This is a genomic window from Micromonospora sp. NPDC049523 (assembly GCF_040676775.1).
Lineage (GTDB): Bacteria > Actinomycetota > Actinomycetes > Mycobacteriales > Micromonosporaceae > Micromonospora_G.
On the sequence record NZ_JBFAPP010000039.1, the window covers coordinates 1 to 45,186 of the forward strand.

General features: G+C 71.0%; 43 protein-coding genes. 23 read left to right on the plus strand and 20 right to left on the minus strand.

What is annotated here, in order from left to right; all coding sequences use genetic code 11:
* Together AB0J90_RS34125 and AB0J90_RS34130 are read left to right on the plus strand one after the other, a co-directional pair.
* The coding region (locus AB0J90_RS34125; protein WP_363603188.1) for a substrate-binding domain-containing protein at window positions 1-209 on the plus strand (209 nt) is incomplete at its 5' end.
* Between the two features lie 96 nt (window positions 210-305).
* Complete coding sequence (locus AB0J90_RS34130) at window positions 306-596, plus strand: DUF1540 domain-containing protein (RefSeq protein ID WP_363603190.1); 291 nt, start codon at window positions 306-308, stop codon at window positions 594-596.
* Here the strand turns inward: AB0J90_RS34130 and AB0J90_RS34135 are convergent.
* From AB0J90_RS34135 to AB0J90_RS34150, 4 genes are all read right to left on the minus strand, one after another.
* Complete coding sequence (locus tag AB0J90_RS34135; protein ID WP_363603192.1) at window positions 583-873, minus strand: hypothetical protein; 291 nt, start codon at window positions 871-873, stop codon at window positions 583-585. The genes AB0J90_RS34130 and AB0J90_RS34135 overlap by 14 nt on opposite strands.
* A 72-nt stretch (window positions 874-945) precedes the next feature.
* Window positions 946-5,124, minus strand: a complete 4,179-nt coding sequence (gene hrpA, locus AB0J90_RS34140) for an ATP-dependent RNA helicase HrpA (protein ID WP_363603194.1) — start codon at window positions 5,122-5,124, stop codon at window positions 946-948.
* 43 nt (window positions 5,125-5,167) lie between these two features.
* The gene (locus AB0J90_RS34145) at window positions 5,168-5,740 is read right to left on the minus strand and encodes a histidine phosphatase family protein (protein ID WP_363603196.1); all 573 of its coding nucleotides are present in this window, start codon (window positions 5,738-5,740) and stop codon (window positions 5,168-5,170) included.
* Window positions 5,741-5,795: 55 nt separating this feature from the next.
* Window positions 5,796-6,158: a YciI family protein gene (locus tag AB0J90_RS34150; RefSeq protein ID WP_363603197.1), complete on the minus strand. Its 363-nt coding sequence runs from the start codon at window positions 6,156-6,158 to the stop codon at window positions 5,796-5,798.
* Between the two features lie 114 nt (window positions 6,159-6,272).
* On the opposite strand from AB0J90_RS34150, the gene AB0J90_RS34155 reads away from it, so the two are divergent.
* The 4 genes from AB0J90_RS34155 to AB0J90_RS34170 all read left to right on the plus strand — a co-directional run bounded on the left by AB0J90_RS34155 (window position 6,273) and on the right by AB0J90_RS34170 (window position 10,232).
* On the plus strand, window positions 6,273-7,319 hold the full coding sequence (locus AB0J90_RS34155; protein WP_363603199.1) for an iron ABC transporter permease: 1,047 nt from the start codon (window positions 6,273-6,275) through the stop codon (window positions 7,317-7,319).
* Window positions 7,316-8,380 (plus strand): iron ABC transporter permease, encoded by a 1,065-nt coding sequence (locus AB0J90_RS34160; protein WP_363603201.1) that lies wholly within the window; start codon window positions 7,316-7,318, stop codon window positions 8,378-8,380. Before AB0J90_RS34155 ends, AB0J90_RS34160 begins: the two co-directional genes overlap by 4 nt.
* Window positions 8,380-9,192, plus strand: coding sequence for an ABC transporter ATP-binding protein (locus tag AB0J90_RS34165; RefSeq protein WP_363603203.1), 813 nt, complete (start codon window positions 8,380-8,382; stop codon window positions 9,190-9,192). The genes AB0J90_RS34160 and AB0J90_RS34165 overlap by 1 nt, the downstream gene beginning before the upstream one ends.
* Window positions 9,193-9,287: 95 nt before the next feature.
* Window positions 9,288-10,232, plus strand: coding sequence for an iron-siderophore ABC transporter substrate-binding protein (locus tag AB0J90_RS34170; protein ID WP_363603205.1), 945 nt, complete (start codon window positions 9,288-9,290; stop codon window positions 10,230-10,232).
* Between the two features lie 89 nt (window positions 10,233-10,321).
* On the opposite strand, the gene AB0J90_RS34175 is transcribed toward AB0J90_RS34170, so the two are convergent.
* From AB0J90_RS34175 to trmB, 3 genes are all read right to left on the minus strand, one after another.
* Window positions 10,322-11,014 carry a hypothetical protein gene (locus AB0J90_RS34175; protein ID WP_363603207.1) on the minus strand — a complete coding sequence of 231 codons (693 nt, stop codon included), beginning with the start codon at window positions 11,012-11,014 and terminating at the stop codon, window positions 10,322-10,324.
* A gap of 162 nt (window positions 11,015-11,176) precedes the next feature.
* Entirely contained in the window at window positions 11,177-13,678 is a 2,502-nt protein-coding gene (locus AB0J90_RS34180) for a DUF3516 domain-containing protein (RefSeq protein ID WP_363603209.1), read from the minus strand.
* A 137-nt stretch (window positions 13,679-13,815) separates the two neighbouring features.
* Entirely contained in the window at window positions 13,816-14,532 is a 717-nt protein-coding gene (trmB, locus tag AB0J90_RS34185) for a tRNA (guanosine(46)-N7)-methyltransferase TrmB (protein ID WP_363603211.1), read from the minus strand.
* Window positions 14,533-14,661: 129 nt separating this feature from the next.
* Between trmB and AB0J90_RS34190 the strand changes: the two genes are divergently transcribed.
* The 3 genes from AB0J90_RS34190 to AB0J90_RS34200 all read left to right on the plus strand — a co-directional run bounded on the left by AB0J90_RS34190 (window position 14,662) and on the right by AB0J90_RS34200 (window position 17,061).
* Window positions 14,662-15,192, plus strand: a complete 531-nt coding sequence (locus AB0J90_RS34190) for a hypothetical protein (RefSeq protein ID WP_363603213.1) — start codon at window positions 14,662-14,664, stop codon at window positions 15,190-15,192.
* An 11-nt stretch (window positions 15,193-15,203) separates the two neighbouring features.
* The gene (locus AB0J90_RS34195; protein WP_363603215.1) at window positions 15,204-16,079 is read left to right on the plus strand and encodes a class F sortase; all 876 of its coding nucleotides are present in this window, start codon (window positions 15,204-15,206) and stop codon (window positions 16,077-16,079) included.
* A 193-nt stretch (window positions 16,080-16,272) separates the two neighbouring features.
* Window positions 16,273-17,061 (plus strand): hypothetical protein, encoded by a 789-nt coding sequence (locus AB0J90_RS34200; protein ID WP_363603217.1) that lies wholly within the window; start codon window positions 16,273-16,275, stop codon window positions 17,059-17,061.
* An 82-nt stretch (window positions 17,062-17,143) separates the two neighbouring features.
* Here AB0J90_RS34200 and AB0J90_RS34205 read toward each other — a convergent pair whose 3' ends face one another.
* The 3 genes from AB0J90_RS34205 to AB0J90_RS34215 form a co-directional block, all read right to left on the minus strand.
* A complete protein-coding gene (locus AB0J90_RS34205) occupies window positions 17,144-17,473 on the minus strand; it encodes an antibiotic biosynthesis monooxygenase (RefSeq protein WP_363603219.1) in 330 nt (109 codons plus the stop codon).
* Window positions 17,474-17,535: 62 nt separating this feature from the next.
* A complete protein-coding gene (locus AB0J90_RS34210; RefSeq protein ID WP_363603221.1) occupies window positions 17,536-18,348 on the minus strand; it encodes an exodeoxyribonuclease III in 813 nt (270 codons plus the stop codon).
* A gap of 159 nt (window positions 18,349-18,507) precedes the next feature.
* On the minus strand, window positions 18,508-19,434 hold the full coding sequence (locus tag AB0J90_RS34215) for a PAC2 family protein (RefSeq protein WP_363603223.1): 927 nt from the start codon (window positions 19,432-19,434) through the stop codon (window positions 18,508-18,510).
* Between the two features lie 505 nt (window positions 19,435-19,939).
* On the opposite strand from AB0J90_RS34215, the gene AB0J90_RS34220 reads away from it, so the two are divergent.
* Window positions 19,940-20,959 carry a peptidase M23 gene (locus AB0J90_RS34220; RefSeq protein ID WP_363603225.1) on the plus strand — a complete coding sequence of 340 codons (1,020 nt, stop codon included), beginning with the start codon at window positions 19,940-19,942 and terminating at the stop codon, window positions 20,957-20,959.
* On the opposite strand, the gene AB0J90_RS34225 is transcribed toward AB0J90_RS34220, so the two are convergent.
* Window positions 20,940-21,800 carry a hypothetical protein gene (locus AB0J90_RS34225; RefSeq protein WP_363603227.1) on the minus strand — a complete coding sequence of 287 codons (861 nt, stop codon included), beginning with the start codon at window positions 21,798-21,800 and terminating at the stop codon, window positions 20,940-20,942. The genes AB0J90_RS34220 and AB0J90_RS34225 overlap by 20 nt on opposite strands.
* 314 nt (window positions 21,801-22,114) lie before the next feature.
* Between AB0J90_RS34225 and AB0J90_RS34230 the strand changes: the two genes are divergently transcribed.
* Together AB0J90_RS34230 and AB0J90_RS34235 are read left to right on the plus strand one after the other, a co-directional pair.
* Window positions 22,115-22,264, plus strand: a complete 150-nt coding sequence (locus tag AB0J90_RS34230; RefSeq protein ID WP_326559647.1) for a hypothetical protein — start codon at window positions 22,115-22,117, stop codon at window positions 22,262-22,264.
* A gap of 111 nt (window positions 22,265-22,375) precedes the next feature.
* A complete protein-coding gene (locus tag AB0J90_RS34235) occupies window positions 22,376-23,095 on the plus strand; it encodes an EcsC family protein (RefSeq protein WP_363603259.1) in 720 nt (239 codons plus the stop codon).
* Window positions 23,096-23,119: 24 nt separating this feature from the next.
* Here the strand turns inward: AB0J90_RS34235 and AB0J90_RS34240 are convergent, their stop codons facing one another.
* Together AB0J90_RS34240 and AB0J90_RS34245 are read right to left on the minus strand one after the other, a co-directional pair.
* Window positions 23,120-23,992: a GDSL-type esterase/lipase family protein gene (locus tag AB0J90_RS34240; RefSeq protein WP_363603229.1), complete on the minus strand. Its 873-nt coding sequence runs from the start codon at window positions 23,990-23,992 to the stop codon at window positions 23,120-23,122.
* 131 nt (window positions 23,993-24,123) lie between these two features.
* The gene (locus AB0J90_RS34245) at window positions 24,124-24,546 is read right to left on the minus strand and encodes a PPOX class F420-dependent oxidoreductase (protein WP_363603231.1); all 423 of its coding nucleotides are present in this window, start codon (window positions 24,544-24,546) and stop codon (window positions 24,124-24,126) included.
* Between the two features lie 101 nt (window positions 24,547-24,647).
* Between AB0J90_RS34245 and AB0J90_RS34250 the strand changes: the two genes are divergently transcribed.
* From AB0J90_RS34250 to AB0J90_RS34270, 5 genes are all read left to right on the plus strand, one after another.
* Complete coding sequence (locus AB0J90_RS34250) at window positions 24,648-24,917, plus strand: DUF6343 family protein (RefSeq protein WP_363603233.1); 270 nt, start codon at window positions 24,648-24,650, stop codon at window positions 24,915-24,917.
* 13 nt (window positions 24,918-24,930) lie between these two features.
* Window positions 24,931-26,343: an NADP-dependent succinic semialdehyde dehydrogenase gene (locus AB0J90_RS34255; RefSeq protein WP_363603235.1), complete on the plus strand. Its 1,413-nt coding sequence runs from the start codon at window positions 24,931-24,933 to the stop codon at window positions 26,341-26,343.
* 128 nt (window positions 26,344-26,471) lie between these two features.
* Window positions 26,472-27,587 carry an acyltransferase gene (locus AB0J90_RS34260; RefSeq protein ID WP_363603237.1) on the plus strand — a complete coding sequence of 372 codons (1,116 nt, stop codon included), beginning with the start codon at window positions 26,472-26,474 and terminating at the stop codon, window positions 27,585-27,587.
* Between the two features lie 25 nt (window positions 27,588-27,612).
* The gene (locus tag AB0J90_RS34265; RefSeq protein WP_363603239.1) at window positions 27,613-29,184 is read left to right on the plus strand and encodes a Na+/H+ antiporter; all 1,572 of its coding nucleotides are present in this window, start codon (window positions 27,613-27,615) and stop codon (window positions 29,182-29,184) included.
* A complete protein-coding gene (locus AB0J90_RS34270; RefSeq protein WP_363603241.1) occupies window positions 29,181-29,438 on the plus strand; it encodes a UBP-type zinc finger domain-containing protein in 258 nt (85 codons plus the stop codon). The genes AB0J90_RS34265 and AB0J90_RS34270 overlap by 4 nt, the downstream gene beginning before the upstream one ends.
* Window positions 29,439-29,556: 118 nt before the next feature.
* On the opposite strand, the gene AB0J90_RS34275 is transcribed toward AB0J90_RS34270, so the two are convergent.
* From AB0J90_RS34275 to AB0J90_RS34285, 3 genes are all read right to left on the minus strand, one after another.
* Window positions 29,557-29,898, minus strand: coding sequence for a hypothetical protein (locus AB0J90_RS34275; protein WP_363603243.1), 342 nt, complete (start codon window positions 29,896-29,898; stop codon window positions 29,557-29,559).
* Window positions 29,895-30,842, minus strand: coding sequence for a zinc metalloprotease (locus AB0J90_RS34280; protein ID WP_363603245.1), 948 nt, complete (start codon window positions 30,840-30,842; stop codon window positions 29,895-29,897). Before AB0J90_RS34280 ends, AB0J90_RS34275 begins: the two co-directional genes overlap by 4 nt.
* 1,004 nt (window positions 30,843-31,846) lie before the next feature.
* The gene (locus AB0J90_RS34285) at window positions 31,847-34,909 is read right to left on the minus strand and encodes a glycoside hydrolase family 9 protein (RefSeq protein WP_363603247.1); all 3,063 of its coding nucleotides are present in this window, start codon (window positions 34,907-34,909) and stop codon (window positions 31,847-31,849) included.
* A gap of 318 nt (window positions 34,910-35,227) precedes the next feature.
* Between AB0J90_RS34285 and AB0J90_RS34290 the strand changes: the two genes are divergently transcribed.
* The 3 genes from AB0J90_RS34290 to AB0J90_RS34300 all read left to right on the plus strand — a co-directional run bounded on the left by AB0J90_RS34290 (window position 35,228) and on the right by AB0J90_RS34300 (window position 38,122).
* The gene (locus tag AB0J90_RS34290) at window positions 35,228-36,235 is read left to right on the plus strand and encodes a transporter substrate-binding domain-containing protein (RefSeq protein WP_363603250.1); all 1,008 of its coding nucleotides are present in this window, start codon (window positions 35,228-35,230) and stop codon (window positions 36,233-36,235) included.
* Window positions 36,178-37,290 carry a hypothetical protein gene (locus tag AB0J90_RS34295; RefSeq protein ID WP_363603251.1) on the plus strand — a complete coding sequence of 371 codons (1,113 nt, stop codon included), beginning with the start codon at window positions 36,178-36,180 and terminating at the stop codon, window positions 37,288-37,290. Before AB0J90_RS34290 ends, AB0J90_RS34295 begins: the two co-directional genes overlap by 58 nt.
* 88 nt (window positions 37,291-37,378) lie before the next feature.
* Window positions 37,379-38,122, plus strand: a complete 744-nt coding sequence (locus AB0J90_RS34300) for a protein phosphatase 2C domain-containing protein (RefSeq protein ID WP_363603252.1) — start codon at window positions 37,379-37,381, stop codon at window positions 38,120-38,122.
* Between the two features lie 24 nt (window positions 38,123-38,146).
* Here AB0J90_RS34300 and hrpB read toward each other — a convergent pair whose 3' ends face one another.
* Genes hrpB through AB0J90_RS34315 form a run of 3 tightly spaced genes read right to left on the minus strand, consistent with a single transcriptional unit; the run spans window position 38,147 to window position 41,796 of the window.
* A complete protein-coding gene (gene hrpB / locus AB0J90_RS34305; RefSeq protein ID WP_363603253.1) occupies window positions 38,147-40,663 on the minus strand; it encodes an ATP-dependent helicase HrpB in 2,517 nt (838 codons plus the stop codon).
* 46 nt (window positions 40,664-40,709) lie between these two features.
* On the minus strand, window positions 40,710-40,913 hold the full coding sequence (locus AB0J90_RS34310) for a DUF397 domain-containing protein (RefSeq protein ID WP_363603254.1): 204 nt from the start codon (window positions 40,911-40,913) through the stop codon (window positions 40,710-40,712).
* A 40-nt stretch (window positions 40,914-40,953) separates the two neighbouring features.
* Window positions 40,954-41,796, minus strand: coding sequence for a helix-turn-helix transcriptional regulator (locus tag AB0J90_RS34315; RefSeq protein ID WP_363603255.1), 843 nt, complete (start codon window positions 41,794-41,796; stop codon window positions 40,954-40,956).
* Between the two features lie 172 nt (window positions 41,797-41,968).
* Here AB0J90_RS34315 and AB0J90_RS34320 point away from each other — a divergent pair, with 172 nt between their 5' ends.
* The 3 genes from AB0J90_RS34320 (at window position 41,969) to AB0J90_RS34330 (ending at window position 44,831) form a co-directional block, all read left to right on the plus strand.
* Complete coding sequence (locus tag AB0J90_RS34320; RefSeq protein ID WP_363603256.1) at window positions 41,969-42,595, plus strand: GPP34 family phosphoprotein; 627 nt, start codon at window positions 41,969-41,971, stop codon at window positions 42,593-42,595.
* Window positions 42,596-42,720: 125 nt separating this feature from the next.
* A complete protein-coding gene (locus tag AB0J90_RS34325) occupies window positions 42,721-44,244 on the plus strand; it encodes an APC family permease (RefSeq protein WP_363603257.1) in 1,524 nt (507 codons plus the stop codon).
* On the plus strand, window positions 44,241-44,831 hold the full coding sequence (locus tag AB0J90_RS34330; protein WP_363603258.1) for a GNAT family N-acetyltransferase: 591 nt from the start codon (window positions 44,241-44,243) through the stop codon (window positions 44,829-44,831). Before AB0J90_RS34325 ends, AB0J90_RS34330 begins: the two co-directional genes overlap by 4 nt.
* Before the next feature lie 115 nt (window positions 44,832-44,946).
* Here AB0J90_RS34330 and AB0J90_RS34335 read toward each other — a convergent pair.
* Window positions 44,947-45,186: sigma-70 family RNA polymerase sigma factor (locus tag AB0J90_RS34335; protein WP_363599534.1), on the minus strand; the 240-nt coding region annotated here is incomplete at its 5' end.

Below are 45,186 nucleotides of genomic sequence, written 5' to 3' on the forward strand. Positions count from 1 at the left end.
ACATGCCCATCGCCCGCGACGTCACCCCCACCCTCACCACCGTCCGCCTCCCCCTCGCCGACATGGGCGCCCGCGCCATGACCCTCGCCCTGCAGCCGATGGAGCCGAACCACGCCGAACAGGTGCCGGCCGAACTCATCCGGCGGGAGAGCACCGCCCCGCCGCCGGAAACCGCGATTGGCATAAGGAAAGGCAAGCCTTATCAATAGGGGAGCCCGGAATATGTGGAGAGTTTGATTCGCCGAACCGGCTGCCGCGCGCAGTGGCCCGATCTAACGTGTGGGGAAATAGGGAGAGGAAAAACCATGACCCAGATGTTGGAAATGCCGCGCGTACAGGACTGTTCGGTCAGCGACTGCGGCTACAACCACGACGGATGCCACGCCTTCGCCATCACTATCGGCCTCGGCAACTCCCAGTGCGACACGTTCATCGACAGCACGGACAAGGGCGGCACCGACGAGGCGAGCGCGCAGGTCGGCGCGTGCAAGCGGACCGAGTGCCGGCACAACCAGGGCCTCGAATGTCACGCCTCGGCGATCACGGTCGCACCCGGACTCGACGCCGCCGACTGCCAGACCTTCACCATGGCCTGAGCCACGCCAGGACCCAACCCTCGTCCGGGTCGCTCATGTGCACCTGGGCGCGGAGAATGTCCTGACCCCGCAGGTCGTGCACGGTGTTGTCGTACTCGGTGTACACCACCCGGTACACGCCCTGCGCGCCGGTGGTGAGACCGACGCCGGACCATGCCTCGCTGATGCGTACGTCGCGGTCCTCGTTCTCGACCGCCATCACCGCGAACGGCAGCGCGAACATCAACCCCACCAGTCCGAACAGCAACGGGTCGAGTACCGCCCGGACCAGAGCCATGCCGCCACCCCCTGCGAACCAGCGTGCGGCGCCGCCGTCTCCGTCCGATCGCGACCGGATCCCGATCCGCCGTCAGCGGCCCTCGGCCAGGTCCATCGCCCGGTAGATCCGCTGCTCCGAAACCGGGTACGGGGTGCCGAGCGCCTGGGCGAACACGTTCACCCGCAACTCCTCGATCAGCCAGCGGATCTGCCGTACGGCGTCGTCGTTTCGGCGCCCCGGCGGCAGGTTGGCCAGCATCTGGTCGTACTCCTGCTGCACCTGGGTGATCCGGGCGAGCTGGTTGCGGTCGCGTACGGGATCCTGCGGCAGCCGGTCCAGCCGCCGCTCGATCGCGGTCAGGTAGCGGGGCAGGTCGGCCAGCCGGGCGTACCCGGTCTCGGTGACGAAGCCCCGGTGCACCAGTGCCGAGAGCTGCGCCCGGATGTCGGCCAGTGCCGCCACCAGGGTCAGGCTCGTGGTCCGACCCAGCCGCTGCTCCACCGCGTACGCCGCGCTCAGCGCCCGCTGCACCCGGCCGACCACCTCGACCACGGTGTCGACCAGGTCGGCGCGGACCCGGTCGCGCAGCGCGGCGAAGCCCTCCGCGTCCCAGGCCGGCCCACCCGCGTCCGCGATCAGCTTGTCGATCGCCGCCCCGGCCGCGTCGTCGAGCAGGTCCAGTACGTTGCGGTGCGGGTTGCGGCTCAGCGCCAGCTTCGCCTCGTTGCTCAGCCGACCCTGGAGGAACTTCACCGGTGAGGCGACGGTGAGCCGCAACAGCCGACGGGTACCCGCCCACATCGCCTGCTGCGCCTCGGCCGCCGAGTCGAAGACCCGTACGCCGACGGTTTCACCCTCGTCCACCAGCGCCGGATGGGCGGTCACCCGGTAACCGGCTCGGACCTGCTCGATCGTGCGGGGCAGGGTGCCGATGCTCCACTCCCGCAGGCCGTGCCGTTCGAGTTCCGGTGCGGCGGCGGCGACGGTCTGGCGTACCTCGGTCTTGAGCTGGCGTTGCAGCGCGGTCAGGTCCCGGCCCTGTGCGACCGCCTTGTTCTCGTCGTCGAGCACCCGGAAGTTGAGACGCAGGTGCGCCGGCAGCTTTTCCAGGTCCCACGACTCGCGCGGCACGGTCACCCCGGTCATCCGGCGCAGCTCCCGGGTGAGCGCGTCGACCAACGGCTCCGCTCCGGGTTTGATCGAGGCGAGCACGGCCCGCGCATAGTCGGGCACCGGGACGAAGTTGCGGCGTACGGCCTTCGGCAGCGACCGGATCAGCGCGATCACCACCTCCTCCCGCAGCCCCGGCACCTGCCAGTCGAAGCTCTCCACCGGCACCTGGTTGAGCATCGGCAGCGGGATGTCGACGGTGACCCCGTCGGCGTTCGTGCCCGGCTCGAAGCGGTACGTCAGCGGCAGCGCCAGCCCGCCGGAGTGCCACTCGTCCGGGTAGTCCGCCTCCTCGATCCCGCCGCGACCGCTGTTGATCAGCATGCTCCGGTCGAAGGTGAGCAGTTCGGGCTGCTCCCGCCGGGTCCGCTTCCACCAGCTGTCGAAGTGCCGGCCGGAGACCACCTCGGCCGGGATGCGCTGCTGGTAGAAGTCGAACAGCGTCTCGTCGTCGACCAGGATGTCCCGCCGCCGGACCCGGTTCTCCAACTCCTCGACCTCGTCGAGCAACTCCCGGTTGGCGTGGAAGAACCGGTGCGGGGTCTGCCAGTCGCCCTCCACCAGGGCGTGCCGGATGAACAGTTCGCGGGACAGCTCCGGGTCGATCCGGCCGAAGTTCACCTTGCGGTTGGTGACCAGCGGGATGCCGTACAGGGTGACCTTCTCCTGGGCCACCACCGAGGCCTGCTTCTTCTCCCAGTGCGGCTCGCTGTAGGTGCGTTTCACCAGGTGCTGGGCCAGCGACTCGACCCACTCCGGTTCCACCTTCGCCGCGACCCGACCCCAGAGCCGGGAGGTCTCCACGAGTTCCGCGGCCATCACCCAGAGCGGGGGACGGCGGGCCAGCGCGGAGCCGGGGAAGATGGCGAACTTCGCGCCCCGGGCGCCGAGATACTCGCTGCCGCGCCCGCCGCCACCCGAACCGGCCGCCGCGCCCTTCGCCGAACCCTGGATGTCCTTGACTCCGACGTGGGACAGGAGGCCGGCGAGCAGCGACTGGTGGATCCGTCGGGGGTCGACGGTGACCTCGGTGCCGTCCCCGTCCGGCGCCGGCTCGACCTGACCTTGGGCCGTCGCGGCCGGCTCGGCGGCGCCGCGCCCCCGACGGTCGCGGCCCGGTCGCTGGCCGCGCGGGTTGCCGCCGTCGAGCGTACGGGTGACCTGCCGGAGCTGGCTGAAGATGTCCTGCCACTCGCGTACCCGCAGGTAGTTGAGGTATTCGGCCCGGCACATCCGGCGGAATGCGCTGGAGGACAGCTCCCGCTGCTGTTCGCGCAGGTAACGCCAGAGGTTGAGCAGGGTGATGAAGTCCGACTCCGGGTCGGCGAAGCGGGCGTGCGACTGGTCGGCCTGCGCCTGCTTCTCGACCGGCCGCTCCCTCGGGTCCTGGATGGAGAGCGCGGCGGCGATCACCATGACGTCCTCGGCGCAGCCGTTGGTCTCGCCCTCCAGCACCATCCTGGCCAACCGCGGGTCGACCGGGAGCTGGGCCAGCTTGCGGCCGAGCGGGGTGAGCCGGCGGTTCAGGTCCGTCTGGGCGGGGTCGAGCGCGCCCAACTCGTGCAGCAGGTTCACCCCGTCGGTGATGTTGCGCCGGTCCGGCGGGTCGATGAACGGGAACGCGGCGATGTCACCGAGCCCGATCGCGGTCATCTGCAGGATGACCGAGGCGAGGTTGGTCCGCAGGATCTCCGGCTCGGTGAACTCGGGCCGGCTGAGGAAGTCCGACTCGTCGTAGAGCCGGATACAGATGCCGTCGGACGTACGCCCGCAGCGGCCCTTGCGCTGGTTGGCCGACGCCTGCGACACCGCCTCGATCGGCAGCCGCTGCACCTTGAGCCGGTGGCTGTAGCGGGAGATCCTCGCCGTACCGGGGTCGATCACGTACTTGATGCCGGGGACGGTCAGCGAGGTTTCGGCGACGTTGGTGGCGAGCACCACCCGGCGGTTCGAATGCGACTGGAAGACCCGGTGCTGCTCGGCGGTGGACAGCCGGGCGTACAGCGGCAGGATCTCGGTCCCGCGCAGCCGGGGCTTGCCCTGGACCAGTCGGCTCAGCGCGTCGGCGGTGTCCCGGATCTCCCGCTCACCGCTGAGGAAGACCAGGATGTCGCCCGGCCCCTCGGCGGCCAGTTCCTCGACCGCGTCGCCGATCGCCTGGACCTGGTCGCGTACGTTGTCGCCGTCCTCGGTCTCCTCGGTGACCTCGACCAGCGGCCGGTAACGGACCTCGACCGGGTACGTCCGACCGGACACCTCCACCACCGGCGGCCCGCCGCTACCGTCCCCGTCCCCGCTGCCGTCCCCGCTCCCGCTGCCGTCCCTGTCCCCGCTTCTGGTGTCGGCTGCGCCCGTCAGGCCGCCGAAGTGCCGGGCGAAGCGGTGCGGGTCGATGGTGGCGGAGGTGATGATCACCTTCAGGTCGGGCCGGCGGGGGAGAAGTTGCCGCAGGTAACCGAGGATGAAGTCGATGTTGAGGCTGCGCTCGTGTGCCTCGTCGATGATCAGCGTGTCGTACTGGTGCAGCATCCGGTCCTGCTGCAACTCGGCGAGCAGGATGCCGTCGGTCATCAGTTTGATCAGGCTCCGGTCGCTCACCTGGTCGGTGAAACGCACCTTGTAACCGACCGTGCCACCCAACTCGGTGCCGAGTTCCTCGGCGATCCGGTCGGCCACCGTACGGGCCGCCAGTCGGCGCGGCTGGGTGTGCCCGATCAGGCCCCGTACGCCGCGTCCCAGCTCCAGGCAGATCTTCGGTATCTGGGTGGTCTTGCCGGAGCCGGTCTCGCCCGCGACGATCACCACCTGGTGGTCCCGGATCGCCGCCGCGATGTCCTCGCGCTTCTCGCTCACCGGCAGCCCGGCCGGGTACGTGATCACCGGTACGGCGGCCCGCCGCCGGGCCAGCCGCTCCTGCGCCCCGGCCAGTTCCGCGACGAGTTCCTCACCGGCCAGCTCCCGTTTGAGCGGGTCGCGGATCCGGCGTACGCCGTCTATCCGGCGCTGGAGCCGGCGTTGGTCACGGAAGATCAGTTCGGGCAGGCTGGCCTGCACCTCGCGGATCGGATCGGGCAGCGCGCGGGCGGATGGTGTCTGCATGTCGCTGCCAAGGATAGGCAGCGTCGCCGACGAGTGCCCCTGGTTATCCCCCGTCGTCTGACCGCTGCCCGGCCCAGCCCGACGGCAGCGCGTACGCCCAACCTTCCGGGTGGTGTTCCGGTCGCGCGACCGGGTCGGTCAACGGCCGGCCGTTGATCAGGTGTTCCAGTGCCCACCGGGTGCTCGGATGGGCCACCACCAGCACCCGGTGGCCGTCCCAGGCACTGGCCAGGTCGCGCAGGAAGCCGTACGCCTGGTCGACCACCTGCCGGAAGCTCTGCCCGTTGGGAAACGGCTGGTCGAGGTGCACGGCCTGCCGGGACAGCACCTCGGTCAGCGGTGCGCCGTCGAGGTCGCCGAAATCACACTCGCGCAGCCGGGTGTCCCGGTGCACCGGGATCCGGAAGCCGCGGAACGCCAGCTCGACGGTGGCCACCGCCCGATCCAGGTCGGAACAGAAGATCGCGCCCAGCCCGTCGCCCCGGCGGCGCTCGCCGAGTTCCCTGGCACACCGCCGCCCGTACGCGGACAGTTGACCGGGCTGCCAGCCGGTCGCTCGTCCGGCCTCGTCGTCACTGGTCATCGCGTGCGTCTCGAAGATGATGTCGACCCCCATGCCGCCAGCCTGCCGGATGCCGGTCGGTGTCGGAGTCGGGTCGGCCGGTGTCGGGTCAGCTCGGTGACGGGCCGGGTTCGAGCAGCGTCGCCGGCAGCGGCACGTTGCGGAACCGGACGTTGCCCGGCGGCGTACCCCAGATCAGCACCTCGACCGAGAGCCGGCCGGCGCGTACGGCCGGGTCGTTGTCGTAGAGCCGCCCGGCCAGCTCCGGCTCGCCGACGAACACACAGAGCTCACCGGCGTCCGTGCCGTCCGGCCCGACCAGCGGTCCGGCGGCGATCACGTGCCCCTGCTCCACCAGCCCGTCCTGATGGGCCCGGTGGGCGTCCCAGAGCCGGAGCAGCGCCGCCTCGGGCAGCTCCGGCGGAGCCGTCGGGCGACGTACCAGGACCACCGTGTGGTGCTCGAAGTGCATGCCTTCAGGCTAGGGCGCGCGGGGCGGCTGACGGTGAGATCGGTCATCTCTTGTTAGGCCGGGGACCGACAAGATCCTAAGGTAAGCCGATCCTAAGCGGGGAGGTGAGAGCGGGTGCATGACGTTGCGGAGCGACCAAGGGTGGCGGTGACGCCGACCCGCCGGTCCGGGCGCAGCCGGATCACGGTCGTCCTCGGAGCGCTGATCCTGCTCGGCCTGCTGGTGCTGGCGAGCCTGGCGCTCGGCAGCAAACCACTCGCGCCCGCGGAGGTCTGGCACGCGCTGGTCGCCCCGGACGGGGGAGAGGCCAGCAGCATCGTGCACGACCTGCGCATCCCCCGTACGGTGCTCGGGCTGGCCGTCGGCGCGGCCCTCGCCGTCGCCGGGGTACTGCTCCAGGCCCTCACCCGCAACCCGCTCGCCGAGCCGCGCATCCTCGGCATCAGCGCCGGGGCGTCGCTCGGCGTGGTCACCGCCATCGCCGTGTTCGGCGTCGGCACCCTCAACGGGTACGTCTGGTTCGGCATCGTCGGGGCGCTCCTCGCCGGACTGCTCGTCTTCGGCGTCGCCAGCCGTACCCGCGACGGCGCGAACCCGGTCACGCTCGCCCTGGTCGGCGCCGCCCTGGACGCCAGCCTCGGCGCGGTCACCATCGGCCTGCTCACCGTCGACGCCCGTACCTTCGAGGAGTACCGGTTCTGGGTCGTCGGCGGGCTGGGCGGTCGTGACGTCGACGTCGCCGCCCAGGTCGCCCCGTTCGTCATCGCCGGACTGCTGCTCGCCGCGATGGTCACCCGAGGACTGGACGCGCTCGCCCTCGGCGACGACGTCGCCCGTGGCCTCGGCAACCGGGTCGGACTGATCCGGATCGGCGGCGGAGCCGCGGCGGTGCTGCTCACCGGTGCCGGAGTCGCCGCGGCCGGCCCGATCGCCTTCGTCGGCCTCGCCGTGCCCCACCTGGCCCGCGCGCTGGTCGGCGCCGACCAGCGCTGGACCCTGGCCGTCTCGGTGCTGCTCGGCCCGGCCCTGCTGCTCGGCGCCGACATCGTCGGACGCCTGATCGCACCGCCCGGTGAGGTGCCCGCCGGCATCGTCACCGCCCTGATCGGCGCCCCGCTGCTCGCCCTGCTGGTCCGCCGGGCCCGGGTGGTGACCGCGTGAGCGCCTCCACCCAACTGTTGCCCGGCCGCTCACTGCTGCGCCTCGGGCGGGTCAACGTGCTCGTCCGGCGCCGCTCGATCCTGGTCGCGGTGGTGCTCGTACTCCTGCTCGCCGGGGCCATGGTGCTGAGCCTGTCGCTCGGCACCCCGTACGTCGCCCCGGTCGACGTACTGCACTCGTTGGGCAACCTCGGCGACCCGAACGGCACCGGGACCCCGTACGACGTGGTCGTGAACCGGCTCAGGCTGCCCCGGGTGGTGCTCGCGGTGGCCGTCGGCGCGGCCTTCGGCATCGCCGGCACCCTGATCCAGAGCGTCGCCCGCAACCCGCTCGCCAGCCCCGACATCATCGGCATCACCCAGGGCGCCGGCCTGGTCGCCACCATCGCGCTGACCACCGGCGCCTCGGCCGCGATCCTCGCACCGAGCGCGCTCGCCGGTGGCCTGATCGCGGCCGCGGCGGTGTTCGCCCTCGGCGCCCGGCACGGGCTGGCCGCCCAGCGGTTCGTCCTCGCCGGGGTCGCGGTCGCGATGGCGCTGCGCGCCGTCACCGAGGTCGTCATGATCTCCGCCGACCCGATCGACGGACAGCGGGCCCAGATCTGGCTGGTCGGCACCCTCGCCGGCAAGGGCTGGACCGAGGCGACCTGGATCGCGGTCACCCTCGTGGTGCTGCTGCCGGTGCTGTTCTGGGCCGGCTGGGCGTTGCACACCAGCGCACTCGACGACGACACCGCACGAGGACTCGGGCTGCGCCCTGCCGCCCGGCGGATCGGCCTGGCCGGCGTCGGCGTACTTGTCGCCGCGATGGTGACCGCCCAGGTCGGCGCGGTCGACTTCGTCGCACTCGTCGCACCCCAGGTGGCCCGGCGGCTCGCCCGCACCGAACGGCCCCCACTGGTCTGCGCGGCGCTGGTCGGGGCCCTGCTGGTGGTGCTCGCCGACCTCGCCGGGCGGCGCCTGTTCGCGCCGGCGCAACTGCCCGCCGGCGTACTCACCGCGGCCATCGGCGGGCCGTACCTGCTGTTCCTGCTCGTGCGCGGACGCCGGAGGAATTCGTGATGCTGTCCACCCGTGAACTCGTCGCCGGCTACGACGAGCGGACCGTGCTCGACCGGCTCGACCTCGACCTGCCGGCCGGCGCGTTCACCGTCATCGTCGGCCCGAACGCCTGCGGCAAGTCCACCCTGCTGCGCACCATGGCCCGGCTGCTCACCCCGCGCGCCGGTACCGTCCTGCTCGACGGCACCGCCATCCGGGAACTGCCCACCCGCGAGGTGGCCCGGCGGCTCGGCGTACTGCCACAGAGCCCGCTGGTTCCCGAGGGGGTGACCGTCGCCGACCTGGTCGGACGGGGCCGGCAACCGCACCAGAGCTGGTGGCGGCAGTGGTCACCGCAGGACGCCGAGGCCGTACGCGAGGCGATGGCGCTCGCCGCCGTCGACACGCTGGCCGACCGCGCGGTGGACACCCTCTCCGGCGGTCAGCGGCAGCGGGTCTGGATCGCGATGACCCTGGCCCAGCAGACCGACGCGCTCCTGCTCGACGAGCCGACCACCTTCCTCGACCTGGCGCACCAGGTGGAGATCCTGGACCTGCTGCACCGCCTGCGGGCCGAGCGCGGCCGGACCGTCGTCGCCGTCCTGCACGACCTCAACCAGGCGGCCAGGTACGCCGACCACCTGGTCGCCATGCGCGCCGGTGAGGTCGTCGCCGCCGGACCGCCCCGGGAGATCCTCACCGCCGACCTGGTCCGTGACGTCTTCGGGCTCGAATGTGTGGTCGTGCCCTGCCCGGTGAGCGGTGCGCCGCTGGTCGTACCCGCACTCACCACCCCGTCTCCGGCCGGTACGGCAACCGCCGTGTCCGCCTGACCCACCCGATCGGGTACGGCCGAACGCCGTACCCGATCACGAGAAGGATGCGGCGACCCGCCGTACCCGTCGAAGTTGAACCGAAAGGAACACCCATGCGCCGTCCCGCCGCCACCCTCGCCGCGGTCGTCGCCCTCGGTGTCGGCCTGACCGGATGCGCCAAGAGCGACCCGGTGGCCGGCGGAACCGAGGCGCAGACGCACCCGGTCGTGCACGCGATGGGCACCACCGAGGTCCCGGTCCACCCGCAACGGGTCGTGGTCCTCGACAGCGACAAGATCGACAGTGCGCTGTCGCTCGGCATCGTGCCGGTCGGCACCGCCATCGCCAGCGAGTCTGACGGGCTGCCCACCTACCTCGGTGACAAGGTCGCCTCGATCAAGCTCGTCGGCCTGACCACCGAGCCCGACCTCGAGGCGATCACCGCGCTCAAGCCCGACCTGATCATGGGCAGCAAGTTCCGCCAGGAGAAGTTCTACGACGAGCTCAGCGCGATCGCCCCGACCGTCTTCACCGACAAGGTCGGCATCACCTGGAAGGCGAACTTCCTCCTCGACGGTCAGGCGCTCGGCAAGGAGCAGGAAGCCAAGGACCTGATGGCCGGCTACGAGAAGCGGGCCAAGGAGGTCGGCACCAAGATCGGCGACCCGGCCGCGAAGAAGATCTCCATCGTCCGGTTCCGCGCCACCGAGATCCGGGTGTACGGACCCGACTCTTTCTCCGGCATCGTCCTCGGTGACGTCGGCCTCGGCCGTACCGAGCGGCAGCTGCTGGCGAACAAGGAGGACAAGCGGTTCGACTCGGTCAGCCCGGAGCGGATCAGCGAGGTCGACGGCGACGTCATCTTCGTCTGCGCGTTCGGCGAGAAGGCCGTCGTGCGGCAGACCGAGGTGACCGGCGGCAACCTGTGGCGCAACCTCTCCGCGGTGAAGGCGGGTAAGGCGTACACCGTCTCCGACGAGACCTGGATGACCGGCATCGGCGTCACCGCCGCCGGCAAGATCCTCGATGACCTGGAGAAGTACCTCCTCCCCGCCTGACCCCCACCGCGCCCACCCCCCAAGATCCGCACTCTTTCTCTACGGGAGTGATGATCTTGGGGGGAGGGGTGGGGAGAGTGGGGGGAGGGTCAGGCGGCGGTGGACCAGATGGCGCTGAAGGCGGCTGCCTCGCCGGCCAGCCAGCTTTCGACCTGCTCGGCGCGGACGGACGGGCTGCGGCGGTGGGTGACGCCCCGGCGCACGTCGACCAGCACCGGCTCGGCGTGCGGAAGCACCTGGTCCATGTGTCGGGCCATCAGGTGCAGGCTGGCCAGCACCAGTTCGTCGCTCGGCGGTGCCTCGTCGAAGTGCAACCTCACCGCCTCGGCGTGGCCGTCCGCGAACCGCAGCCCGAGATGCGGATTGATCTTGACCGGTAGCCCGCCGAGCAGGCCGAGCGCGTCGTGGGTCTGGGCCAGCTCGACCGACCGCGGGTCACCGAGCGAGTTGAGGTACGCCAACGTGCCCGGGACCAGCGCCTGGTAGAGCGGTCGCCAGCGCGGCTTGACCAGGTCGGGTACCTGGTTGACGTGGGTGCCGCCGGTGTGGAACGCCAGGTCGGACTTGAGCGCCTTGACGAACTGACCGTGAGGGTTGAAGCCGGAGCGGCTGGCCCGCTGCTTGCGCAGCCCGCCGACGAAGTTCGCCTTCGCCGGGCCGGTGCGGTCGACGTAGCGGGAGAAGGCGAGCAGGGTCGCGTAGGGCAGAACGGGAGCGGCGGGCTGGGTGGCGGCGGCGGGCGCGGTGGTTGCGGGCGGTGCACTGGAGGCGGGCGCAGTCACGGCAGTCCTCCCAGGTCAGGAGCCGGATTAGTACACCCATTCTAATCGATCGGCACCGCTCCGCCCAGCCGAAAACGGCCGTACCGGACAGCGAATATTGCTGTCTGGTGCGGCCGAGATTCCGCACAGTGAGGGCGGTCCGGCGCGGGTCCGCGCGGGCGGCTAGAGCTGGCCCACCTCGGTCACCCGGACCACCGCCGCACCGGCCTCGTCGGACGCGGCCAGGTCGACCTCCGCGCTGATACCCCAGTCGTGGTCGCCGTTCGGGTCGTCGAAGATCTGCCGGACCGTCCACTTGTCCCGCTGCTGGTCGAGCAGGAGCAACGCCGGACCGCGCGCGGCCGGACCGGTGCCGATCTCGTCGTACGCCTCGAAGTAAGGCTCCAGCGCGTCGGCCCAGTCGTCGCCGGTCCAACCCGCCTCGTTGTCCAATTCGCCCAGCTCGTCGTAGCGGCGCAGCGCGGCCAGCTCGACCCGGCGGAACATCGCGTTGCGTACCAGCACCCGGAACGCGCGCAGGTTACCGGTGACGGCTGGCGGGCGCAGGTCGACCACCGCCTCCACGCCCTCCTCGGTCGGGTTGCGCAGCCGCTCCCACTCGTCGATCAGGCTGGAGTCGACCTGGCGGACCAGCTCACCCAGCCACTCGATGAGGTCGATCAACTCCTCGGTCTTGGCGTCCTCGGGCACGGTCTGCTTGACCGCCTTGTACGCGTCGGCCAGGTAGCGCAGCACCAGCCCCTCGGAGCGGGACAGCCCGTAGAAGGCGACGTACTCGACGAAGGTCATCGCGCGCTCGTACATGTCGCGGACCACGGACTTCGGGGCCAGCTCGTGGTCGGCGACCCACGGGTGCCCCTGCCGGTACATCTCGTACGCGGCGTCCAGCAGCTCGGCGAGCGGCTTCGGGTGGGTGACCTCGTTGAGCAGCTCCATCCGGGCTTCGTATTCGATCCCGTCGGCCTTCATCTGCTGGACCGCCTCGCCACGCGCCTTGAACTGCTGCGCGGAGAGGATCTGGCGCGGATCGTCCAGGGTCGCCTCGATCACCGACAACGCGTCCAGCGGGTACGTCGGCGACTCCGTGTCCAGCAGCTCGATCGCGGCCAGCGCGAACGGCGACAGCGGCTGGTTGAGCGCGAAGTCGAACTGCAGGTCGACGGTGAGCCGTACCCGGCGTCCGGCCGCGTCCGGCTCGTCGAGCTGCTCGACCACACCACCGGCGAGCAGCGCCCGGTAGATCGCGATCGCCCGGTGGATGTGCTTGCGCTGGGCGGCCTTGTCCTCGTGGTTGTCGGTGAGCAGGTGCCGCATCGCGGCGAACGCGTCACCCGGCCGGCTGATCACGTTGAGCAGCATCGAGTGGCTGACGTGGAAGCTGGAGGTGAGCGTCTCCGGCTCGGCCTCGATCAGCCGCTCGTACGTCGGCTGGCCCCAGCCGATCGAGCCCTCCGGCGGCTTCTTGCGGACCACCTTGCGCCGCTTCTTCGGATCGTCGCCCGCCTTGGCGAGCGCCTTCTCGTTCTCGATCACGTGCTCGGGTGCCTGCACCACCACCCGGCCCATGGTGTCGAAGCCGGCCCGTCCGGCCCGCCCGGCGATCTGGTGGAACTCGCGCGCCTTGAGCAGCCGGGTGCGTACGCCGTCGTACTTCGACAGGGCGGTGAACAGCACGGTCCGGATCGGCACGTTGATGCCGACGCCGAGGGTGTCCGTACCGCAGATGACCTTGAGGAGTCCGGCCTGGGCCAGGGTCTCCACCAGCCGGCGGTACTTCGGCAGCATGCCCGCGTGGTGCACGCCGATGCCGTGCCGGACCAGCCGCGACAGCGTACGGCCGAAGCCGGCGGTGAACCGGAAGTTGCCGATCGCCTCGGCGATGGCGTCCTTCTCGGCCCGGGTGGAGATGTTGATGCTCATCAGCGCCTGGGCCCGTTCCAGGGCCGCCGCCTGGGTGAAGTGCACGACGTAGACCGGCGCCTGGTGGGTGGTGAGCAGTTCTTCGAGCGTCTCGTGCATCGGCGTGGTGACGTACGAGAACAGCAGCGGCACCGGCCGTTCGGCGTTCTTGACCACGGCGGTGCTCCGCCCGGTACGCCGGCTCAGGTCGTCGGTGAACCGGCTGACATCGCCCAGCGTGGCCGACATCAGCACGAACTGCGCCTGGGGCAGCTCGATCAGCGGCACCTGCCAGGCCCAGCCCCGGTCCGGCTCGGCGTAGAAGTGGAACTCGTCCATGATCACCAAGCCGACGTCGGCCTGGTCGCCGTCGCGCAGGGCGATGTTGGCCAGGATCTCCGCGGTGCAGCAGATGATCGGGGCGTCCTCGTTCACGCTGGCGTCGCCGGTGAGCATGCCGACGTTCTCCGCGCCGAAGATGTCGCAGAGCGCGAAGAACTTCTCCGACACCAACGCCTTGATCGGCGCGGTGTAGAAGCTGACCCGGTCGTCGGCGAGCGCGGCGAAGTGGGCACCGGTCGCCACCAGGCTCTTACCGGAGCCGGTCGGGGTGCTCAGGATGACGTTGGCGCCCGAGACGATCTCGATCAGCGCCTCTTCCTGGTGGGGGTAGAGGGTGAGCCCCTGATCCTTGGCCCAGTTGGCGAAGGCGTCGAAGAGCAGGTCTGGGTCGGCGCTGCCCGGCAGCTGATCGGTGAGCGTCATGGCCGGTCAATCGTGCCTGGATCACCCCGCCAACGCCAATCCGCCTCCTGTCCACCCTCTGGATGCTCAGCGGTGGGCTCAGTGACGGGATCGGCGGCGGGCTCAGCGGGGGGTCGGTGACGGGCTCGGTGATGGGCTCAGCGGCGGTGGAAGATCAGGTCGAAGATGGGGCGGCCGGCGGCCAGGGCACGCCGTTCGAACTTGGTCACCGGCCGGTGCTCCGGCCGGGGCGCGTAACCGGCGTACGCGTTGACCAGGGCGGGGTCGTCGGTGAGCGTCTGGCGCATCTGCTGGGCGTACTCGGGCCAGTCGGTGGCGCAGTGCAGGGTCGCGCCGGGGACGAGCCGGGAGCACAGCAGCGCGACGTGTGCGGGCTGGATCAGCCGGCGCTTGTGGTGCCGTGCCTTGGGCCACGGGTCGGGGAAGAACACGTGGACCGCGTCCAGGCTCTCCTCGGGCAGGCAGTGCAGCAGCTCGATCGCGTCGCCCCGGGCGACCCGTACGTTGGTCAGCGCGCGGCGTTCGGTGACCGCCATCAGGTTGGCAATTCCCGGCGTGTGCACCTCGACCGCGAGATAGTCTCGGCCAGAGTCGGCGGCGGCCATCGCCACGGTGGCGTCGCCCATTCCGGAGCCGATCTCCAGCACCACCGGGGCCTGGCGACCGAAGAGGGTGGACAGATCCACCTGCACCTCGGGTGGGTCCGGGACCATCAGGCCGTAGTCGGGCCAGAGCCGGTCCAGTGCGTCGAGGTGCCGCCCGCTGAGGCGACCTCGGCGGGGATGGAAGGTGCGGATCCCGGGGACATGCCGTGCGGGCACGGTGTCGGTCCCGGGGTGGTCGGTGGAGGTCACAGGAACGTGAGCCTACGCGATCAGCGAGATCGAACGCGTGTGCTCGTGGTCACCGAATGAGAGAATTTCTTCCGTACGGCAGGCCAGGTGTCGCCCGCCAGGTGCTGCCCGACGGTGCCGGGAGGTGTCATGGCGACTCCACATCGACGCGCTGGCGCGCTGCTCGCCGCCATCCTTGCCCTGTCCGGCGTCCTGCTCGTCCCGTCCCCGGCGTGGGCTGGCGACATCTACGTCCAGCTCAGCCCGAGCACCGTCGAGGCCGGCTACCTGGTCGGCATCCGGGCCAGTTGCAGCGAGAACACCATGCCGGCCACGGTCGAGTCGGCGGCCTTCGGCACCGTCACCGCCCAGCCGCAGGACGGCCTGCTGACCGCGGCGGCGCTGGTGCCCGAGGGCACCGACGCGGGCACGTTCCGGGTCAAACTCAACTGTCCGGACGGCCGCAACGGCTCGACCATGCTGAACGTGGTGGCGGCCGGCCGGCCCCAGCGTGGTCCGGCGACCGGCTTCGGCGGCTCCGCCGGTCCGGACGCCGGTGACCTGCTGCTCGTCGGCGGGATCACGGTCACCCTGCTCGGTGCCGTACTCGGCCTGGTCGCGCTGCGCCGCCGTGCCGCAACGGTGCCGTCCGGACCGGCCCGCGGCCGGCACGCTCCCTGACCGGTACGCCGATGCCCCGCCCGTCCTCAGCCGGTCCGCCGGCCAACTCGCCCCGACCGGGCAACCCGTCCCGGTCGTCGGTGCAGTGGTCGTTGCTGACGACGGATCACACCCGTTCGAAGCTGGGTCGGCCCCGTGCCACGGTCGGTCCGCCCCGGGCGCCGCAGGAGCAGGAGCCCCCCACCCCGAACCGGACGAACTTCTGGGGTGGTTCGGCGCGCAGGTACCAGCCGGCACCCCGTCCCCGCCCCGGTCGCTCGGAGCGCCCCGGGGGCCGCCGCTGGATCGGGCCGCTCGCGGTGGTGCTGGTGCTGCTCGGGGTGTTCGCCACCGGGGCCGGGCTCGGGCAGTCCGGCGGCGGCCTCTGGGCCACGCTGATGAGCCGTTCGGACCGGCCGCCGCCGCTGGACTTCCCGGTGCTGGAACCGAGCCCACCGGTCAAGCTGGAGATCGACTCGATCGACGTACGCGCACCGGTGCACCGGGTCGGCCTGGCCGACGACGGTTCGATCGCCGTACCGGCGTTGGAGAAGCACAACGAGACCGGCTGGTACGAGCGCGGCCCCACACCGGGACAGTTCGGCCCGGCCATCATCGTCGGTCACGCGGACACCAAACAGGGCCCGTCGGTCTTCCACGACCTGGTCAAGCTCCGCCCCGGCGCGAAGATCAAGGTGACCCGGGAGGACCGGTCGGTTGCCATCTTCGAGGTCAACTCGGTGGAGCACTTCGACAAGGCCAAGCTCCCCGAGGAACGGCTCTACGGCTCGTACGAGCGGCCGGTGTTGCGCCTGATCACGTGCGGCGGCGAGTGGGTCGGTGGTGGGATCGGCTACGCGGACAACATCGTCGCCTTCGCCTCCCTGGTCGACTCCCGCGACGCCTGACACCCGCGACGCCTGATTCCTGCGGCGCCTGATTCCGCGGCGTTTGATCCTGCGACGCCTGACCTCGTGACCGTCGTTCACTCGACCGGTGGATCCGGTCGGTGATGCGAACCGGATTCGCCTGCCGGGTGAGGAGGATCGGGGGCGGGATCGTCCGCGGAGAAACGGGGCAGACATGTGGAAGCTGGCCGCCTTGACAGGCGCCACCGGATCCGTCCTGGTGCTGGCGCTGGGTGCGAGCATCACCCCGCCGGCCCGCTCGCCGGTCGAGCCGACGGGTGGTAGCGGGGTGTCGCGTGCGGCTCTGGACGACGACAACGCGAGCCCGCCCACCGCGACCAGCCACCCGGAGCAGCCACCGCCCCCTCAACTGCCGGCGGATTTCCGGGGAGTCGGCCGGTACCTCGTGCCCGACCTCGGGATCGACGTTCCTTTCACCTGGCAGGGGAGGGGCGGCGACAGTCAGATGGTCGCCGGTGGCCCGGAGCATCCGATCTGGTTCACCAACCTGATCTACCAGAACACGCTCTACACGCTCACGTACAAGTGGCCGAACATCCCACTGGAGCCGCCGCGCCCGTGCAGCAAGATCCCGGGGATCTTCAACCGCGACATTCTGAACGCGACCCTGAGGACCGCCCGTTTCGTGGGACCGGAGGTCCTCCAGGGAAGCAAGGACCGGCACGTCGATCATTGGCGGGTCGGTGTCGTCGGGGGCTCGACGAAGCCGGGGGAGTTCTTCCGGTTCCCGATCGCGCTCGGTGACGTGTACGTCGACCAGGGGGATCCGAGCCAGTGGTGGCAGGTGTTGCAGTTCGGCTTCCAGAACCTCTTCGACCCACAGTTGGACGAGTGGTTCACGATGACGACGTTCAGCCACCTGCCGGGACAGGTGACGCTGCCGGCAAGTTGTCCGCCTCCGACGCCTCCGACGCCGTCGGCCGGCACCTGGCAGGATGGGCAGCCGCTGCCGGCGCCCTGACGTCCACTCTCGTACGTCGTCCTCGATTCACTACGGCAGGGACCATGTACGAGCCGGCGGCACGACTCTCCTCGCCGGGCAGCTACGCGGCCGGCGGCCCGGCGAGCTGCACGACCTCGAACTCCAGCAGGTTGGCGCCGGTGGCGACCGGCTTGGGGCGTTCTCCGGCGGGAGTGCCGCCCTGGCCGTGCGCCGCCTGGGACGGACCCGCGGCCCAGGCCTGGTACGCCTCTTCGCTCTCCCACTTCGTGTAGACGAAGTAGCGGGTCTCCCCGCCGACCGGGCGGAGCAACTCGAAGCCGAGGAAGCCGGGCTGCTTGTCCACCGCGCCCTTGCGGGCGGCGAAGCGCCGCTCCAGTTCCTCGCCCGCGCCGGCCGGTACCTCGATAGCGTTGATCTTCACGACTGCCATGGCACCAGCCTAGGGGCTGAGCCGCCGGCCGTCGCCCGCCAAGCTGCTCGACCGGTCGCGTGTCACAGCCCGGCGACCGTCGGCCCATGTTCGGCCACCGAGGGTTCGGTGTCGACCACGATCGGGGCGTGGTCGGAGGGCCCGGTGCCCTTGCGCGCCTCCCGGTCCACGTACGCCGAGGAGACCGCGTCGGCGAAGGAGTCGGTCGCGTACACCAGGTCGATCCGCATGCCCTTGTTCTGGTGGAACATCCCGGCCCGGTAGTCCCAGTACGTGTACGGGTGCGGCCCCTTCATCGGCGTCGGCACCACGTCGCGCAGCCCGAGTTCGCGCAGCTCGGCGAGGGCCTGCCGCTCGGCCGGGGTGACGTGGGTCGAGCCGACGAAGAGCGCCGGGTCCCACACGTCGGCATCGGTCGGGGCGACGTTGTAGTCCCCGCACACGGTCAGCGGCCGGCCCGGTCGCAGTTCGGCGGCCAGTGCCTCGCGCAGCGCGGCCAGCCAGGCCAGCTTGTACGTGTAGTGCGGCGAGTCCGGGGTGCGCCCGTTCGGTACGTAGATCGACCAGACCCGTACGCCGCCGCAGGTGGCCGCGAGGGCGCGGGCCTCCGGTTCGGGGAAGCCGGGTTCACCGGCAAAGCCCACCGCCACGTCGTCGAGTCCGACGCGGGAGAGGATCGCCACCCCGTTCCAGCGGCCGTCACTGTGGCTCGCGGTGGAGTAGCCGAGCTCGCCGACCTCGGCGACCGGGAAGGCACCGTCCGGGCACTTCGTCTCCTGGAGGCAGACGACGTCCGGTTCGGTGTCGGCCAGCCAGCTCAGCAACCGGGGGAGCCGGGCCTTGACCGAGTTGACGTTCCAGGTAGCCAGGCGCATGTGCACAGCCTGCCGTACGCGGGGCCCGGTCGCAGACCTTGCCGCGCCGTCGTCGCGGGCACCGAGCGGCTCCGGCCGGCGGCGAGGTTCGCCACCGGCCGGAGCGAGACGGTCTGCTCGACCGTCGATCGGCCCGGGGGTCGATCGACGTCGACGTCGTCAGGTGCCGGGGGTGTCGCCCGGACGGGGGCCCTGCTGTTCGGCGAGGAACCGTTCCAGCTCCGCACCGAGTTCGTCGGCGGTCGGCAGGGGTCCGGTCTGGGCGGAGAGCAGGTTGGCGCCGCCGCGCCCGCGGGTGAAGGCGTCGTACTGCTCTTCGAGGGCGTGGACCAGTGCGCCGGCCTCGTCGGTCTGGGCCACCTGCCGGTCGATGTCGGTCCGGACCAGCTCGGCGGCGGTACGCAGACCCTCGGTGGGCAGGAGCAGCCCGGTCGACCGGGAGATGGAGCTGAGCAGCAGCTCGGCCGCGGCCGGGTATTCGGTCTGCGCCACGTAGTGCGGCACGTGCACCGCGAAGCCGATGGCGTCGCGGCCCTGCTGACCGAGGCGGAATTCCAGCAGGTGCCCGGCGCTGCCCGGCACCTGCACCCGCTGCAACCACGGCTCGTGCCCGCTGATCAGCTCGGGCCGGGTGGCGTGCGCGGTGACTCCGGTGGGCCGGGTGTGCGGGACAGCCATCGGAATCGAGTTCAGCCCCACGGTCAGGCGTACGCCGAGCTGGTTGGCGACCGCGATCACCGCGGCGGTGAACCGTTCCCACTGCATGTCCGGTTCCGGGCCGGTGAGCAGGAGCAGCGGCGTCCCCGCGTCGTCGTGCAGCAGGTGCAGTTCGAGTTTCGGATCCTCGTACGACTCCCAGTGGTCCTCGACGAAGATCATCGTGGGTCGCCGGGAGCGGTAGTCGAGCAGCTGGTCGATGTCGAAGGTGGCGATCGGCCGACCTTCCAGCGTCGACAGGAGCTGTTCCCGGGCGAGCCGGGTCGCGTTGCCGGCGTCGGTGAAGCCGGTCAGCGCCTGGATCAACACCGGCTGACCCAGCTCGGGCAGGTCGTCGGTGAGCTGGTAGAGCTCGTGCGGATCGAGCACCGGTAAGGACCTCCTCAACGGGATGCGCCTACGACAGGCGACACCTCGGTGTACGCAACGCTTCCGCCATCTTGGTCCATTCCGTTCGGCGACTCCGTCACCCCCCTTGAGCATGACTCGCGAGCGAGCGTCTGGGCAGGGGGCGTGGCGTCGGGTTGTCGCCGCCCGGCTGGAAAATCCGGCCGTACGACCCCCGGTCTACACCGCGGACAGCGCCTCCTGCCAGCACGGTTGGCCAAACGGCTGATACCGGGATCGCCTGTCGTTTCGGTCAATCTCCACCGAACAGTGGAGGGGTGGCGGTGGGGCTGGGCGTACGCGCCGGTTCGAAGGTAAATGCCGGGATGATCCGGTGGTCGCGCTATCGGAGGTATGACCGCCTCGCCGGAGATGGCGGCTCGGCTCCTGACCCGTCACCGGGTGCCCGGTTAGCCGACCGGCAAGTGTGGCGAGCGCCACGCGGTCACCCTCCGTAATTGCGTTTTTCCGTGCCTAGCCTCGTCGGATGCGTGACGACGACAGACTTGAACCCAAGGAAGACGCCGTAGGCACCACTGACCGTTCGGACGATGCGGCCTCCGACAAGGCGGCCACCGGCTCGTCCGGCCAAGACACCGACACCCGTGGGCGGCTCGACCGGCTCACCACCGCACTGCGGAGCACGACCGTGACCGCAACGCAGGGACTCGCCACCGCGATCACGGGACTCCGTCAAGAGTCACTCAACGTGATCACCAAAGCTTCGCGACTGCGGGCATCCGACCTGCGGGCCCTGGCCCGGCGATGGGGCTCACCCCGGCAGATCCGCCCGGTTCCCCGTACGGTGGCCGTCGGTCTGCTCTGCGCCCTCGGTCTGCTCGCCTTCACCCAGGGCCGGATCGTGACCGGGAACACACCCGCCGAGAGCGAGCCGAGCGCCGCGCGGTCCGCACTGGTCCAGCGGGCGCAGGCGGACCAGGCCGCGTCCCGGTCGGAGAAGCGTACGGAGGCCGCCCCGACGGCGACGGCCGATCCGGACGTGCCCGCGGCGCAACCGTCGCCGCCCCCGGCCGCCCCCGCGCCCGCCCCGCCGGTCGATCCGGGCCCGGTCGCCGGCCTGACCGGGGTGCAGATGGACAACGCCAAGGCCATCGTGCGTACCGGGCACGACATGGGTATGCCGCGTCGCGCCCTGGTCATCGGGGTGGCGACCGCGATGCAGGAGAGCAACCTGCTCAACCTGGCCAACAACGCCCTGCCCGAGTCGCTGAACCACTCGCACCAGGGCACCGGCTGGGACCACGACTCGGTCGGCCTGTTCCAGCAGCGGACCAGCAGCGGTTGGGGACCGGTCGACAAGCTGATGGACCCGGCGTACGCGACGGCGCAGTTCTTCAACGCGCTACGGCGGATCCCCGGCTGGCAGCAGATGGCGCTGACCGACGCGGCGCAGGCCGTACAGGTGTCGGCGTTCCCGGGCTACTACGCCCAGCACGAGGGCGCGGCGACCGAGGTGGTCGACGCGATCATCCCGCCGAACCGGTGACCACGATCCGGTCCAGGTCGGCCGTACGGCTACGCCGGTTGCCGAGCTCGACCGAGTTGTCACCGGCCAGCAGGGACAGCGTGATCGACACCTCGCCGACCGGTGCGCTGTCGGAGCCGGTGTCCGCGAACGACACGTCGCGCTGCTGGCCGTTCACGGTGAGCGTGCCCGACCGTCGCTGGGTGCTGAAGTAGTACAGGGTGAGGGTGTAGCGGCCGGCGGCGGGCACCGTGAGCCGGGTGAACCGGACCGTGTTGCCGGACCCGTCGCCGATGCCGGTGACCACCGCGCCGCCGGACGCCCCGCTGCGTGAACGGGTGCCGGTCCGGCCCCGCCGTTCCGCCGCCGACCCCTCCGCCTCCACCGACACGGTGAACACCGCCGGTGGTGGCGGTGGCGGCGGCGCCACCTGTGCGGGTTGGTTCGGCGCCGGTGGTGCCGGTGGCGGCGGCGCGGGCACACCGGTGCCACCGGGCGCCGGTGGGACCGCCGGGGCACCGCTCGGTGTGGCGATCGCCGTACGGGTCGCGCTCCGGCTCGCCGCGGGCGTACGGCTGCCGACGCTGGTCGAGCCGGGGACCGGGGTGGTGGCCGGGGTGCTCTCCGGGTCGGTCCCCCGGGTCAGGGCGAGCGGGGGTGGCTCCACCTGCCGGTCCGGCCCCGACTCGTCCGCACTACCAGAGAGCAGCACGGGTACGCCGACCGCCGCCGCCACGGTGGCGACGGCGACGAACGCGGTGACCCGCCAACGCCCGCCACGGGCCGTACCGCGTCGGGCGGCCCGTCTCCGGCCGGCGTCCCCGGTCGTCGGGGGCGGATCCGAGGGTTCGGGACCCGTCACGGTCACCACCGGGAGCAGTGCCGTCGCCGCGGCGTCCTCCGGACGTACCGGGCGCCGCCCACTGGGCGGGAGCCACCCACCGATCCGTAGTGGTACCGGACGCTCGTCGCCTGTCCCGGCCAAGTTGTCCTCCGTACGTCCCGGACCGTCCAACGCCCGACGACGCTACCGCAGCCGGACCGCCCGTACGGTGGCCCCTCCGATCGATGCCTGTGCCGCGCTCGTGGCGCCCACTTTGGACTGGTTGTCGGGCCGACCCGGTGTGGCGCTCGACCAGGGTGGGTACAACTGAGGGACAACGAGAGGGGTACGAGATGTCATCACTGGTACAACGAGTCAAAATCTTCCTCCAGTCTCCCCGGGGTCGGCAGTTGGTCGACCGGGGCCGGCGCGAGATGGCCAAGCCGAGCAACCAGCAACGGTTGCGCCAGCTCATGGCCCGATTCAACGGCCGTCGCCGCTGACCGCGCCGGGCAGGCCGCGACCCGTACCCCTTCCCGTCCCATGTCCGCGCAGCGATCCCTTCGGAGTGTCCCGTGACCGACTCTGACCCCACCGTCGCCCCGGCCACCCGCATCGACCCGTCCCCGGGCCTTCCCGACGTCGACCCGGCCGACGCCGGGGAACCGACCGCCGCCCCACCGGCGGGGTTGTGGGAGCGGATGCGCGACGACCCGCAGTACGCGCCGGAACACCTCGCCCTGGAGGCGGTACGCCGGCTCGGCCCGGAAGCGAAAGCCTGGGCCGAGTCCACCCGTGCCGCCCAACCCGGGCTCGACCGCGACGGGCTGGCCCAGCTCGCGACAAAACGGTTCGTTGCCCGCGCCCGCCTCTCCGGCGCGGTCTCCGGAGCCGCCGGGCTGCCCGGAGCGGTCCTCGACATCGGGGTGCTGGCCTGGACCCAGGCCCGGATGGTGCTGCACATCGCCGCCGCGTACGGCCTGGACCCGCAGCATCCGGACCGGGCCACCGACCTGCTGGTGTTGCAGAAGGTGCACAAGGCCGCCGAGACCGCGCGGCTGGCGCTGGGCGTGGCGGCCGGCCGGGAACGCGCCGGGGTGCTGTTCGGGGGTGGCAACACCCCGCTGCGCCAGGCGGTGCTGCGGCTGAGCGTACGGCTGGCCAAGATGGCCGGGATCCGGGCGGCGAAGCGGGTCTTCGCCAAGGTGATACCGGGCGCGGCGATCATCCTCGGCACCTGGGCCAACTCGTCGGCCACCACCGACCTGGCCAAGCGGACGGTCGAGCTATACGGCCAGCGTGCGATCAGCGCACCGGCCCAGCGCGGGTCCTGAACGAGCGGGGCACCCGGGGCGGGTTCAGCCACTGAAGCCGGACGCGCCCCAGGTGACCTCGGCGAGCTTGTTCTGACCGTCCACGTCCGGGTGGAAGTAGTCCAACCGGTTCAGCATGTCCAGGCTGAACCGCACCCGGTGCACCGCACCACCGTCACTGCGGCAGCGTGAGCCGTACGCCTTGCAGGCGGCGACGAGCTGCTTGTTGTACGCGTCGATCCGGGCCCGGAACAGCGACCGGCGGCTGACGTCGGCGTCGGCGGTCGAGGTCGGGTTCGCCAGCAGCGCCGGGCAGATGCCGCGGTTCCAGACCCGGACCACCTGGGTTTCCGGGTGGCCGATCTCCCAGAGGCGGTAGAGGTCGGGGATGCTCACCATCAGTACCCGCGCCTTCGGTCGCCCCTGCTTGAGTACGGCCAGGGCCCGGTCGACCTCGGACCGGAAGTCGGTCACCTCGGTCATGTCCTCGATCCGGCCCCGGCAGGCGTCGTTGGCGCCGATCAGCACGGTGACATAGTCCGCCTTGGCGTTCACCGCGGCCGTCGCCTGCTCCGGCAGTTGTCGTGCCCGTGCTCCGGCTGCCGCCTGGTTGTGCCCGTTGCCGCGGATCGCCGGGTTGGCCTCCAGCAGCCGCCGGTAGTGGCTGTCCACCCGCAGCCCGTCGCCGCTGGACCAGGAGTTGCGTTGGCAGTTGCTGAGCACCAGGCAGGTGCCGAAGCCGGTGGTGATGGAGTCGCCGAGCGCGGCCATCGACGCCGGTAGGTCGGGCCGGGCGGAGGGTGGCGGCGTTGGTGCGCCACTGGGCTGTCCGATCCCGCCGCCGCTACCGCCCTCACAGGCCAGTGCGGCCAGGGCGAGCAGGGTGACGGCGGCCGTGGTGGTCCAGCGACGAGACACTCTTTCCCCCGGTCCTTCAGCGGAAAGCACAGGCGCGGTAACTCTACGCTGACACCCCGATGGTCGGAACACCCTGCGCTGTCAGCTCTGTGGTTGCACGGCGCTGTCAGCTCTGTGGTTGCACGGCGCTGTCAGCTCTGCGGTTGCACAGCGCCGCCGGTGACCGCCACGAACCGGGTCGGCCGGATCGTGACCACGACCCGGTTCGGTATGTCGCTGATCTCGCCCTGCGCGCCGTACCGCCGCTGGAGGGACTGGTAGAACGACGCCTGATCGTCGTCCGGGTCGATCGACTCCACCACGCCGCGCACCTCCAGGGACCGGTAACCGTCCTCCGGGTCGGCGATGGAGAGCGCGACCCGGGGATCGTGTGCCAGGTTCCGGAACTTCTGCCGCGCCTTGGTGTGGGTCATCCGGATCCGCTCGCCGTCCCAGACGAACCACATCAGGCTGCTCTGCGGGCCGCCGTCGGGGCGGACCGTGGCCAGGTGGGTGAAGAGCGGGCGTTCGAGCAGATCCGCGTGGCTCGCGGGGACCGTGGGCTCAGTTGTCATGATCTCGTTCTACCCGGCTCGGCCGGGGGCGACAACCGGAACCGGGTCGCCCGGAACACCCGAACAGGTTAACCGGCGACCCGGCCGGGTAGTTCGACCAGATGGCGGGAAAATCGCAGCCCACCGGGGCAAGGGGGACGGTCGGGCACCCGTACAGCGCGCTCAACCTGCGGCTGGTGCTGGCCTCGTTCGGGCTGGTGGTCTCCGTGGGGCTGGGGGTGCTGGTGGTGCTCACCGGTCACTGGGTGCCCGCGGTGATCCTCTTCGTGCTCGCCGCCGTGGCCGTCGTCGACCTCGTGATCATCATGCGGCGGCGGGCTCAGCGACGCCGGGAGGAACCGCCGGGCACGAGCCACTCGCTCTTCGAGTAACAAGGGGTACGACATGTCGATCGCCACCATCAACCCGGCCAACGGACAACTGCTCAAGACCTACGACCCGATGTCACCCGAGCAGGTCGACGCGGCGATCGGACGGGCCGCCGACGCGTTCCGTACGCTGCACTCCACCACCTTCGCCGAACGCGGCCGGTGGATGAACGCCGCGGCCGACCTGCTGCTCCAGGAATGCGACGAGCTGGCCCAGCTGATGACCGTCGAGATGGGCAAGACCTTCGTCTCGGCCCGCGCCGAGGTGGCCAAGTGCGCCTCGGCCTGCCGGTTCTACGCGGCGAACGCCGAGCGGCTGCTCGCCGACGAGCCCGGCGACGCCAAGGCCGTCGGCGCCACCAGGGCCTTCACCCGTTATCAACCGCTCGGCCCGGTGCTGGCGGTGATGCCGTGGAACTTCCCGCTGTGGCAGGTGATGCGGTTCGCCGCGCCGGCCCTGATGGCCGGCAATGTCGGCCTGCTCAAGCACGCGTCCAACGTGCCGCAGACCGCGCTCTACCTGGACGAACTCTTCCGCCGGGCCGGTTTTCCGGTGGGTGCGTTCCAGGCCCTGATCGTCGGTTACGAGGCGGTCGAGCAGGTGTTGGTCGACCCGAGGGTCCGGGCCGCGACGCTCACCGGCAGCGAACGCGCCGGCCGCTCGGTCGCCCGGATCGCCGGCCAGGAGATCAAGAAGACGGTGCTGGAACTGGGCGGCAGCGACCCGTTCGTGGTGATGCCCTCGGCCGACGTCGAGCGGGCCGCCGAGGTGGCCACCACCGCCCGGTGCCAGAACAACGGCCAGTCGTGCATCGCCGCCAAGCGGTTCATCGTGCACACCGACGTCTTCGACGCGTTCGCCGAGGCGTTCGCGCTCCGGATGGACGCGTTGCAGGTCGGCGACCCGATGGACCCCACCACCGACGTCGGCCCGCTCGCCACCGAACAGGGGCGCATCGACGTGGAGGAACAGGTGGACGACGCGGTCCGGCTGGGCGCGCGGGTGCTCTGCGGCGGGCAGCGACCCGAGGGGGACGGGTGGTTCTACCCGCCGACCGTGGTCACCGACCTGACCCCGTCGATGCGCATGTGGACCGAGGAGGTCTTCGGCCCGGTGGCGGGACTGTTCCGGGTCGACTCGTACGAGGAGGCGATCGACCTGGCCAACGGCACCAACTTCGGGCTCGGCTCGAACGCCTGGACGCGTGACCCGGCCGAGCAGGAACGCTTCGCGCGGGATCTCGACGCGGGCAGCGTCTTCATCAACGGCATGACCACCTCCTTCCCGGAACTGCCCTTCGGCGGAGTGAAGAACTCCGGTTACGGCCGGGAGTTGTCCGCCCACGGCATCCGGGAGTTCTGCAACACCAAGACGGTCTGGGTGGGGGAGGGCACGGCGACCGGCGGCGCCGGTTCACACAGCGAGTAGTGGCGCCGCCGAGAGGCGTTTGCCGTAACCGCGCGGCCCGGACCAGCCTTGCTATGATCCCCGCTCTGATGATCCAGACCATCCAGGGGAGCCCAGTGCAAACGGCGACGGACGGTCCGGCAGCTCCGGTGAGTGATGCAACCGTCGAGTTGCCCCGCCAGGATGCTGTTCCATCCAAACAGGTCGTGGAGAAGGCGGTTTCCCGCCCCCGGGGCGGCGGAAGACTTTACGTGCTCGACCTGCTCCGCTTCGTGGCCGCGCTGATGGTTTTCGCGTACCACACGCTGAATGCGTATCAATGGGGCGGCGAACTCGACCGTGATTCGCTGGTCTGGTACGGCTGGCTGGGGGTCCAGCTTTTCTTCATCATCAGCGGCTTCGTCATCTGCATGAGCTCGTGGGGGCGTACGCTCTCCGAGTTCTTCACCTCGCGTGCCGTCCGGCTACTGCCGGCGTACGTCGTTGCCGTACTGCTGACGTCAACCGTTCTGTTGATCTGGCCGACTCCCGAGGGCAGCCCGCGCAGCCTCGACGTACTCGCCAACCTGACCATGCTCCAGGGATTCATGGATCTCCCCAACATCGATCCCGTCTACTGGAGCCTGCTGGTGGAGGTCAAGTTCTATCTGATCTTCGCCATCGTCGTTCATGCCGGGGTCACCTACCGCCGGGTCGTCCTGTTCTGCGCCGTCTGGCTCACCGCCTCGCTGCTTGCCCAGGCGGGTAAGTCCGATCTGCTCACCGCAATTGTCGAACCACGCTTCGCGAGCTACTTCGTGGCCGGAATCGCCCTCTACCTGATGCACCGGTTCGGGCCCAACCTCCTGCTCTGGGGAATGCTCGGTACCTGCTGGGTCCTCTGCGCAATATCGCTGCACGGTCAGGTCGCCCTGGGAGTCAGCTTCGGTGAGCCGGTCAGGTTCCACGTCGCGCTCGTTATACAGACGCTGATCTTCGTGGTCATGATTGCGGTGGCGCTCGGTTGGCTCGACTGGATTCGTTGGAGTGGGCTGACCTTGCTCGGGGCGCTGACCTATCCGGTCTACCTGTTGCATGTGCAACTCGGCAAGGTCACCGTCGAGCAACTGCGTGACCGTGTTCCGCACGGCCTGCTGCTCGCCGGCATCGCGGTTGGCATCCTGGTCATCTCGTTCCTGATCCACCGCCTGGTGGAGCGGCCGGCTACACCCTGGCTGCGTACCCGGCTGCGCGCCAGCTTCGACCAGGTCCGCGAACGTCACTGAGCCGGGTCCCCCTAGGCTGTGCCGCATGGAGGCACTCTTCGAGGTCGTTCTGTTCCTGGCGATCGCGACCCTGGGCGCCGCCCTGGCCCGCCGATTCGGCCTGCTCGCGCCGATCGTCCTGCTCGTGGTCGGGGTGGCGCTCTCGTTCGTGCCCGGCTTCCCGTTGGTACGCCTCGACCCCGAACTCGTGCTGGTCGGCATCCTGCCACCGCTGCTGTACGTCGCCGCGATCCAGACCTCGGTGCCGGCGTTCCGGCACAACCTGCGGCCGATCCTGCTGCTCGCCATCGGGCTGGTGCTGTTCACCGCGTTCCTGGTCGGCTTCGTGGTGCACGCGGTGCTGCCGGACGTACCGCTGGCGATCTGCCTGGCCTTCGGCGCGGTCGTCGCGCCGCCCGACGCGGTCGCCGCCACCGCGGTCGCGCGCCGGATCGGCCTGCCCCGACGGGTGGTGACCATCCTGGAGGGCGAAAGCCTGATCAACGACGCCACCGCGCTGGTGCTGCTGCGGGTGGCTACCCTGGCGGCGATCGGCAGCGGGCTCGACACCTGGGGAGTCGCCGGGCAGGTGCTGCTCACCGCCGGTGGCGGGCTGCTCGTCGGGCTGGTCGGGGTGGTGGTCATCGGCTACCTGCACAAGCGGATCAAGGACCCGATCCTGGACAACACCCTGTCGCTGCTCACCCCGTTCATCGTGGTGTTCCTCGCCGAGGAGATCCACGCCTCCGGTGTGGTCGCCGTGGTGGTGGTCGGGCTGGCCCTGGGACACAAGCTGCCGGTGCTGCTCTCCGCCGCCTCCCGGCTCCAGACGATGGCCTTCTGGCGGCTGGTCACCTTCCTGCTCGAGGGCCTGGTGTTCCTGCTCGTCGGGCTGCAACTGCGGGACCTGCTGACCCGGCTCGACACCGAGATCGGCACGATGGTGCTGGTCACCGTCGCGGTGCTGGGTACGGTCTTCCTCACCCGGTTCCTCTGGATCTTCCCGGCCAGCCTGTTGGTCCGGCTGGTGCCGCAGGTACGCCGCAACGGGACCGCGCTACCGGCCCGGATATCGGCCGTCCTGTCCTGGGCGGGGATGCGCGGGGTGGTCACCCTCGGCGCGGCGCTCGCGCTGCCGCTGCCCAGCGACGAGCTGGCCTACCCGAGGGACCTGTTCGTCTGGCTCGCGTTCGCGGTGATCGTGGTGACCCTCGGGCTTCAGGGTGCCACCCTGCCGATGGTCGCCCGCCGGCTGCGGCTCCCGGCCGACGACCCGGCCAAGGACGCCCTCGCCGAGGCGGCGGTCCAGCAGCAGGCCGGCCGGGCGGCGAAGGAACGGCTGGAGGCGGAGGCCGAGGGCTCACCGCCAGCGGTGGTCGAGCGCCTCCGGGCGATGGTCGAGTATCGCAGCAACAGCGCCTGGGAGCGGCTGGGGGGCGACGGACGGGAAACGCCCTCGCAGGCGTACGGTCGGCTGCGGCAGGAGATGATCGACGCGGAGCGCGAGGTGTTCCGGACCGCCCGCGACCAGGGGCGGATCACGGAAGAGGTGCTCGTGCGCGCGTACCGCGATCTGGATCTGGAAGAGTCGCTGCTGCGACGGAAGGGTGAGCGATGAGCTGCGCACATCTGGCCGAGGCGGCCAAACCGGAACCGCAGAGCACCGACGGCTGCCAGGACTGCCTGGAGAACGGCTGGTCCGACTGGGTGCACCTGCGCCTCTGCCTGACCTGCGGTCGGGTGAGCTGCTGCGACTCGTCGCCGCGCCGGCACGCCACCGCCCACTTCCACGCCACCGAGCACCCGGTCATCCAGTCGTTCCAGCCCGGTGAATCCTGGCGCTGGTGCTACGCCGACGAACAGGTCGGCTGACCGGCCCGCTGTTCGTCCAGCGGTTGCTCCCTCGGACGGGGCGGCTGTTCGCCTCAGGTGGCAGCTGTTCGCGCCAGGTGGGCGGCGGCTGTTCGCCTCAGGTGCGCGGCTGTTCGCCTCAGGTGGGCGGCGGCTGTTCGCCGCCGAGCGGGCGCAGCCGCAGCGTGTCGTCGTCGACCGCGACCAGGTGGAAGACCGTACTGCCGCGGCCGGCGGGACCGGTCAGCCGTAGCCGGTCGTCAGCGTCCGTACGCCACTGTCCGGGTGCGCGGGTCGGTGCGTCGGCCGGCCCCGGCAGGTAGTCGATGAACGTGCCGTCCGGGCGGAACTCGATCCCGTCCCGGCCCCGTGCCGGCGGGAGCGGACGGTCGGCGGGCCGGTAGACGCGTACGTCCGCGTCGTCCTCCTCGCGGACGTGCACCCAGCGGCGGAACAGCGCCTCCGGCGGTTGCTCGGTCATCCTGTCAGTGTGGCACCGGCCGCCAGCGCGGCGCGGGGTCCGGCCAGGGTGGCGGCCATCCGGGCGACCTGCCCGGCGGTGAACATCACCATCGAATCATCGTCGGTGTAGTCCATGAAGTTCATGAACATGTCCCCGTCCGGGCCGTTGTCGCAGGTCACCCTCGGGAAGCTCGGTCGGCCGTAGTTCGGCCCGGCCTGGTTGGGGGTGTCCGAGACGAAGTCGTCGCCCCCGCAGCCGTCCCCGTCGTCACCCCAGATGTGCCGCAGGTTCAGCCAGTGTCCGACCTCGTGCGTGCAGGTCCTGCCCCGATCGAACGGCGCCACGGCGGTGCCGGTGGTGCCGAAGGCGGAGTGCAGCAGCACCACCCCGTCGGTCTCCGCCGGCCCGCCGGGAAACTGGGCGTAACCGAGCACCCCGCCGGACAGTTGGCAGATCCACATGTTCAGGTAACGCTCGGCCGGCCACGGGTCGACCCCGCCGCTGCCCGCCGACTTCACCGCGTCGTCCTCCGGCGCGAATCCGGTCACCTCGGTCCGGGTACGGGTGATACCCGTGGTCGGTGCGCCGGTCGGATCGGTCTCGGCGAGGAAGAACTCCACCCGCGCGTCCGCCACCACCGACCGCCACACCTCGGGTACGCCGGTCCAGTCCTCGTTGCGCTGCCGGAAGTCCGCGTTGAGTACGTCGAGCTGGCTGCGTACCTGCTCGTCGTCGACGTTCTGCGCCTCGTCGTGCCACACCACGTGCGCGACCACGGGAATCCGTACCACCTGGTCGAGTCGGGAGCGCCCGCGCCGGCACTCGTGGAAGGTGAAGTTCTCGATCTCGGCGGCGGCGGTCGCGTACCCCTCGCGGGTGTCCAGCAGCCGCCGGTGCACCGGCATCGTCGCGCACCGACTCCGCACCACCGCCCCGCCCGCCACTGCCCGTACCTCCGTCATCCCCCGATTGTGGACCCGCCCGCCCTTCCGACTCCAAGATCCCCGCACTTTCACTGAAAGAGGGGCTAAATCGCGCTCGATTACCACTCATTCTCTACAACAGGCGCCTCAAATGATCGCGTCGCGCGTTCGGCGGGCGCATTCTCGGGGGAGTGCGGTTGGGACGGTTTCGAACGGTGTGACGCGTTGATCCTTTACATCAAATTCGATGTACGTACACCGCTGGATGTACGCCCTGACCCAGTCAGCTACCGGCGCGGGCGCTGGCAGGCACGGATGTGGCTGGCGGGATGGTCGGCTGCATGATCCACGCGCGCTCATGCGTCAATCGGGGTGGCGACGCGACAGCCCAGCGAGCACCGATCATGAGTCGCGAGTAAGCCGGGCTGCTCGCCTAGGTCCCGGGTCGGGGACCGCCATAGACGTCAGTCGTTCTGCGTTCCGACACGCCGTCCGGAATGCAGCAGAACATCTGACGATCATGCCCTGTGAACTCGTCAATCGTGCACGCGGTCAAGCGCGGCTCGTGATGTCGGTACACGGGGCCGGCGCCTGTTCAGATCGGCGGTTGGGCCGTGACGAACGAACCTTGCAGAGCACCCATGACGCATCGTGCGGGGCGGGTGTTCGACGCGGAGGCGATCGGGGAGTTGTGCCATCCGTGCGCGAGGGCGCGTACGCGGGAGGAGCCCGAGCACCGGCGCCTGGACAGCGGGGACGGTGGGCCGTACGCGTACATGCGTGACCGGTGTTGCGAGTGCCCGTGTGGCCTGCACCGAGAGGCTGGGACAGGTGCGACGGGCCGACGGTCACGTTGCCGCGATGACGGTCGCCCCCCGAAGCCCCAGACCCCTCACACCGCCCCCTCCCCCCCCCGGTAGCGCGACGATCTTGCACTTGTGGTGGTGCGCAATTCCGGATGAGTGCCCCGATCCGGGCGCCACAAGTGCAAGATCGTCGGCGGGGGCGGGCGGGGGCGGGGGCGGGGGCGGGCGGGGGGTGGGTTAGGTGCAGGGGATGCCGTTGAGGGTGAAGAGGCCGGGGGGTGGGTTGGGGCCGGCGGTCGGGGTGGTGGCGTTCAGGCCGAAGGTGGCCGTACCGCCGGGGGAGATGCGGGCGTTGTAGGTCTCGTTCTGGGCGGTGACCGTGGCGCCGGACTGGGTCGCCCGGGTCATCCACGCCTCGCGCAGCCGCTGGTCACCGGTGAAGGCGAAGCGGGCGGTCCAGCCGTCGATCGGGGTGGTGCCGGTGTTGGTGATGGTCACCTGGGCGGTGAAGCCGCCACCTCCCTGCCAGGCGCCGTAGTTGACGTAGCCGACCCGGCAGTTCGCCGCCGGTGGTGCGGCGGCGGCGCCCTGGTCGGCCAGGAACGAGGCGATCCAGGCCAGTGCCGAGTTCCAGTTGACCGCCACCTCGTTGGTCGCGTACGAGGCGATGTCGTCGACGTAGCAGAACATCGGGGCGCAGCCCGCGAGGAGGTTCGCCGCGAACGGGTCGTCCAGGCTGGCGTTGGCGCCACCGGCGATCGAGCCGGCGGGCGGGTTCGGCAGGGACGGGTCGTACTGGTTGCCGAAGATCCGGCTGTGCTGGTTGCGGGACGCCTGCTCGCCCCAGCCGGTCACGTACGACTGGTTCAGCGCGTTGCGGCCGAAGATGTAGTCCATCCCCTGCACCGCACCGTCGCGGTAGCGTACGTCCCGGCTCAGGTCGTACGCCGTGGCGAGCACCACCGCGTTGTTGATGATGTTGCTGTTCGCGCCCCAGAAGTAGCTGCCCGGTCCACCCGGCATCGGCAGCCCGTACGCCTGGCCGGCGAGGGTGGTGAGGTAGCCGTCGGCGGCGGTCAGCACCGAGGCCCGGATCCGGTCGCGTTCCTGCGGTGCCAGCCCGCTCGGCACGGTGGCCAGGTCGAGCCGGCCGAGTGCCGCCGTGCTGCCCCAGCCGAAACCGTTGGCGTCGAAGACGTTGCCGGTGTGGTGCGGCGACGCGCTCAGGTCGGCCAGGTAGTTCGCCGCGCCGGTGCTGAGGTACAGCTCCGCGGCGGCCCAGTAGAACTCGTCGCTGACGTCGTTGTCGCTGTAGGTGCCGCCGCCGTTGCCGTCGTTCGGGCTGGCGTACACGGCGGGGTTGGCCTTGGCCGCCGCGTACGCGGTCCGGGCGGCGGTGGCGCACCTGGCCGCGAAGGCTGCGTCGTAGGTGGCGTAGAGCCGGGCGCACTGGGCTGCGGTCGCGGCCAGGTTGAGCGTCGCGGCGGTCGACGGCGGGTGCAGTTCGCGCAGTTGCGGGTCGGCCTCGGGGGCCAGTGGCAGCCCGGTCCAGTTCTGGTCGTGCAGCTTGTGGTGGGCCATGCCGGCCTTCGGCTTGCCGGCCGGGACCTGCATCCGGAGCAGGAACTCCAGTTCCCAGCGTGCCTCGTCGAGGATGTCGGGCACCCCGTTGTCGCGCTCGGGGACCCGCAGCGTGCTGTCGCCGAGTCCGGCACCGGCGCCGCCGGTGGGCGCGGTCTTGGTCCGCTCGAAGGCGTTCAGCAGCTGGTAGGTGGCGATGCCCCCGTTGACGACGTACTTGCCGTGGTCGCCGGCGTCGTACCAGCCGCCCCGGCCGTCGAGGCGGTAGTCGCAGACGCCGGGCTGGCACGGCACGTCGGTGTCGCCCCGGTTCGGTGCCACGCCGAGGTGGCCGGCGGGGCGGGCGTATTCGTCGCCGACGAGGTCGCCGTCGATCGCGATGCCGCTGCGCTGGATGTAGAAGAACTGGAGCGAGTCGGAGCGCAGTTGCCGGTAGAGGTCACCGGAGATGTCGAACGGGTGGCTGGTCTCGCCGTCGGCGGTCAGCGTGTAGCCGGTGCCGGCGGTCCGGTGTGCGGAGAAGTCGATCGTCTGCACCCGTTGGCCGGAGGCGGCGTCCAGGCCACGCGGGGTGGCCAGTCCCTGTGCGACGACCGTTCCGGCGGCTGACTTGAGCTGCCAGGGCAGGGGTTCGGTGGCGGTACTGACCACGGTGGCGTTCTTCGGGCCGCCGGGCAGGTAACCGACCTGGTTGACGCGTACCCGTGGGCCGGTCTCCGGCACGTACGGCGGCTCTTCCTCACCGCCGCGCAGCGAGACGTTGTCGAGGCAGAGGGTGTAGCCGGCGGCGTTGCCGCCGACCTGGAAGGCGACCTGGCCCAGCTCGGTGTCCATGGTGGCGGTGAAGGTCCGCGTGATCCGCTGCGGGGTCGCGGTCAGCGGCAGGTCCGCGGCGAAGAACGAGGTGTACGGTTCCGCGCCGAGCTGCACCGCCGCGCGGACCGTGGCACCGGGTGCGGCGGAGGCGTCGAAGGCGAGGGTGTACTCCGCCCCGGCGACCAGCGGCACGTCGTTCTGCCCGACGCCGCCGTCCCAGGGGTTGGCCAGCCCGCCGGGGACCGCCGAGCAGAGCCTGCCGTCCTGCACGCCGGTGCTGGTGGTCCCGTACGAGTACCAGCCGTCGCTGCCGTTGGCGAAGTCGCCGTTGGTGAGCTGCTCGGGACCGGCCGGGTCGTCCGGCGGCTCGGTGCCGGCCTCGCTGCTCAGCGACACGTCGTCGAGGCAGAACGTGTACGGCTGGGCGCTGCCGCCGAGTTGGAAGGTGAGGGTGCCGTTGGTGGAGTCGAGGGTGCCGGTGAAGTCGTACCCGAAGGTCTGCCCGGCCGGGGTAAGCGCCAGGTCCCGGGCCAGCACCGTGCTGTACGGCGCCTCGTTGAGCTGCACGTTCGCCTTGACCGTGGTCGGGGCGCTGGCGGAGGCGTGCAGCGACAGCGCGTACGCGGCGCCGTCGACCAACGGGATGTCGTTGTGTCCGAGGCTGGCGTCCCAGGGGTTGGCCAGGCCGCCCGGCACCTGTGCACAGAGCCGGCCGTCGACCACGCTGAGGGTGAGGTTGTCGGTCGCCCACCACGGGTCGGTGCCGCTGTCGAAGGTGCCGTTGACGATGTGTTCGGTGGGGGCGGCGTGGGCTGCGCCGCCGGTCAGGCCGGTGCCGGTGACGGCGAGGGCGGTCGCGGCGAGGAGCGCGACGGCCCGCCGCAGGCGTCGGGGTCGGGTCACGGAGCTTCCTTCCGGTGGGGGCGTGCCCGCGGTGACGCCGACCCGGTCGATCCCGCTGACTCGGCCGGTCCCGCGGCGAAGGTATCGAGAGCCATGGCTGGGAGCGCTCCCAATACAACAGCGATGTTGCCAGGCCGTTTCTGGGCTGTCAATCGGTGATCCTGGATGGGCTGGCTTTCGGTCCGACCCGTACCGGCGGCTCGACCTTGGCGAACACGATCGGTTAGCCGACAGTGGGCGCGCGACGCCACGACTGTCGGGAACGTAGCGGATAGGCCAAAATGGATGGTTCGGGCCGGGGGTGATCGGGGGAACAGGGTGACCCAGGAGGACAGGGGTTCCCGTCGTGGGTCGGTGACCCGCGGCGTACGGCTGGTGGCGGTGCTCCTGAGTCTCGTGGTGGCGGTCGCGGCCGTCATCACCACCGTGCTGCTCACCGGCCCACCGGCCGAACAGGACCTGCTCCGCGAGGCCGGCGTGATCGGCAAGCGCGAACTGCTGATCGGCGTCAAGGACGACCAGCCGGGCATCGCCCAACTCGACCCCAAGACCGGCACCTACTCCGGCTTCGACATCGACATCGCCTGGATGATCGCCGCCGACCTCGGGTTCCGGCCCAACGCCGTACGGTTCCTCGCCATCGAGAGCGAGGACCGGGCCAAGATGCAGGCGCGTACGGACGACGGGCAGTTTGTCATCGTCGACCTGGTGATCGCCTCGTACAGCATCACCGAGGAACGGGAGCGGCTCAGCGGGGTCACGTTCTCCGCGCCGTACCTGGCCACCGAGCAGTCGGTGATCACCCGCCTGGACTACGCCGGTCCCGTCGACACCCTGATCGACCTGCGCGGCAAGAAGGTGTGCAGCCTCTCCACCGCCACCTCCGAGTCGCCGGCCGCCAAGGCCGGGGTCGAACTGATCAGCAAGAAGCGGGTGAGCGAGTGCGTGGACGCGCTGCTCGCCAAGCAGGTGGAGGCCGTCACCACCGACGCCGCGATCCTGGCCGGCTTCGTCGCCAAGTACCCGGAGCAGTTGCGCCACCACGACATAGGACTCGACCCGTCGGAGATGTACGGCGTCAACACCGGTGCCAACGAGGCGTTGCGGGACCTGGTCAACCTCTCCCTCTACGACTCGTTGACCGATCCGCGGGACCGCCGTTGGGAGGACGCGTTCGACCGGCACCTACGCCCCGAACAGCCGGTGAACCTGCCCCAACCGGTCGCGGTCGCACAGCAGCCGGACGTGGAAGAGGTGGAGGTACGGCGGTGGCCCTGGGAGACGGCGGCGATCCGACCGAGAGCGGTGCCGGCGACCGTACGGTAAGCGCCCGCCAGGCCCAGCACTGGCTGCTCACCGTGGTGCCGGCGTTCCCGCTGCTCCTGCTCGTGCTGCGGCTCTGGCACCTGAGCCGGCAGGACCTGTCGACCATGCTGGTCCTGGTGCAGTACGTCAGCCCGCTCGGCCTGGTCAGCGCGCTGCTGATCACCCTGCTCTGGGTGCTGCCGCTGGTGGTGCTGGCGGTGGCCGCGCTGGGCACGCTGCTCTGGGTCAGCGCCCCGGACCGGTTCGACCCCGAGCGTTCCCTGCTGGCCCGCGCCACCGCCCGGCTACCCGGTTGGGTGATCATGGCGGCGGTGCTGCTGGCCCTGCTCACCTGGCAGTTCCGGTTCCTGCCCTGCCTGCTGATGCTGGCCCTGGCCATCCTCGGCCTGCGTACCCGGCGACGGCATCGCGAAGACCACCTCCGCCGGTACCTGTTCTGCCTGGTGCTGCCGCTGGTCGCGGCGCTGCTCGCCGAGGCATGGGTGGCACCGGCGGCGATCGCGGCCGTACGGGCGCAGGAGTGGGTGACCGTCGTGCTGCTGACCCTGCCGCCACTGCTCACCGTGTTCCTGACCGGTCCGATCCCGAGCCCGGTCGCACCCGTACTCACCCGATGGGTGTTGATCGCGGCGGCGCTCACCGCGCCGTTCCTGCTCGGGGCGATCTTCCTGCGGGCGCCGATCCTGCCGATGGTGGCGGTCGAGATCATCTCGACCCCCGTGTCGGCGGCGCCGGAGCAGCCGGTTCCCGGTGCGTCGCCCGAGCCGGTGGAGGTGCTGATCGCCCGGGTGATCGCCGTCGACGACCGGACGACCACCCTGCTCGACGAGCGGGGCTCGGTACGTTTCGTCCGCAACGACCGGGTCCGGTCGCAGACGCTCTGCCCCGAACTCGAACAGGTCCCCTACAGCACCGTACGGGTGCACGGCTGGCATGCGGAGGAGACGGCACTGGAGTGGGCGATCCCGCGCCGGCCACCCGCCGATCCCGACCCTCGCTGCTCCGGTCGACCGTTCGACGACGCCCCCGACACGGCGATTCCCGTGACGCGATGACTACCTAAAGTTAAATCACGGCATTTGTGAGCCGGCTCCGGTGATCTACTAGAGACATTGTGGCCCCTCTCCTGGCAGGCTGCCTGCCATGACCCTCAAGCTGCGCGCCGCCGCAGTGACCGATCGTGGCCTGATCCGTAGCGGCAATCAGGATTCCGTGCACACCGGCGACTGGCTCATCGCCGTCGCCGACGGGATGGGCGGCATGGCCGCCGGTGACCTGGCCAGCCGGATCGCCATCGAGACGATCGCACCGGTGGACCGGCCGACCCCGGACGAGGAACTGGTGCCGGCGTTACAGGGTGTGCTCGGCGAGGCCAGTGGCCGGATCCGTGCCGCCGTCGAGGAGGAGCCGACCCGGCACGGCATGGGCACCACCCTCACCGCCCTGCTGTTCTCCGCCACCGGCACCAGCCTCGCGCTGGCCCACATCGGCGACTCGCGGGCGTACCTGTTGCGCGACGACGTGTTCACCCAGGTCACCAGGGACGACACCTTCGTGCAGTTGCTGGTCGACGAGGGCGTGATCGACGCCGAGCAGGCGCGCAGCCACCCGCGGCGGGCGGTGGTCACCCAGGCGTTGCAGGGTGAACCGGCCAGTCCGGCGTACTCCACCCAGCCGCCGCGGGAGGGAGACCGGTGGCTGCTCTGCTCCGACGGGCTGTCCAACGTGGTCCGCTCCGATTCGCTGGCCGAGGCGCTGCGGTCGTACCCCGATCGGGACGCCTGCGCCCGCCGGCTGGTCGACCTGGCGTTGCGGGCCGGCGGGCCGGACAACATCACCGTGGTGATCGCCGACGTCGCCGACGTCGCCGACGACGCGGGCGAGTGAGCTGGCCCGATTCGGGCACCGCCGTCACTGGCGCGGGGGCTTCACCCGCCCGCTCGGCTTGGCCCGGCTCGGGTCGTCCGGCCACGGGTGGCGGGGATAGCGCCCGCGCAACTCGCTGCGTACGCGCGGATAGCCGGTCTCCCAGAACGAGGCCAGGTCGCTGGTGACGGCGACCGGCCGACCGGCCGGGGAGAGCATGCTCAGCCGTACCGGCACCCGCCCGTCCGCGAGCCGGGGCACGTCCGCCCAGCCGAACGTCTCCTGCAACTTGACCGCCAGCACCGGCGCGGACGGGTCGGTGTAGTCGACCCTGATCCGCGAACCGCTCGGCACGGTCAACCGCTCCGGGGCCAGTTCGTCCAACCGGGCGGCCTGCGCCCACGGGACCAGCCGGCGCAACGCCGAGGAGACGTTGATCCGGTGCAGGTCGGCCCGTCGTCGCGCGCCGGCCAACTCCGGGGCGAGCCACTGCGGCATCGCGGCGAGCAGCGACTCGTCGTCCACCGCCGGCCACGAATCGCCGAAGGCCTCCCGGCAGAAGGCCAGCCGTAGCCGGGTCGACTCCGCCTCGGGTGTCCAGTTCAGCAGGGCGAGCCCGACCTTGCGTACGCCGTCGAGCAGGGCGGCGGTCAGCTCCTCCTGGTCCGGCTTGAGCCCTTGCTCGGCCAGCACCAGCGCCCCGAGTCGGTGTACGTCGCGGGCCTGCACGTCGTTGCCGGCCCAGACCACCTCCCGCTCCTGCACGAGCAGTGGCCCACCGGCCTCGCGGGCGGTCGCCTCGTCGATCACCGCGGCCAGCCGGATCTGCGCGCCCCGCCGGCCCGGCGCGCGGTCCGCGACCGCGATCGCCAACCACGCCGACCCGGTCAGCGCCGACCCCGCCGCCAGGTCCGCGGCGGTTCCGCCGGCCATCAGGTACGTCGTCCCGCCCGACTTGCGGACCCGGGCCAACCGCTCGGGGTACGCGAGCCCGACCAGCAGCCCGGCGGCCAGGTCGTCGGGCAGCCGCTTCCCACCGCTGCTCTCCTGGGCGTCGGCGGCGCCGCGCAGCCGGGTGACTTCGGCCCGCCAGCGGGCGGTGGCGGCCTGGTCGGTGTTGCCGCGCAACCGCCGCCACACCACGGCCAGGTCGTCGTCGCGACCGGCCACCGAGTCTTCGGAGAGCAGCGCCACCACCTCGGCGGCCCGCTGCGCGCCCAGGGTCTCGGTGCCGTCCAGCAGTGCGCGGGCCAGCCGTGGATGCGCACCGACCGCCGCGATGGCCCGGCCGCGCGTGGTCACCCGCCCGTCGCCCTCCACCGCGCCCAACGCCCCGAGCGTGGTACGGGCAACCTGCATGGCAGCGGCCGGCGGCGGATCGGGCAGTGCCAGGCCGGTGCCGTCGGGCTGGCCCCAGCAGGACAGTTGCAGCGCGAACGCGGTCAGGTCGGCGGTCGCGATCTCCGGTTCCGGTTGGGCCGGCAGCCGGTCGTGGCTCGCCTCCGACCAGCACCGGTAGACCCACCCCGGCGCCTCACGTCCGGCCCGACCGGCGCGCTGGGTGGCGGCCGAGCGGGACACCGCCACGGTGACCAGGGCACCAAGCCCGCGGGCCAGGTCCGTACGGGCCACCCGGCTCAACCCGGCGTCGACGACCACCCGTACGCCGGGCACGGTCAGGCTGGTCTCGGCCACGTTGGTGGCCAGCACCACCCGGCGACGGGTGCCGGGGCGCAGCGCGGCGTCCTGGTCCCGCCCCGACTGCCGCCCGTGCAGGGGCACCACGTCGACCTCGCCCCGTACGCCGCCCAGGCGGTTCGCGACCCCGCCGATCTCACCCGCCCCGGGCAGGAAGACCAGCAGGTCGCCGTCGGCCTCGTGCAGGGCCCGGCGCACCGTGGCCGCCACGTGGTCCAGCATTCGTGGATCCACCCGCAGCCCGTGCGGCGGATCGACCGGGCGCAGCGGCGGCGCCCACACCACCTCGACCGGGTGCAGCGCCGCCGGGGTCTCGACCACCGGCACCGGTCCTTCCCCGGCACTGCCGAGTACGGCGGCCAGCCGTTGCGCCTCGGCGGTCGCCGACATCGCCAGCAGCCGTAGTTCGGGGCGGAGTGTGGCGCGTACCTCGACCGCGAAGGCGAGCGCGAGGTCGGAGTCGAGATGCCGCTCGTGTGCCTCGTCGAGCAGCACCGCGCCGACGCCGGCCAGTTCCGGGTCGTGCTGGAGGCGTTGCACCAGCAGACCGGTGGTGACGACCTCGATCCGGGTACGCGCACCGACCCGCCGCTCACCGCGTACGGCGTAGCCGACCGTGCCTCCGACCTGTTCGCCGAGGAGCGACGACATCCGGCGGGCCGCTGCGCGGGCGGCGATCCGGCGGGGCTGGGCTACCACGATCCGACCCTCGACCTCGTCCATCAGCGCCAGTGGCACCAGCGTGGTCTTGCCGGTGCCGGGCGGCGCGACCAGCACCGCCGCACCCTCGCTGCGGAGCGCGGCGAGCAACTCCGGCAGGACGTGGCGGACGGGCAGGTCCTCGGTGATCGTCTCGGGTAGCACCGGGCCAGTGTCGCACCGGGGCCGGTACGGCCGTCGGCTCGCCGGGTCAGTCGGTGCCGCGCAACGCGCGGGTGCCGGCGACGAAGGCCGTCCATCCGGCCCGGTCGAACAGCAGTACGGGCCCCGGCCGGTCCTTGCTGTCCCGTACCGCCACCGCGCGGTCGAGGATGGCCACCTCCACGCAGTTGCCGTTGCCACTGCTGCGGCGGCTCGTACGCCAGTCGGCCCGGGCCAGGTCGATCCCCGTCATTGGTACCTCTTGTCTTCCGCCCGATGAGCCACCGGAATGATCACGGATAGTTAAGAGAAGCCTCCCGAATTCGGGTCATCGACTCCGCCGGAGTCAGCGCCATCCGGCACAGCTTCTCGTGCAGCAGGGTATACCCGAGCACATGATCGGCTTCCTCCAGAGCCAGCCCCATCGTTAGGTTTTCCAGGTAAACCACGGACGCGTCGGCGGCCTCGGCGAAGCCGAGGATGACGTACGGCGTGGTCATCGCAGGGTGTCCGCCGGCCGCGAAGGGAAGTACCTGAATTGTAACGTTGGGTAACTCCGCGACCTTGATCATGTGTTCCAGTTGCCGGGCCATCACGTGCGCCCCGCCGACCGCCCGGAGGAGGACCGCCTCGTTGAGGACGACCGACAACTGCACCGACGGGTCGCGGTGCAGCACCGCCTGGCGCTGCAGTCGCGCGGCCACCTTTCGCTCCACGCCGCTGTCGCCCGCGGTGAGTAGGTAGATCGCGCGGGCGTACTCCTCCGTTTGCAACAACCCGGGCACCGATTCGGCCTCGTACGTCCGCAGAGCGGCGGCCTCGGCCTCCAGGCCGACATAAAACTCGAACCAGTCGGGCAGTACGTCGCTGTAACTCTGCCACCAGCCGCGCCCCTGGGCGCCCCGAGCAACCTCGATCAGAGCCTCGGCCTCCTCCCCGGTCACCTGGTAGAGCGCAAGCGCGGCGCGTACGTCGCGGGGCTTGATGCCGATCTGCGCGTTCTCGATCCGGGACAGGTTGCTCTTGGACATGTCCAGTTGGCGGGCGGCCTGGTCGAGTGTCATCCCGCCCCGTTCGCGTAGCTGGCGAAGCTCGCGGGCGATACGGCGGCGGCGGACGGTTGGGCTGGCGGTCACGGCGCCGAGTTTCCCACGACCGGATTCGCGGGCCCGGCACCCGGTCTTGAAACCGATTGAATCCGGGAGTTGCATTGCATCCACCCCCCGGTGCATCCTTTTCTCCGGCGTCGATCAACAACACTTCTATCCCGTGTGGACAGTCCACACACGCCGGACGAAAGGGAGAGTCTTGCTTCTCGCGGACGAGTTCTTCCTGATCGCCCATGACGACGCCAAGGGCAAACCCCGGCTGCACCCCTCCGCCACCGGACTCGGGCTCGCGGCCGGGCTGCTCGGCGAACTCCTGCTGGCCCGGCGGATCGTCATCACCGCCGGCACGGTCACCGTCGTGGACCGTCGACCACCGGACGACGCCCTGGCGCACACCGTGCTCGACCAGCTGGTGGGGGAGCCGGAGCACCGGTCGGTGCGTACCTGGTTGGGGTTTCTGGGCAACAGCGCGGCCGAGTCGGTCGGCGAGCGGCTCGCCCGCGCCGGCACGGTACGGCGGGTGGAGACCCGGCGCCTGTTGCGCACCGCGGTCGTCTACCAACCCGCGGACATGAACGCCGCCGCCTGGCCGGTCACCCGGCTGCGGGCGTCGCTCAGTCGCGGCGAACCACTGCCGGTCGCGGACGTGCTGCTGCTCGCCCTGCTGGCCGCGACCAACCTGCTGCGTGAGGTGTTGTGGGGCACCGAACCCGGTACGCAGTATCGGCTCCACCAGTTGATAGACGGGCTGCCGCCACCCCTGGGTGACCTGGCCCGGCACACCGAGGCGGCTGTGGGGGCCGCTGTGCTGTCCGGTCGCCCCTGACCGGCCGAAGTTGACCGGCCGCCTCCGACCGGCGGGACCGATCGGCCGGAGCCGACGGTCGACCCTGACCGCCCGGGCAATCCCGGTCCGGCCACTCTCCCCTCCTCACCCCCGGAGCAGACTCGATGGCCCCTCCGTCAGCAACCCCCCGACCGAGCAACGTCTCCACCGCGCTGGCCAGTGGCCGGCTCGGCATCCCGTCCGTGGTCTTCTTCGTGCTGTCGGCGGCCGCCCCGCTGACCGTGGTGGCCGGCGTCGTCACCACCGGGTTCGCGGTGACCGGTGTGACCGGCATCCCGCTGGCCTTCCTGCTGATCGGCGCGGTGCTGGCGCTCTTCTCGGTCGGTTACGTCGCGATGGCACGGCACACCGCCAACGCCGGGGCCTTCTACGCGTACGTCTCCCGTGGGCTCGGCCGGCCGGCCGGGGTGGCGGCGGCCTGGGTGGCACTGATCGCGTACAACGCGCTGCAGGTGGGGCTCTACGGTGCGGTCGGCGCGGCGGCGGCGCCCGTACTCGAGCAGTTCTTCGGCATCGAGGACCCGAAGTGGTGGGTGATCGCCCTGATCGCCTGGGCGGTGGTGGCCGGACTCGGCGTACTGCGGGTCGACATCAACGGCATGGTGCTGGCCGTACTGCTGCTCACCGAGATCGCCATCATCGTCGCGTTCGACCTGGCCGACCTGCTCAGCCCGGCCGGCGGCAGCGTCAGCCTCGAAACGCTCGACCCGTCGAACCTGTTCGTGCCCGGCGTCGGGGCGATCCTGGTGTTGGCGGCGACCGGCTTCACCGGCTTCGAATCCGCGGTCGTGTTCAGCGAGGAGAGCAAGGATCCGAAGCGGACCGTCCCGGTCGCCACGTACCTCTCCGTCGCCATCATCGCCGGCCTGTACGCGCTCAGCGCCTGGGCGATGACGGTCGCCACCGGCCCGGACAAGATCGTCGAGTCGTCGCAGGCGGAGGGAGTCGGACTCATCTTCGTACTCGCCGACGGCAACCTCGGCGGCACCTTCGTCAGCATCGGGCAGGTGCTCTTCCTGACCTCGGTGCTGGCCGCGATGATCTCGTTCCACAACACCACCGCCCGGTACACCTTCGCGCTCGGCCGGGAGCGGGTCCTGCCCGCGCTCTTCGGCCGCACCGCCCCGCGTACGGGTGCACCACGGGCCGCGTCGATCGCGCAGAGCGTACTCGGGCTGGTGGTCATCGCGGTCTACGCGATCGCCGGCTGGGACCCACTGGTCAAGCTCTTCTACTGGGGCGGCACCGGTGGCGGCTTCGGCGTACTGCTGCTGATCACCGCCACCTCGATCGCGGTCATCGCCTTCTTCGCCCGCAACCCGTCCGGGGAGAGCGGCTGGCACCGGGTGATCGCTCCCGGTCTGGCCACCGTGGCCCTGGCGGTCATCGTGTTCATCGCGCTGGACAACTTCGCCATCCTGCTCGGCGTGGCGCCCGATTCGGTGCTGCGCTGGGCGTTGCCGGCGGCCTACCCGGTCGCCGCCGTACTGGGTGTGATCTGGGCGCTGGTGCTGCGTGCCCGCCGTCCGGAGGTGTACGCCACCATCGGGCTCGGCCCGGAGAGCGCGATCGGTGGGCCGATTCCGCCGGGAGCCACCGAGCGGCAGCCGGTGGAGGCACGGCCGTGACCGGGCCGGTGATCGAGCGGGCCGAACCGGCCGACGCCCGGGTGCTGGCCGAACTGATCGCCGAGGCGTTCCACCCGCTGGCCGCCACCGCCTGGCTGGTGCCGGACCCGGCGGTCCGTCCGAAGATCCTGACGGACGACTTCCACATCCTGGTCGAGCACGCGATCGAGTGGGGCCTGGTCGAGACCACCGAGGACCGACGCGCGGTCGCGGTGTGGCTGCCGGCGGTCGGCGATCCGCTGCCCCCACCGGTCGACTACGACGATCGTCTGGCCGCCGCCTGCGGCGAGCTGACCGACCGGTTCCGGCTGCTCGACGACCTGTTCGAGGCGAACCATCCGCACGATCCGCACGACCATCTGGCCTTCCTCGCCGTCGCACCGGACCGGCAGGGCACCGGGATCGGCTCGGCGCTGCTCCGGCACCGGCACGCCTGGCTGGACGAGCAGGGACTGCCGGCGTACCTGGACGCGAGTGGCACCCGCAGCCGGGACCTCTACGCCCGGCACGGCTATCGGGTCGGCGAGCCGTTCCGGCTGCCCGACGGCACCCCGTTCTGGCCGATGTGGCGGCCGGCGGGAGGGTGAACGCCCAATCGGTCAACTCGGCGGGATGACCGATCGGTGACGCGTCAGGGGCCGGGCCAATACTGGCCCGGCCCCTGACGTCCGGCGCGTTCCACGCCGGTACCTCCCCCAAGAATCAGTACGTCTCGCTGAGTTGTCCGCGGAGTTTGGTGAGTGCGCGGGTGAGTAGGCGGGAGACGTGCATTTGGGAGACGCCGATCTGGTCGGCGATTTGGGATTGGGTGAGGTTGCCGTAGAAGCGGAGGGTGAGGATTTTTTGTTCGCGTTCGTCGAGGGTGGCGAGTGCGGGGCCGAGGGCGATGCGGAGTTCGGCTTGTTCGAAGTCGGGGTCGTCGCCGCCGAGCATGTCGCCGAG

Bases quoted from the DNA above. Each gene is read 5' to 3' on its own strand.
- hrpA (WP_363603194.1), bottom strand. From the start codon at position 5,124: ATGCAGACACCATCCGCCCGCGCGCTGCCCGATCCGATCCGCGAGGTG.
- AB0J90_RS34255 (WP_363603235.1), top strand. From the start codon at position 24,931: ATGTCGATCGCCACCATCAACCCGGCCAACGGACAACTGCTCAAGACC.
- AB0J90_RS34230 (WP_326559647.1), top strand. From the start codon at position 22,115: ATGTCATCACTGGTACAACGAGTCAAAATCTTCCTCCAGTCTCCCCGG.
- AB0J90_RS34220 (WP_363603225.1), top strand. From the start codon at position 19,940: ATGCGTGACGACGACAGACTTGAACCCAAGGAAGACGCCGTAGGCACC.
- AB0J90_RS34180 (WP_363603209.1), bottom strand. From the start codon at position 13,678: ATGACGCTCACCGATCAGCTGCCGGGCAGCGCCGACCCAGACCTGCTC.
- AB0J90_RS34165 (WP_363603203.1), top strand. From the start codon at position 8,380: ATGCTGTCCACCCGTGAACTCGTCGCCGGCTACGACGAGCGGACCGTG.
- AB0J90_RS34150 (WP_363603197.1), bottom strand. From the start codon at position 6,158: ATGCACTTCGAGCACCACACGGTGGTCCTGGTACGTCGCCCGACGGCT.
- AB0J90_RS34195 (WP_363603215.1), top strand. From the start codon at position 15,204: ATGCCCCGCCCGTCCTCAGCCGGTCCGCCGGCCAACTCGCCCCGACCG.
- AB0J90_RS34130 (WP_363603190.1), top strand. From the start codon at position 306: ATGACCCAGATGTTGGAAATGCCGCGCGTACAGGACTGTTCGGTCAGC.
- AB0J90_RS34245 (WP_363603231.1), bottom strand. From the start codon at position 24,546: ATGACAACTGAGCCCACGGTCCCCGCGAGCCACGCGGATCTGCTCGAA.
- AB0J90_RS34325 (WP_363603257.1), top strand. From the start codon at position 42,721: ATGGCCCCTCCGTCAGCAACCCCCCGACCGAGCAACGTCTCCACCGCG.
- AB0J90_RS34250 (WP_363603233.1), top strand. From the start codon at position 24,648: ATGGCGGGAAAATCGCAGCCCACCGGGGCAAGGGGGACGGTCGGGCAC.
- AB0J90_RS34210 (WP_363603221.1), bottom strand. From the start codon at position 18,348: ATGCGCCTGGCTACCTGGAACGTCAACTCGGTCAAGGCCCGGCTCCCC.
- AB0J90_RS34190 (WP_363603213.1), top strand. From the start codon at position 14,662: ATGGCGACTCCACATCGACGCGCTGGCGCGCTGCTCGCCGCCATCCTT.
- AB0J90_RS34205 (WP_363603219.1), bottom strand. From the start codon at position 17,473: ATGGCAGTCGTGAAGATCAACGCTATCGAGGTACCGGCCGGCGCGGGC.
- AB0J90_RS34265 (WP_363603239.1), top strand. From the start codon at position 27,613: ATGGAGGCACTCTTCGAGGTCGTTCTGTTCCTGGCGATCGCGACCCTG.
- AB0J90_RS34270 (WP_363603241.1), top strand. From the start codon at position 29,181: ATGAGCTGCGCACATCTGGCCGAGGCGGCCAAACCGGAACCGCAGAGC.
- AB0J90_RS34280 (WP_363603245.1), bottom strand. From the start codon at position 30,842: ATGACGGAGGTACGGGCAGTGGCGGGCGGGGCGGTGGTGCGGAGTCGG.
- AB0J90_RS34135 (WP_363603192.1), bottom strand. From the start codon at position 873: ATGGCTCTGGTCCGGGCGGTACTCGACCCGTTGCTGTTCGGACTGGTG.
- AB0J90_RS34145 (WP_363603196.1), bottom strand. From the start codon at position 5,740: ATGGGGGTCGACATCATCTTCGAGACGCACGCGATGACCAGTGACGAC.
- AB0J90_RS34275 (WP_363603243.1), bottom strand. From the start codon at position 29,898: ATGACCGAGCAACCGCCGGAGGCGCTGTTCCGCCGCTGGGTGCACGTC.
- AB0J90_RS34300 (WP_363603252.1), top strand. From the start codon at position 37,379: ATGACCCTCAAGCTGCGCGCCGCCGCAGTGACCGATCGTGGCCTGATC.
- AB0J90_RS34170 (WP_363603205.1), top strand. From the start codon at position 9,288: ATGCGCCGTCCCGCCGCCACCCTCGCCGCGGTCGTCGCCCTCGGTGTC.
- AB0J90_RS34310 (WP_363603254.1), bottom strand. From the start codon at position 40,913: ATGACGGGGATCGACCTGGCCCGGGCCGACTGGCGTACGAGCCGCCGC.